Origin of the sequence: Janthinobacterium sp. DSP2-3-3 (genome assembly GCF_049897325.1) — a bacterium.
In the GTDB taxonomy this organism is placed as follows: Bacteria; Pseudomonadota; Gammaproteobacteria; order Burkholderiales; family Burkholderiaceae_D; genus Janthinobacterium.
In genome coordinates, this window is sequence record NZ_JAFCWA010000004.1 from 225,836 (window position 1) to 283,506 (window position 57,671).

General features: G+C 63.6%; 42 protein-coding genes (2 of these 42 running past the window's edge). 26 read left to right on the forward strand and 16 right to left on the reverse strand.

Annotation, left to right across the window (positions count from 1 at the left end):
* The 3 genes from ACP7DE_RS10060 to ACP7DE_RS10070 form a co-directional block, all read right to left on the reverse strand.
* On the reverse strand, positions 1-950 hold the 5' portion of the coding sequence (locus ACP7DE_RS10060; RefSeq protein WP_426071967.1) for a GspE/PulE family protein. The gene continues 748 nt to the left of window position 1, outside the view; only the first 950 of its 1,698 coding nucleotides appear in the window; its start codon is at positions 948-950; its stop codon lies beyond the left edge, outside the window.
* A gap of 10 nt (positions 951-960) precedes the next feature.
* Positions 961-2,154, reverse strand: coding sequence for a type II secretion system F family protein (locus tag ACP7DE_RS10065; RefSeq protein ID WP_426071968.1), 1,194 nt, complete (start codon positions 2,152-2,154; stop codon positions 961-963).
* Positions 2,155-2,425: 271 nt separating this feature from the next.
* On the reverse strand, positions 2,426-4,957 hold the full coding sequence (locus ACP7DE_RS10070; RefSeq protein WP_426071969.1) for a M4 family metallopeptidase: 2,532 nt from the start codon (positions 4,955-4,957) through the stop codon (positions 2,426-2,428).
* A 672-nt stretch (positions 4,958-5,629) separates the two neighbouring features.
* On the opposite strand from ACP7DE_RS10070, the gene ACP7DE_RS10075 reads away from it, so the two are divergent.
* Positions 5,630-6,286, forward strand: a complete 657-nt coding sequence (locus ACP7DE_RS10075) for a hypothetical protein (RefSeq protein WP_426071970.1) — start codon at positions 5,630-5,632, stop codon at positions 6,284-6,286.
* 51 nt (positions 6,287-6,337) lie between these two features.
* Here ACP7DE_RS10075 and argH read toward each other — a convergent pair whose 3' ends face one another.
* Positions 6,338-7,735 (reverse strand): argininosuccinate lyase, encoded by a 1,398-nt coding sequence (gene argH / locus ACP7DE_RS10080; protein ID WP_426071971.1) that lies wholly within the window; start codon positions 7,733-7,735, stop codon positions 6,338-6,340.
* A gap of 266 nt (positions 7,736-8,001) precedes the next feature.
* On the opposite strand from argH, the gene ACP7DE_RS10085 reads away from it, so the two are divergent.
* Together ACP7DE_RS10085 and ACP7DE_RS10090 are read left to right on the forward strand one after the other, a co-directional pair.
* Positions 8,002-8,199 carry a hypothetical protein gene (locus tag ACP7DE_RS10085; protein WP_426071972.1) on the forward strand — a complete coding sequence of 66 codons (198 nt, stop codon included), beginning with the start codon at positions 8,002-8,004 and terminating at the stop codon, positions 8,197-8,199.
* Positions 8,200-8,372: 173 nt separating this feature from the next.
* The gene (locus ACP7DE_RS10090; RefSeq protein WP_426071973.1) at positions 8,373-8,813 is read left to right on the forward strand and encodes a GNAT family N-acetyltransferase; all 441 of its coding nucleotides are present in this window, start codon (positions 8,373-8,375) and stop codon (positions 8,811-8,813) included.
* A 5-nt stretch (positions 8,814-8,818) separates the two neighbouring features.
* Here the strand turns inward: ACP7DE_RS10090 and ACP7DE_RS10095 are convergent, their stop codons facing one another.
* Positions 8,819-10,207 carry a YfcC family protein gene (locus tag ACP7DE_RS10095; protein ID WP_426071974.1) on the reverse strand — a complete coding sequence of 463 codons (1,389 nt, stop codon included), beginning with the start codon at positions 10,205-10,207 and terminating at the stop codon, positions 8,819-8,821.
* A gap of 4 nt (positions 10,208-10,211) precedes the next feature.
* Positions 10,212-11,348: a succinylglutamate desuccinylase/aspartoacylase family protein gene (locus ACP7DE_RS10100; RefSeq protein ID WP_426071975.1), complete on the reverse strand. Its 1,137-nt coding sequence runs from the start codon at positions 11,346-11,348 to the stop codon at positions 10,212-10,214.
* Between the two features lie 201 nt (positions 11,349-11,549).
* Here ACP7DE_RS10100 and ACP7DE_RS10105 point away from each other — a divergent pair, with 201 nt between their 5' ends.
* From ACP7DE_RS10105 to ACP7DE_RS10115, 3 genes are all read left to right on the forward strand, one after another.
* Positions 11,550-12,551: a MurR/RpiR family transcriptional regulator gene (locus tag ACP7DE_RS10105; protein ID WP_426071976.1), complete on the forward strand. Its 1,002-nt coding sequence runs from the start codon at positions 11,550-11,552 to the stop codon at positions 12,549-12,551.
* A 33-nt stretch (positions 12,552-12,584) separates the two neighbouring features.
* Entirely contained in the window at positions 12,585-15,392 is a 2,808-nt protein-coding gene (locus ACP7DE_RS10110) for a TonB-dependent receptor (RefSeq protein WP_426071977.1), read from the forward strand.
* A gap of 162 nt (positions 15,393-15,554) precedes the next feature.
* Complete coding sequence (locus ACP7DE_RS10115) at positions 15,555-16,808, forward strand: cyanophycinase (protein WP_034780338.1); 1,254 nt, start codon at positions 15,555-15,557, stop codon at positions 16,806-16,808.
* Here the strand turns inward: ACP7DE_RS10115 and ACP7DE_RS10120 are convergent.
* Complete coding sequence (locus ACP7DE_RS10120; protein WP_426071978.1) at positions 16,799-18,001, reverse strand: DUF418 domain-containing protein; 1,203 nt, start codon at positions 17,999-18,001, stop codon at positions 16,799-16,801. The two genes, ACP7DE_RS10115 and ACP7DE_RS10120, sit on opposite strands and share 10 nt — an antisense overlap.
* A gap of 8 nt (positions 18,002-18,009) precedes the next feature.
* Positions 18,010-18,612 (reverse strand): TetR/AcrR family transcriptional regulator, encoded by a 603-nt coding sequence (locus ACP7DE_RS10125; protein ID WP_426071979.1) that lies wholly within the window; start codon positions 18,610-18,612, stop codon positions 18,010-18,012.
* A gap of 209 nt (positions 18,613-18,821) precedes the next feature.
* Here ACP7DE_RS10125 and ACP7DE_RS10130 point away from each other — a divergent pair, with 209 nt between their 5' ends.
* The 13 genes from ACP7DE_RS10130 to ACP7DE_RS10190 all read left to right on the forward strand — a co-directional run bounded on the left by ACP7DE_RS10130 (position 18,822) and on the right by ACP7DE_RS10190 (position 36,676).
* Positions 18,822-20,264 carry an IgA Peptidase M64 gene (locus ACP7DE_RS10130; RefSeq protein WP_426071980.1) on the forward strand — a complete coding sequence of 481 codons (1,443 nt, stop codon included), beginning with the start codon at positions 18,822-18,824 and terminating at the stop codon, positions 20,262-20,264.
* Positions 20,265-20,691: 427 nt separating this feature from the next.
* The gene (locus ACP7DE_RS10135; RefSeq protein WP_426071981.1) at positions 20,692-20,877 is read left to right on the forward strand and encodes a hypothetical protein; all 186 of its coding nucleotides are present in this window, start codon (positions 20,692-20,694) and stop codon (positions 20,875-20,877) included.
* Positions 20,874-21,659 carry an enoyl-ACP reductase FabI gene (fabI, locus tag ACP7DE_RS10140; protein ID WP_426071982.1) on the forward strand — a complete coding sequence of 262 codons (786 nt, stop codon included), beginning with the start codon at positions 20,874-20,876 and terminating at the stop codon, positions 21,657-21,659. The genes ACP7DE_RS10135 and fabI overlap by 4 nt, the downstream gene beginning before the upstream one ends.
* A gap of 10 nt (positions 21,660-21,669) precedes the next feature.
* Positions 21,670-23,154 (forward strand): efflux transporter outer membrane subunit, encoded by a 1,485-nt coding sequence (locus ACP7DE_RS10145; RefSeq protein ID WP_426071983.1) that lies wholly within the window; start codon positions 21,670-21,672, stop codon positions 23,152-23,154.
* An 18-nt stretch (positions 23,155-23,172) separates the two neighbouring features.
* Complete coding sequence (locus ACP7DE_RS10150) at positions 23,173-24,246, forward strand: HlyD family secretion protein (protein WP_426071984.1); 1,074 nt, start codon at positions 23,173-23,175, stop codon at positions 24,244-24,246.
* 2 nt (positions 24,247-24,248) lie between these two features.
* Positions 24,249-27,005 (forward strand): ribosome-associated ATPase/putative transporter RbbA, encoded by a 2,757-nt coding sequence (rbbA, locus tag ACP7DE_RS10155; protein ID WP_426071985.1) that lies wholly within the window; start codon positions 24,249-24,251, stop codon positions 27,003-27,005.
* A gap of 4 nt (positions 27,006-27,009) precedes the next feature.
* On the forward strand, positions 27,010-28,134 hold the full coding sequence (locus ACP7DE_RS10160) for an ABC transporter permease (protein ID WP_426071986.1): 1,125 nt from the start codon (positions 27,010-27,012) through the stop codon (positions 28,132-28,134).
* 48 nt (positions 28,135-28,182) lie between these two features.
* The gene (locus tag ACP7DE_RS10165) at positions 28,183-30,459 is read left to right on the forward strand and encodes a DUF3141 domain-containing protein (RefSeq protein ID WP_426071987.1); all 2,277 of its coding nucleotides are present in this window, start codon (positions 28,183-28,185) and stop codon (positions 30,457-30,459) included.
* Positions 30,460-30,468: 9 nt separating this feature from the next.
* Positions 30,469-31,884: a bifunctional enoyl-CoA hydratase/phosphate acetyltransferase gene (locus tag ACP7DE_RS10170; protein ID WP_426071988.1), complete on the forward strand. Its 1,416-nt coding sequence runs from the start codon at positions 30,469-30,471 to the stop codon at positions 31,882-31,884.
* Complete coding sequence (locus ACP7DE_RS10175) at positions 31,881-33,110, forward strand: acetate/propionate family kinase (protein ID WP_426071989.1); 1,230 nt, start codon at positions 31,881-31,883, stop codon at positions 33,108-33,110. The genes ACP7DE_RS10170 and ACP7DE_RS10175 overlap by 4 nt, the downstream gene beginning before the upstream one ends.
* Before the next feature lie 214 nt (positions 33,111-33,324).
* Positions 33,325-33,801, forward strand: a complete 477-nt coding sequence (locus tag ACP7DE_RS10180) for a hypothetical protein (protein ID WP_426071990.1) — start codon at positions 33,325-33,327, stop codon at positions 33,799-33,801.
* 164 nt (positions 33,802-33,965) lie between these two features.
* Positions 33,966-36,302 (forward strand): M43 family zinc metalloprotease, encoded by a 2,337-nt coding sequence (locus ACP7DE_RS10185; RefSeq protein ID WP_426071991.1) that lies wholly within the window; start codon positions 33,966-33,968, stop codon positions 36,300-36,302.
* 26 nt (positions 36,303-36,328) lie between these two features.
* Positions 36,329-36,676, forward strand: a complete 348-nt coding sequence (locus ACP7DE_RS10190; protein WP_426071992.1) for a hypothetical protein — start codon at positions 36,329-36,331, stop codon at positions 36,674-36,676.
* Here ACP7DE_RS10190 and ACP7DE_RS10195 read toward each other — a convergent pair.
* The 6 genes from ACP7DE_RS10195 to ACP7DE_RS10220 form a co-directional block, all read right to left on the reverse strand.
* Positions 36,673-36,861 carry a helix-turn-helix domain-containing protein gene (locus tag ACP7DE_RS10195; protein ID WP_426071993.1) on the reverse strand — a complete coding sequence of 63 codons (189 nt, stop codon included), beginning with the start codon at positions 36,859-36,861 and terminating at the stop codon, positions 36,673-36,675. The genes ACP7DE_RS10190 and ACP7DE_RS10195 overlap by 4 nt on opposite strands.
* Before the next feature lie 198 nt (positions 36,862-37,059).
* Positions 37,060-39,414 carry a DNA topoisomerase IV subunit A gene (gene parC, locus ACP7DE_RS10200; protein ID WP_426071994.1) on the reverse strand — a complete coding sequence of 785 codons (2,355 nt, stop codon included), beginning with the start codon at positions 39,412-39,414 and terminating at the stop codon, positions 37,060-37,062.
* A 48-nt stretch (positions 39,415-39,462) separates the two neighbouring features.
* On the reverse strand, positions 39,463-41,385 hold the full coding sequence (locus ACP7DE_RS10205; RefSeq protein WP_426071995.1) for a hypothetical protein: 1,923 nt from the start codon (positions 41,383-41,385) through the stop codon (positions 39,463-39,465).
* A 63-nt stretch (positions 41,386-41,448) separates the two neighbouring features.
* Positions 41,449-43,167, reverse strand: coding sequence for a hypothetical protein (locus tag ACP7DE_RS10210; protein ID WP_426071996.1), 1,719 nt, complete (start codon positions 43,165-43,167; stop codon positions 41,449-41,451).
* A complete protein-coding gene (locus ACP7DE_RS10215) occupies positions 43,164-44,873 on the reverse strand; it encodes a molecular chaperone HscC (protein ID WP_426071997.1) in 1,710 nt (569 codons plus the stop codon). Before ACP7DE_RS10215 ends, ACP7DE_RS10210 begins: the two co-directional genes overlap by 4 nt.
* A complete protein-coding gene (locus tag ACP7DE_RS10220; RefSeq protein WP_426071998.1) occupies positions 44,873-46,870 on the reverse strand; it encodes a DNA topoisomerase IV subunit B in 1,998 nt (665 codons plus the stop codon). Before ACP7DE_RS10220 ends, ACP7DE_RS10215 begins: the two co-directional genes overlap by 1 nt.
* Before the next feature lie 463 nt (positions 46,871-47,333).
* Here ACP7DE_RS10220 and kdpF point away from each other — a divergent pair, with 463 nt between their 5' ends.
* The 7 genes from kdpF (at position 47,334) to ACP7DE_RS10255 (ending at position 56,288) form a co-directional block, all read left to right on the forward strand.
* The gene (gene kdpF / locus ACP7DE_RS10225) at positions 47,334-47,423 is read left to right on the forward strand and encodes a K(+)-transporting ATPase subunit F (protein WP_034746483.1); all 90 of its coding nucleotides are present in this window, start codon (positions 47,334-47,336) and stop codon (positions 47,421-47,423) included.
* Positions 47,423-49,228, forward strand: coding sequence for a potassium-transporting ATPase subunit KdpA (gene kdpA, locus ACP7DE_RS10230; protein WP_426071999.1), 1,806 nt, complete (start codon positions 47,423-47,425; stop codon positions 49,226-49,228). The genes kdpF and kdpA overlap by 1 nt, the downstream gene beginning before the upstream one ends.
* 9 nt (positions 49,229-49,237) lie before the next feature.
* The gene (gene kdpB, locus ACP7DE_RS10235; RefSeq protein ID WP_426072000.1) at positions 49,238-51,316 is read left to right on the forward strand and encodes a potassium-transporting ATPase subunit KdpB; all 2,079 of its coding nucleotides are present in this window, start codon (positions 49,238-49,240) and stop codon (positions 51,314-51,316) included.
* Positions 51,317-51,326: 10 nt separating this feature from the next.
* The gene (gene kdpC, locus ACP7DE_RS10240) at positions 51,327-51,902 is read left to right on the forward strand and encodes a potassium-transporting ATPase subunit KdpC (protein ID WP_426072001.1); all 576 of its coding nucleotides are present in this window, start codon (positions 51,327-51,329) and stop codon (positions 51,900-51,902) included.
* 57 nt (positions 51,903-51,959) lie between these two features.
* On the forward strand, positions 51,960-54,701 hold the full coding sequence (locus ACP7DE_RS10245; protein ID WP_426072002.1) for a DUF4118 domain-containing protein: 2,742 nt from the start codon (positions 51,960-51,962) through the stop codon (positions 54,699-54,701).
* On the forward strand, positions 54,698-55,396 hold the full coding sequence (gene kdpE / locus ACP7DE_RS10250) for a two-component system response regulator KdpE (RefSeq protein WP_096237871.1): 699 nt from the start codon (positions 54,698-54,700) through the stop codon (positions 55,394-55,396). Before ACP7DE_RS10245 ends, kdpE begins: the two co-directional genes overlap by 4 nt.
* A 145-nt stretch (positions 55,397-55,541) precedes the next feature.
* Positions 55,542-56,288, forward strand: coding sequence for a TorF family putative porin (locus tag ACP7DE_RS10255; protein WP_426072003.1), 747 nt, complete (start codon positions 55,542-55,544; stop codon positions 56,286-56,288).
* A gap of 65 nt (positions 56,289-56,353) precedes the next feature.
* Here ACP7DE_RS10255 and ACP7DE_RS10260 read toward each other — a convergent pair whose 3' ends face one another.
* Together ACP7DE_RS10260 and dapA are read right to left on the reverse strand one after the other, a co-directional pair.
* A complete protein-coding gene (locus ACP7DE_RS10260) occupies positions 56,354-56,896 on the reverse strand; it encodes a division plane positioning ATPase MipZ (protein WP_426072004.1) in 543 nt (180 codons plus the stop codon).
* Positions 56,874-57,671 carry the 3' portion of a 4-hydroxy-tetrahydrodipicolinate synthase gene (gene dapA / locus ACP7DE_RS10265; RefSeq protein ID WP_426072005.1) on the reverse strand. 234 nt of this gene lie beyond the right edge of the window, so 798 of the gene's 1,032 nt are visible here — the last part of the coding sequence; its start codon lies off the right edge, out of view — the gene reads right to left on this strand; it ends in the stop codon at positions 56,874-56,876. The genes ACP7DE_RS10260 and dapA overlap by 23 nt, the downstream gene beginning before the upstream one ends.

A 57,671-nucleotide genomic window follows, 5' to 3' on the forward strand; every position in this document is an offset into this window, starting at 1 on the left:
AGCATGCCGTGCGGCTTGGCGGCCAGGCGGCGTATCTGCTCAATGGCATCCTCGTTCAGGCCCAGGCTTTCCAGGCGCAGCGCTTGCGCCGCCTCTGTCAGCGCGCGCCGGTCCAGCAGGCGCAGCACGGCGTCCTCGCCAAAGATATTGGGCATGATGGAAACGCGAAAATCGATCTCCGCTCCTTTTACGCGCACCTTGAAGCGGCCATCTTGCGGGATGCGCCGTTCGGCGATGTCGAGGTCGGCCATGACCTTGATGCGCGAGATGATCTGTTCGGCCATCGCCAATCCCTGCACCTGGCCCGCCTGCACCAGCACGCCGTCGACGCGGTATTTGATGACCAGGCTGGCCACGTCGCATTCGAGGTGGATGTCGCTGGCCTGGAATTTCAGCGCGTCGTAGATGGTGGAGTTCACCAGTTTTACTACCGGGCTGCTGTCTTCGCTGATGCGGATCAGCGAGATGTCTTCGATGCTCTGGTCCAGTCCCGGCACATCATCACCGTGTTGCATCTCCTGCATCGCCTGCTGCACGCTTTCCTGCTGCAGCAAATAGGCGGCCAGGTCGTCCGGGTGGGCCAACGCCACCGTGAAGGGCGTGGACAGGGCGAAGTCGGCCCACTGCAGCAGGTCTTCGGCAAACGGGTTGCTGATGACGAGCACGGGCGGCGCGCCGGGGGCGCCCGGCTGCAGCAGCACGCAGTCGCGCTGGGCGCAATCCGTGTAGGGCAGCAGGGCAAAGGCGGGCAAGGCGGCCTGCAGCTCGGCCATCGTCCAGGCCGGGTAGCGGAACAGGGCGGCCAGCTGGCGCAAAAAGACTTCGGGTGGCAAGGCTGCCGTTTCCTGCAGCACGGCCATCTGCGGGCGGCCCTGTTCCAGCGCGCTGGCATGGGCGCGGCGCAGCATGGCCGCATCGAGCACGGTGCGCTCTTCGTCGCGTGCGTTCATGACATGAACTTCAAGATAAGCTCCCGGCCAGTTCAAAGATCGGCATGTACATCAGCACCACCACGCCGCCGATGACGACCCCGATGATGGTCATCAGCAGCGGTTCGAGCAGGCGCGACGCCCAGTCCACCCAGCGCGCGAATTCCTCGTCGTGGAACTTGGCCGAACGTTCCAGCATGTCGCCCAGGCGGCCCGTGTTCTCTCCTACTTTCAGCAGCGATTGCGCCACCGGCGTGGCCATGTTGGCGTGTTCCAGTGCGGTGGAAAACGGCATGCCTTCCTGTACCGCGCGGCGCGCCTGCGCCAGTTGCTCCTGCTGCGCCGGCAGCAGCATGGGACCGACCATGGCCAGCGCCTTGTGCAGGGGGATGCCCGCGTGCAGCAGCAAGCTCAGAGCGCGGTAGAAGCGGGCCAGGCGGAACTCCGCCGCCTTCCCGGCCAGCACGGGCAGGCGCAGCAGGCGCAAGACCAGGGCCTGGCGCGCGCCGGCATTGGCTATGCCAAAGACCACGGCGCCAACCGCGGCGGCCAGTGCGCCGGCGCACAGCAGCGGATGCGCGGCCAGGGTCTGGCCAAAGCCGAGCAGCATTTGCGACATCCACGGAATCTCGCGGCCCGAGCTTTCGTAGACGACGCTGAACTTCGGCACCACGTAACCGAGCAGGAACAGCGTTACCAGGCCGCCGACGACGAGCAGCATGCACGGGTAGATGGCAGCGGAGATGAGTTTTTTGCGGATGGCGTCGAATTGCAGCTGGTAGCCGACAAAGCGCGCCAGCGCCTCGGGCAGGTTGCCCGAGCGTTCGGCCGCATGCACGGTAGCGATGTAAATGTCGGGGAAAATGTCGGGGAAGCCGGCCAGGGTGTCGGAAAAGCTTAGCCCCTGCTGCAAGGTGAGCACGATGGCGGCCAGGGTGGCCTTGGCGCCCTGGCGCGTTTCCTTGTTGTGCAGGGTGGCCATGGCCTCGCCCAGGTTCAGGCCCGCTTCGAGCAGGGCCAGCAACTCCTGGCTGAATTGCAGCAGGGGCAGGCCCTGTTTACCGGGACGTAGCGCGGCGCCCGCATCCTGCGCAGCGCCATCGTCGACGGCCAGCACGCGCCAGCCGCCGCGCACGGCCGCGCGGATCGCCTCGGCCTCGCTTGCGGCGTCGATAGCCAGCGCCTGGCTGCCCGCCGGACCCTGCACCTGGAGGTGGAACTGCATCGTCGGCTCAGGTGAGCAGGGCGACAAAAACATACAGGGACAGAGACAGAGACAGAGACAGAGACAGGCTGCTAGGGACGAAGGCGCGTGCGGTCAAAGTAGGCATCGGTCGGGAACAATCCAAAAAAAGTTCAATTCGTCGCGGGTACCGGCAGCAGCAAGATGCAATGAGTTGCCTCAGGGTAGACTGGAATTACCAAAAAATCAATCGTGCGGTGTTGCATGCGCGGGCAAGCCCTTGTAACGATGGCTTGCCCGCATGTTCAACCGCTTACTGGGTGACCAGGCTCACCTTGTCGATCACGAACGAGGTTTGCAGCGAGGCGTCCTCGGTCGCGGCAAACGAGATCTGCACGGTTTGGCCCTTGTAGGCGATCAGGTTGAAGGTGCGGATCTGGTAGCCGGCCGCCTTGTTCACGTTCGAGTACGAGGCCAGGGTGCCCAGCACCGTGCCGGCGCTGTTCTTCACGGTGACGACCAGCTTGTCGTACACGGTATTGCCCGTTTCAGCCGTGTCGATATGCAGCGCGAAGGTCAGACTGGCCGAGGTGGCAGCGGCCGGAATGGCCACGCTTTGCGTCAGCGATTCGCTGGCCGTGGCGCCATTGCCGCCCAGCCAGGCGTACTGCGTGCCTTCGTACGCGGTTTGGCCCGTGAAGGTGCCGATGGCACCCGTGGTGCCGCTCCATCCCGTGGCGCCGGACTCGAAGCCGCCGTTCGTCACGCGTTCGGTGGCGCTGCTCGTGCCCACCGTCAGCGTGGCGTTGTTCGACGTGGCCGTCACGGCGGGCGAGGAGGCATCCGTTACCGTCGCCTTGAAGACGGCGCCGTTGTCGGCCGCCACGGTGGTGAAGCTGTAGGCTGGCGACGTGGCGCCGCTGATCACGGCGCCGTTGCGGTACCACTTGTAGGTGTACGGCGCCGTGCCGCCACCCGCGCCCACGGCGAACGAGGCGGTGGCGCCCGGTGCGACGGTGATGCTGGCCGGCTGGCTGGTGATCGTCACCGCGCCGCCCGTGGTCGATTCATCGACGTCGGCGCCCACGTTGATGGCCGCATACGCGCGCTTGACGGCCGTCGCCTCGGCGCTGCCCACGCCATACAGTTCTTCGGCGGCCAGCAGCACCTTGTTGCGCGCATCGGCGTAGTTGGTCGACGAAGTGAACTTGGTGGTGGCTGCCTTGAACCAGATGCGGTAAGCCTTGTCGCTGCCGATACCGGTCATGGCCAGCGGGCTTTTGTTCAGGTAGGAGCTGTAGTAGTCGCTGCTGGACGTGGAGTTCGAACCTTGCGACAGAAAGTAGAACATGCGGTTGTTCGGGCCGCTGCTGTAGTGGACGTCGAGGTTCTTGATGGTGCTGCTCCATGCATTCGGGCTGCTGCCATCCTTGCTCGGCTTGTACAGCCAGCGCAGCGGCTGGCCATTCTTGGCGATTTCCTTGCCCGTCATCCAATCGTTGCCCGTGTTGGGAATCGTGGTGCCGGTGCCGCCGGCGCGCGCATACGCTTCGACCATTTCGCCGGCGATGTCCGAGCTCGACTCATTCAAACCGCCCGACTCCTGCGAGTAGATCAGGCCCGAGGTGGCGTCCGTGATGCCGTGGCCCATTTCATGGCCGATCACGTCGATGGAACCGAGGTTGTTGAACGAGCTGCCGCCATCGCCGATGTACATGCACTTGCAGCTGCTGTCGTAATAGGCGTTGTCGTAGGCCGTGTTGACGTGTGCGGCGATGTGGGTGGCCGTGTTGTTGCCGTCCAGGCTGGACCAGCCCAGCACATTCTTGTGCGTGTCGTAGGTGTTCATCAAGCCCCACATCGCGTTCACGGCCGCCGTCTGGCCGTTGGCATTGGTGGTGCTGCCGCCGTTGATGTATTGCTGGCCGTCGCCCCAGGTATTGCTGGTACTGCTGTACACGCTGCCCGAGGTGGTGCCGTGGTTGGCATTCGTGATGGCCATGCCGCCGAAGCTGCCGCCCGTACCGCGGCTGGGGTCCTTCATGGTGTAGGTGCTGCCCGTGAGCGTGGTGTTGAGCGGGACCTGACCGTTGTACTGGCTGTTGCCGATGCCGGCGACGGTTTTCAGGGCTTTCCATTGACGCAGGATGCGGCCATCTTTGGCGCTGACGACGGTGTCATAGTAAACGGGCTTGTTACCGCTGATCATGCGCGTCTGCACCAGGTAGGCCAGCTCGTAGTGGTCGACCACGTCCTGTACGTCGAGGGCGTTCAGCGCGGCTTCCGACTTGTTCTCGGCGCCGGCCACGCGCACCGTTTTCATCACGGGGTAAATCAGCAGTTGCGCATGCGGCGGCACATGGTCGACGGCCGGCACGCCGATGCTTTTCACGGCGGCGGCGATGGCGGCGGCAGCGCTGACGGCCGGCGTGGTGTCGATATCGGTGGTGGCGCTGCGGGTGACGGCATTGACACCGCCGCTACCGAGGCCCGACGCGCGGTCCGACACGGATTCGCTGACGATGTCGCCGGCGCTGTTGCTGACCACCACCGTCTCGGAACCGAAGACGGGCAAGCCCTTGTAGGTGTGCTGTACGCGGCTCACGCGCGTGCCGCTGACGCCCGGATGCTGGGCGCCGACGGCAAAGCCATGTTCGGTATTCAGGCCCCGGCTGCGCGCCTGCGTGGCAAGCTTGTCGACCAAGCTGGCGTTCTCTTGTGGAGAGGCCAGGGTAACCGGGGCGGCCATCAGGGTGTGTGGCAGCGGCGTGGCGGCATCGGCAGTGGTGGCCATCAGCGGCAGGGCGGCGATGGATGCGGCAACTATCGTCAAACGTAAATTCATTTCTGCTCCATGGTATCGGTTAAGGAAATGGTGAATGAGCTGGCCGCGATGCCTGATGGCCACCCCGGCGTGCCTGGCGGCTGGCGGATAGTCTGCCGTTTTGTGGTGGCATGACGCCGGGTAGGGGGACACTAAACTTGTCGAGATCGCCATGTCAAAAAATTCAAGAAATGGGTCACTACGCGAATTTTTGTTAAGAATTGAACATTTATTGGCGCTGCATCATTGCAAAGTTTGATGTATCGCAAGCTGCAAATTTTGTTTTGGACCAGTCCCATCAATGACGTGTTCTGTTGGAAAAACACTGTTGCATTTTCTAAATATTGCGATCTACACTAGGTCTTCGCGTTGTCCCCAGTGGCGCACGCGAAAACAAAAAAAGCGCACGCGGCAATGACCGCGTCCAGATACAGCGCATCGGGAAAAAATCAGGAGTTTCACATGACATCAGTTCTATTTTCTGCTGTTGGTTTCAGCCATTTCCCCTCTGGAGCCGCATTCATGCTGCATCCGCCTTCCTAGCCGCCGCTATCCGGCTCCTCCCCCTGCGACGGGGGCTTTTCAGCGAGTCCGACCGCGCCGCCCGGCGTGGCCGCTGGCGCAGTGCATCCTTTTTTTAGAAAGGGTTGCCGGCTACTGGTGCGTGCACCGGAATCACCGGCCCGAAGAACTATGCTTTCGATAGCGACCAAAGTGGAACAGATCGTGATGGAATCGGCGTTTCTCAGCGAGGGACTGGGCCGGGGCTTGCTCAACTTGTCGGAACTGGCGCGCCAGCTGCAGCCGCAATTGCAGACTGATTTGTGGAAGCCGGTGGGGCAAGCCGCCGTGGTGATGGCGCTGCGCCGCCTGGCCGAGAGGATGCCGCAGCAGAAAAACGGCGAGATCGTGCTGGCGCACCGCGCGGGCGAACTTTCCACGCGCAGCGAATTAATGATTTTTACTTACCGCTATTCCGACCAGACGTATGCCTGCCAGCGTCAGTTGCTGGCGCTGGCCGCACCCCAGCGCGGCACGTTCATCACGGTGACACGCGGCGTCAACGAGGTGATGGTGATCTGCAGCCGCGAGCTGCATGCGCTGGTGGAAGAGGTTTTCGGCGACGAGCAGGAACTGGCGCGCCTGGAGCGGGTGACGGCCGTGACCTTGCACCTGGCGCCCGAAACCTGCTATACGCCTGGCGTGTATCACGCCATCCTGCGGCGCCTGGCGTGGGACCGCATCAACCTGATCAACATCATCTGCACTTATACGGAGTTGACCCTGCTGCTGGAAGCATCGCAGACGGGCGCCGCCTTTTCCGTGTTGTCGAAAATCGTCGCGCAATGAAAAGCGCCCCGCTGCAGCGATGCAGCGGGGCGCTGGCGGGACGGAAGCCGTCTATTTTTCCAGCTGCGTGCGCACGCGGGAAATCGCGGCGCGCACCTGGCGCGGCGCGGTGCCGCCCACGTGGTCACGCGCGGCGACGGAGCCTTCCAGGGTCAGCACCGCGAACACGTCTTCGCCCGTCAACGGGGAAAATGCGCGCAGCTGTTCCAAAGACAGGTCGGCCAGGTCGCAACCGGCATCGACGCAGGCGCGCACGGCCAGGGCCACCGCTTCATGCGCGTCACGGAACGGCAAGCCCTTCTTGACCAGGTAGTCTGCCAGGTCGGTCGCCGTGGCATAACCCTGCAGGGCTGCCGCACGCATCGCTTCCGGTTTCACTGTGATGCCGCCAGCCATGTCGGCAAAGATGCGCAGGGTGTCGATGACGGTGTCGACGGTATCGAACAGCGGTTCCTTGTCTTCCTGGTTATCCTTGTTGTAGGCCAGCGGCTGGCCTTTCATCAGGGTCAGCAAGCCAATCAGGTGGCCATACACGCGGCCTGTCTTGCCACGGGCCAGTTCCGGCACGTCCGGGTTTTTCTTTTGCGGCATGATCGACGAGCCGGTGCAGAAGCGGTCGGCGATGTCGATGAAGCCGATGCGTGGGCTCATCCAGATTACCAGTTCCTCGGCCATGCGCGACACGTGCATCATCAGCACGGCGGCAGCGGCACAAAATTCGATGGCGAAGTCACGGTCCGACACGGCGTCGAGCGAGTTGTGGCAGACGTCGTCGAAGCCCAGCGTCTTAGCCACGCGCAGGCGGTCGATGGGGAAGGTGGTGCCGGCCAGAGCGGCGGCGCCCAACGGCAGGCGGTTGACGCGCTTGCGGCAGTCGGCCATGCGCTCGGCATCGCGGCTGAACATTTCCACGTAGGCCAGCATGTGATGGCCGAAGGTGATCGGCTGGGCCACCTGCATGTGGGTAAAGCCCGGCATGATGGTGTCGGCATGCTGCTCGGCCAGGTCCGTCAGCGCGCTGCGGAACGTCGCCAGCAGGGCGGTGATGTCGTCGATGGCGGAACGCACGTACAGGCGGATGTCGGTGGCCACCTGATCGTTGCGCGAACGGCCCGTGTGCAGGCGCTTGCCCGCATCGCCTACCAGTTCGGTCAGGCGCTTTTCAATATTCAGGTGGACATCTTCCAGGTCCAGCAGCCATTCGAACTGGCCGGCGGCGATTTCCTGCGAGATTTGCGCCATGCCGCGCTGGATTTCCGCGTAATCGGCCGGGCTGATGATGGCTTGCGCATGCAGCATTTCCGCATGGGCCAGCGAACCTTCGATGTCGAACAGCGCCAGGCGCTTGTCAAAAAAAACAGAAGCTGTGTAGCGCTTGACGAGGTCCGAGACCGGTTCGGAAAACCGGGCCGACCAGGCTTCGCCCTTTTTGGAGAATTGATCAGTCATGAAAGAAGTCCTTTAGTGTAGGGCGATTATAAACAAGGTTGGCCTGCGGTAGGGCTTTTAGGGGCTTGCAGGGCGCTGAAATGGCCAGGAGTGGGGCTGGCACGCGTCAAATGCCACGGCGCGGGCGCTGTTGCGCGTTCCATCCGGGCTTTTTGTATTCTGTCCCGCAAATCGTGCGTTTTGTCGCAATCCGATGGCAGTCCAGCGGTGATCGGCCTACAGTTCAATCATCGCAGCACACAACCAGTCACTCAAAGGACACCATCATGAACATCGCTAAAAACATGGAAGCCATCTTCGTTGCCATTATCGCCATCGCCGCTGCTACCAGCCTGGCCACCGCCGCCGTGCCGAAGTTCCGCGCCGCGCCAGCAGCCATCGTTGCCAGCGCCGACCAGGCCACCATGCACACGGTGTATGTCAGCGCCAAGCGCCTGAGCGTCGAAGAAAAAGCTGCCCTGTAATCGATGACGGCAAGAGCAGCAGCAGTAGTAGCAGTAGCAGAAGCACGCAGCAGAATTATCGCGTCACAGGCAGTCAGGACGGGCGGCGCCCCCCGGTTCTCTCCAGCCCTGGTGACAGCAGCGCCAAAATCGCAGAGGATCGTGTTTTTCAACGACTGGCGGACCGGCACACCATGTCACACCTGAATACCCAAGATTTGCACGTCAGCACCGACAAGGCGGAACTCGACGTTCCAGCCATCCACCATTTTCTCAGTACGCAATCGACATGGGCCATCGGCATCCCGCTGGCCACCGTGCAGCGCGCGATCGACCATTCTCTCTGCGTGGGTGGCTATATCGACGACCGCCAGGTGGCATTCGCCCGCGTGGTCAGCGACTGCGCCACGTTTGCCTACCTGGTCGACGTGTACGTGCTGGCAGAGTACCGCGGCCGCGGCTACAGCAAGCGCCTGATGGCGGCCGTGATGGCGCATCCCGATCTGCAGGGCCTGCGTCGCTTCATGCTGGCCACCAGCACGGCGCATGATTTATATGCACGCTACGGCTTTACGGCCCCGTTCAGGCCAGGGACGCTGATGGAGCGGTATGTGCCGGACATCTACCAGCCTTGAATGGCTTACTGCCAGTGCATCAGGCAGGGGGGAATCAGCAGCAGCAGCGCCAGCACCAGGTAAATCAGCTGCAGCGGGATCATCCACTTGGCCCACGTAATCCACGGCACACGCGCCAGTGCCAGCACGCCGACGGTGATGCCGGAAGTGGGGATCATCGGCGTGGTGAATTCGCCGAACTGGAAGGCAAGGATGGCGGTCTGGCGCGTCACGCCCACCAGATCGGCCAGCGGCGCCATGATGGGCATGGTCAGCGCGGCCTGGCCGCTGCCCGAGTGGATGAAGAAGTTGATCACCGACTGCATGAAGAACATCTTCTGCGCGGCGAAGACGGGACTCGACGACGCCACCAGGGGCGTGAGCGCATGCAGCATGGTGTCGATGATCTGCGCGTCGCGCGCCAGGATCATGGTGCCGCGCGCCAGCGCGATGACGAGTGCCACGCTGACCATGTCGCGCGCGCCCTGCACGAAAGACGCCACCAAACTGTCCATGTCGAGCCGGCCGACCAGGCCGACAACGATGGCCATCACCAGGAACAGGGCGGCGATTTCATCGATGAACCAGTCGTACTTGACGACGCCGACGACCATCGTCAGCAAGGTTGCCATGAAAATCCACAGCACCGCGCGGTGCGTGCCGGTCATGCCGGCAAAGCTGTCCAGGTCCATCGAGTGCTCGCTGCGCTTTTCGATGTCGAGCAGATAGGTCGGGCTTTTTTCCGGATGGCGTTTGATGCGCGCCGCGTACCACATCAAAAACACGATGCTGACCGCCGTGGCGATGGCCCACACGATCAGGCGGTAGCCGATGCCGGAAAAGATCGGCACGCCGGCGATGCCCTGCGCGATGCCGACATTGAACGGGTTCAGGAAGGCGGCGGAAAAGCCCACCTGCGAGCCGATGAAGGGAATCGACACGCCCGTGATGGTGTCATAGCCCAGTGCCAGCGCCAGCGGCACGAAGATCAGGATGAAGGGAATCGCTTCCTCGTTCATGCCGAAAGTGGCGCCACCGAGCGAGAACATGGTGAAGAACACGGGGATGATGGCGGCGCGCACGAAGCGCGAACTGGTATGTGCCTTGGCGATGGCCTTGATTAGCGAATCGAAAGCTTCGGTTTTCTGCAGTACGGCGAAGGCGCCGCCGACGATCAGCACGAAGCCGATGATCAGGCTGGCGTCGACGAAGCCCTTGATAGGCGCCATCATCAGGGCGGCGAGTCCCTGCGGCTTGTTGTCGACGTAGTGAAACGTGCCGGGGATGATCAGTTGCTTGCCGTTGACCAGCTGTGTATCGAATTTCCCGCCCGGTACCAGCCAGGTGGCAAGGGCAATCATGGCCAGGATGCCGCACAGCAGGACGAAGGTATTAGGGAGCTTGAATTTTCTCATGGCGTCATTGGCTCAGCAGACTGCCGCCGCGGAAGGCGATGGCGCCGGCGACCTTGCCGACGTTCATGCCGCGCAAGACGTGGCGGTGGGCGCTGCGCGCAAAAAAGACGCCGGCGACGGTGCAGCGCAAGGTTGTCGTCTCGCCGCTGACAGGGTCGATCAGGTCGGCTACCGCGTCGCCGGCGGCCAGCACGTCGCCCATTTCACGCAGGTAGACCAGTAGGCCGTGATGCGGCGCGAGGATCGGTTCCACGCCTGCCAGCGGCGTCGGCTCGCATTGCGGTGCGGGCAGGTCGTCGCCGGCGCCGTCGATCTCCAGTACGCCCTCGATGGCGAGAAAACGTAGCAGGGCATTGGCGTCGCGTTCGGCCAGGGCGTAGCTCACTTCCACTTCGCCGCGCAACTCGACGGTGGTCGACAGGCAGGCGGCGGGAATCGGATAGCGTCCCTTGAAGTGCGCATCCAGATCCCACCACAATCGGCTGCAGGCTTCGTCGAACGGCTCTTCGCCGGCCGCCAGTTCCAGCAGCACGGCGCGCGCGCCCAGTAACGCGGACAGGGGCGCGATCTGCGCGGCCAGCGGCGTGCCTGTGTAAATGTGCAGGGCCGCCTCGTTATCGCAATGCAGGTCGAGCACGATGTCGGCGTCGATGGCCATGCCCAGCAAGGTTTTCTTCAATACCTCGGCATCCGTGCCCGGCCGCCAAGCGGCGACGGCGGCGCGCGCGTGCCGGCGTATCAGCGCCACGTTGGCTTGCGCATCCTGTCCCAACTGGCCATCGAGCGTGGTTTTCAGTTCATCGGCCACATGGCGGTAGGCGCGGTTGAAGTTGATGCCGGTGGTCAGATCGAAGCGGCCGAACGGCGCGCCATGGATGGCTTGTGCCAGGCCGATGGGATTGGCGGCCGGCACCAGGATGATTTCGCCATGCACCTTGCCCGCCGCTTCCAGCGCCAGCAGTTCGCGGCGCAAAAATTGCGACACCAGCATGCCTGGCACCTCGTCCGCATGCAGCGCCGCCTGAATGTAGACCTTCTTGCCACTGCGGCTATTGGCCGCCGCAGTGCCGAAGTGGAAGCTGCTCAACTGGCACACTACGCTGGCGTGCGCGGTGGAAATGGGATGCTGTTGTACTTGCATGGTGAATTCGCCCCAAAACGGGGCGCGGTTGATGGATTTCGGTCGATTATGTAGCAATATTTTCACGAAGTAAATCAATGAAAATCCTTTTACAAATATTTGTTGAGTTTTCTTTTTGATATGAGTAGAGTAAGTTCCAGCGACCCGATTTCGCCTTTTTTTCGTCATCCGCCATGCACAAGAACACAGGCCGCCAGTGATATGAAATCATCCGCCAGTCCTGCACGCAGCAGTCCCTACACGCCAGCGGCCACCGCCCTATCGTCGCCCGATGCCGCGTTCGCGCAATCGCCGCTGGGGCAGGCGCTGATGCACGTGCTGGCCGGCGGCTCGGCGTCGCAGCGGCAGATCGCCGATTACCTGCTGCGCAACCAGATGCGCGTGACGGCGCTGGGCATCGAGGAACTGGCTGACAGCTGCCAGGTATCGACGGCCACCATCAGCCGCTTCGCGCGCGACATCGGCCAGAAGAATTATTCGGCCATGCGCGGCGCCATGGCAGAAACCCTGCAATCGCTCTTGCAGCCAGTCGACAAATTGCGCCGCACGATACAGCGGCGTGCGCGCGCCACGTCGCCCATCACGGAAAGCCTGGAGTATGCGGCCGCGAACATCGCCGCCACATCCGATGCCCTGTCGCAGCACGCCATGCAGGACGTGGTGCGCCGCCTGACGCGCGCCAAGGTGGTGTATGTGATGGGTTTTGGCCTGTCGGCCAACCTGGCCGGCATGCTGGTGCAGCATCTGCAGCCGTTTTGTCCGCATGTGGTGGAAGTGGTTGGCATCGGCGGCTCGGAAGTGGCGGCCGGCCATCTGGTCAACCTCACGGCGCACGACGTGCTGGTGGTGATCTCGTTCCCCCGTTACACGCTCGACTGCATCGGCCTGGCCAGCTTCGCGCGCGACCGCGGCGCCTGCATCGTGGCGCTCACCGATTCGCCTGCGTCCCCCCTGGCCGAACTGGCCGATCACGCGCTGTATGCGCAAAGCACGCATCCCGTCCTGCCCAGCAGCGCCAGCACGGCGCTGGCCATGATCGAGGCGCTGGCCGTGGCGCTGATGGTATCGAACAAGAAGAACGTTGAAAAAGCGGCCCGCCTGAGCGAAGTCATCGCCGCCTATCTGTACGGCGGCGAACATGGCGTGCAGGGAACCCGGAAAAGAGCAGTAAAGCAGCGCAAGGCAGTGCCGCAGTCATTATAAAAATCAGGGTTAACACCATCGGGGAGAGTTTGCATGCAAGCAGAAAAACAAGACGGCAGTTGCGTACTGCCACGCGAGTCGGTGCTGGCGCAAGGCGTGCGACTGGCGCTGGGCGCCCTGAGCGTGTCGGCGGCGCTGGGCATGCTGGCCAACGGCGCGCTGGCGCAGGAGCAGGGGCAGGCGCAGGGACAGGATGGCGAGCCTGCGCCGAAAAAAATGCAGCGCGTGGAAATCACGGGGTCGGCCATCAAGCGGCTGGAATCGGAGACGGCGCTGCCGGTGCAGATCATCACGCGCGCCGACATCGAAAAGGCGGGTGTGACGACGGCGGCCGAGCTGATGGCGCGTGTGTCTGCCAATGTAGGTGGCTTGACCGATGGCGCCAGCATCAACGTGGGCGGCGACCAGCGCGGCTTCAACAGCGCCAACTTGCGCGGCGTGGGCACGTCGTCCACGCTGGTGCTGCTGAATGGCCGGCGCATGGCGAACTTTGCCTCGCCTGGCGACGATGCCGGCGTGGACCTGAATAACATTCCTGCCGCCGCCCTGCAGCGCGTGGAAGTACTGCTCGACGGCGCCTCGGCCCTGTACGGCACGGATGCCATCGGCGGCGTCATCAATTTCATTACGCGCAAGGATTACCAGGGCGTGGAGCTGAACGCCTACGGCAGCCGCACCGATGAAGGGGGCGCCGGCAAGCGCACGGCCAGCATCACGGCCGGCACGGGCGACCTGGCCATGGATGGCTACAATATCTTTGCCGTGGTCGACATGCAAAAGACGGACCGCCTCAGCTCCTCGCAGCGCAAGTTTATTCCGAACCTGCAGATTCCGCAGCGCCTGGGGCATTTGCTGTCGAACTTTACTAGCCCGGCGAATATCCGCCTGTCCAGCGCCCAGCGCGCGCACTTGCAGGATAATGGCTTCCAGCTTAATGGCCAGCCGATCACCAACCGGCAGATCAATCTGTCGATCCCGAACTGCGTGCCGCCGGCCAACCTGTACCTGCCGGCGGGAACGGGCGGCGTCGATGCCTGTACCTACGATTACATGGGCGACACGGAGCTGTATCCGAAGACGGACAAGCAGAACCTGCTCACGCGCGGCGTGCTGAAGCTGGGTAACGACCATCAGCTATATGCGGAAGTGGCGTTGAGCCGCTCGCGCAGCTATTACGTGGGCTCGTCGGCGCGCGTGATCGGCTACCTCGATTACAGCAAGGTGCCGCAACTGGCCAATGCCGGCTTTGATACGGCGGTCGATGAAGATGGCGACCCGGTAGGGCGTGAACTGGAACTGCGCATGCGGCTGAACGAGGCGGGCATGCGCACCAGTCAGTTGACCAGTGAGAGCCAGCGCTTCGTGGTGGGCGCCAGCGGCACGCTCGCCGGCTGGGATTACGACGTGGGCTTCAATCACAGCGTCAACGTCGTGAAGGACCGCGATACGCATGGTTATGTCCTGTACGACAAGCTGTTGGAGGGCATCGCTTCCGGCGACATCAACCCGTTTGGCCCATCGGGCGCGAAGGGCAAGGCGCTGCTCGACAGCATCCAGGTCAATGACGAAGTACGGCATGCGCGCGGCACCATGGATACGCTCGACTTCAAGGCATCGCGCGCGCTGATGGCGTTGGGTGGCGGCGACATGGCGCTAGCTGTGGGCGGCGAAGTGCGCCGCGAACGCACCGAGTTCCGTCCATCGGCGTTGCTGATGAGCGACAACATCAACAATGATGCGGCGCCCGAAGGCGGCGTGGCCACCAGCGACAGCCGCAAGGTGCAAGCCATTTACAGTGAATTGCTGCTCCCATTTACCAAGCAGTGGCAGGCACAGTTGTCTGGCCGTTACGATCATTACCAGCAGGTAGGCGGCGCCCTCAGTCCGAAGATCGGGCTGACCTATATGCCCGGCAAGCAGGTGCTTCTGCGCGCCTCGGCCGGCAAGGGCTTTCGCGCGCCATCGATGTCGGATCTGCACCGGCCCACTGCCTATAGCAGTACGGCGACGCTACCGGATCCCGTGTATTGCGCGAGCGAGAACAATGATTACTCCGTCTGCGCCGATAATTGGGATACGCGCCGCTACAGCAACGACAAGCTGAAACCGGAGCGCAGCCGCCAGTTCACGGCCGGCCTGGTGCTTGAGCCCAGCCAGCACTGGACCTTCAGCTTTGATTACTGGAACATCAAGCGCACGGACCTGATCAGCGAGATCGGCGACGACATCATCCTTGGCAACCTCGCCAAGTACGGCGACCTCGTGCACCGCAACAAGGACAATGAAATCGACTATATCGAGCTGCGCAAGGAAAACCGCGGCGCGCAAAAAGCTGCGGGTATTGACCTGACGGCCGACCTGCATGGTGTGCAAACGGCCTGGGGACGCTTCGGCGGCCACTTGAGCGGCACCTATGTGCTCGATTCGAAAATCCAGACCAGCCCTGGCGACGTCTTTATCAGTAACCTGAATAAATTCGTCACGGACGGCGTGGTGCAGCGCTGGCGCCATACGATCACCCTTGACTGGGACAATGGCCCGTATTCGGCCAGCCTGTCGAACACCTATTCGAGCGGCTATGATGACCAGAATTCGGCCATCAACACGGACGATGGCAGTGTGGTCAAGCCGAACCGGGTGAAGGCGTATACGCTGTGGGACATGTCCGGCGCGTATGCCGTCAACAAGCAGTTCAAGCTGCGCGCGGGCATACAGAATCTGTTCAATACCAGTCCGCCGTACTCGAACCAGGCGTACTTTTTCCTCTCCGGCTATGATCCGACCTACACGGACCCGCGCGGCCGGCGCTTCTATGCCAGCGTCAATTACAGCTTCAAGTAAGCAGTTTTACATAGAAGCGTGGAGATACCGCAACAACGCTGTCATATGCAGCAAGTAGTATCGTAGTTCGATGCAGTTGGGTTGCAAGCAGCAGTTTTGGCAGCAAGGGCGCGCGCCTGTAGCAATAAGTGTGCGCCACTTTCCTTGTATTCGAAAGGCACCATGAAATCATCCGCAAGCCTGTATCACACCTTCCGCGCCGCGCTGCTGTTCGCGCTGGCATTGTGCAGCGTCCATGCCGTGGCGGCGCCCGGCGGCAGTGCCATCGGCAGCGCCCCGCAGGGCACCCTCGTCATCATTGGCGGCGGCCTGCGTGCCGACAATGCCGAAGTCTGGCAGCGCATCGTCAAGTTGTCGGGCGGGCCAGGCGCGCGCATCGCCGTGCTGGCATCGGCCGCGATGAACCCGGAAAAATCGGGAGAAAGCATCATCAAGAAGCTTAACCAATATGGCGCCGACGCCTTTTTCGTGCCGCTGGCCGTCAAGTTGCCCAATCGCGATTACCGCAAGGCAGCCGAAGACCCGGCCATCGTCACGCAGATCAAGTCGGCCAGCGGCATTTATTTTGCCGGCGGCGACCAGGGACGCATCACGCAAGCCTTGCTGCGCCCGGACGGCAGCCGCACGGCCGCGCTGGAAGCCATCTGGTCGGTCTATCGCAACGGCGGCGTGATCGCCGGTTCCAGCGCCGGTGCCGCCATCATGAGCACCACCATGTTCTACGACGCCAAACCCGTGCTCGACATGCTCAAGATGGGCGTGACGGACGGGCGCGAGATTGCGCCGGGGCTGGGCTTCATCGGCAGCGATGTCTTCGTGGACCAGCATCTGCTGGTGCGCGGGCGTTTTGCGCGCATGATTCCCGTGATGCTGAAAAAAGGCTATCACCTGGGGCTGGGCATCGATGAAAACAGCGCCATGGTGGTCGACGCCATGCGCGACGTGGAAGTCATTGGCTACAGCGGCGCCTTGCTGATCGACCTGTCGGGCGCCATCAGCGACCGTGGCGTGAAAAATTTTAATATCAGCAACGCCGCCATCAGCTATCTGGACCGGGGCGACAAATTCAACCTCGTCACGCGCGTGTTTACGCCGTCGCCGGACAAGGCCGACAACAAGCTCGATCCGAACCAGCCTGACATGCGCGAGCCTGTGTTTACCAACGATATTCTCGGCAATAACGCCGTGCTCGACCTGATGGGCAACCTGATCGACAACGCGCAGCAGGAAGCTATCGGCATCGCCTTCGGCAACCCGCGCGACCCGTATCCGGACCTGGGCTTCGAGTTCAGGTTCAGCAAGACCGTCAACAGCGTCGGCTACAGCTCGACCGAGGCGGAAGCGTATTCGGTGCTGAAGCTGCGCCTTGACATCCGCCCGATCCAGCTGCGCCAGCCTTTGTACCGCTACAAATAAGCGGTGCCGGCGCGCCGCCAGCGCGGCCACGCCGCGATCGTCAAGGCCCTGAGCAGCCACTCGACAGGGCCATACGCGTGACCGCGCAGCCACCATTGGCTCAGTGGTAGCTGCATGCAAAAGATGATGATGGCCAGCGCCAGGGCACCCAGCGGCGAGACGTTGCCCATCAAGCGTGCGCCATACGCGAGGAACAGCCAGGCGCAGATGGCCGACTGCAGCAGGTAGTTCGACAGGGCCATACGGCCCGTGTCGGCCAGCATGGCAAACAGCGTGCCGTTGCGCAGGCGCTCGAACAGGGCCAGGGCCAGCGCCAGGTAAGCGCCCGCCAGCAGCGGCGCGGTCGCCAGGCCCACGGCCAGTCCCGCCACCTGCCATGCCTGGTTGTCAGCATACACGGAGGTCCATGCATAGATGGCGGCACCTGGCACCCCCGCCAACGCGCCGGCCCGCAGCAGGCGGCGCCGCAGCGGCAGATAAGCGCTTGCGTGCAGCAGCATCTCGCGCTTGCCGGCGGCCAGGCCGCACAGGAACATGGCCAGCGCGCACGGCGCCTGCACCAGCAGCAGCACGATCCAGATTTCACTCAGTTCGCGCAAGTGCTGGGCGATGACGGTGGCCGGCGTGGCACGGTAGGCGGCCAGCGCGGTCGCCGCCTTTTGCGCCATGGTCACGGCTTGCTGGGCGGCCTCGCCCGCCGGTTGCAGGCTTTGTAGCCATGCCATCCATCCCCAGAACCACGCGCAGACGGTGACAAGAATCAAGGCCAGGGACAGTGCCTGGCGTTCGCCGCAGCGGTGCAGCGCCAGCAGTACGATGCCCAGCACGGCGTAGGTGGTGAGTATGTCGCCATGAAACAGGAACACGGCATGCAGGGCGCCGATCAGCCACAGGCCTGCTTGCCGGCGCAGCATGCGCGGCACGAACGGTGCATTGGCACGCGCTGCCGCCTGCATCTGCAAGGTGAAGCTATAGCCAAACAGGAAGGAAAACAGCAGGTAGAATTTGGTCTCGAACAACAGCGCGACGAGAAAATGCGTGGCGCGATCCACGCTGCCGTGAAAGGCCGGATCGGTCATGCCCAGGCCAAACCAGGGTGTGGCGAAGGCGCCGATATTGACGACCAAAATGCCGAATAGGGCGCAGCCGCGCAGGGCGTCGACGTCGGCGATGCGCGCGGGTTTGGTTTTCATGGAGGCGCTCATGGCAGGGCCGGGCGCAGGAAGCGCGCCAGCAGCTGGTGCAGGCTGGCGCGCTGCGCCAGCGGCGTGTAATCGGGATCGACGGCGACCCGGTTGAAGATGCCGTCGATTAGCGCGGCGAGCCACCTGGCCGTTTGCGTGGGGTCCAGCGCGGTGTCGATCTGGCTCCGCGCGCCCGCCTCTTCCAGCAAGGTTTGCAGGCCGCCGCGCAGGCAGGCGTCATTGCGCGCCACCCTGACCGCGATATCCATGTCGCGCATCGCCTCGGCCGCTATTTCCAAAGTTAGTCCCGCAAAGTCCGCGTCGGCCGCCAGCGCCAGCACCAGGTCCATGAAGTCGAGCAGGGCGCCGTACGCATCGGCGCTGTCTTGCGCGCCGGCGAAATAGGCGGCCGTCTCGCTACCTTCCTGGTCGACGATGGCGGCGACGATGGCTTGCTTGGTGGGGAAGTAATGAAACAGGTTACCGGGACTCATGCCCGCTTGCGCACAGATGGCGGCGGTGCTGGTCTGGTGAAAGCCCTTGCGGGCGAAGCAGTGGCGCGCCGCCGCGAGAATGGCGGCGCGGCGGGCCGCGTGTTTGTCGGGATCGATGGTGCGCATACATTCCTTATTAATTAATCGATTAGTCAGTCTAATATAGGGCAAGCTGTTTCCGAGGTCAAGCGTGCAGGCTGAAAACGCGTGCTTTGCATGCCTGCTTCCTGTCGCTACAATGTGCCGCAGCGGTTTTTCCCGCGCTTGCCGACAGGCCCGCTGATTGTTTGGAAAACCGTTCCCTCCACCTGTTTTTCTACCGTTCTAGGAATGACATGCAGCAGACCCCGATTCGATCCTTCCTCTGCGCGCTGGCGCTGGCCGCCGGCTTGCTCCCTGCCGCGCAGGCGGATAATGCGTCGCAGCCAGCCACCATGCGCCTCGATTACCAGCACAGCGGCAATGCGCTGGGCGAACATTATGCGGTTGAGCGCGTGCTGGTCGAGCCCTTGCCGTGGCCGGGCAATCTGGCACGCCCCATCGACGACAGCAACCGTGGCAACAACCTGCTGGAAGTGGTCGATATCAAGTCGGGCAAGGTGCTGTATTCGCGCGGTTTTTCCACCATCTTCGGCGAGTGGGCCAGCACCGATGAAGCGAAAACCACCACGCGCGCCTTCCAGGAATCCGTGCGCTTCCCGCAGCCCGAGCAGCCCGTGCGCGTGCGCATCCTCAAGCGTGACGAGCGCGGTCTGTTTTCCGTTGTGTGGAGTGCCGATGTTGATCCTGCCGCGCAGGATGTGATCCGCAAGCAGCCGCCGGCGCCCGTCAAGCCGATACCGATCCGTGTCGAAGGCCCCTCGTCCGAGAAGGTCGACCTGCTGATCATGGGCGACGGCTACACGGCGGCCGACATGGGCAAGTTCGAAGCGACGGCGCGGAAATTGGCCGAGCACCTGTTTACGGTCTCGCCATTTCGCGAACGGGCCAAGGACTTCAATGTGTGGGCCATGGCAGCGCCGACGCAGGAATCGGGCGTATCGCGTCCATCGACGGGCGTGCATCACGCCTCGCCGCTGGGCACGCGCTACGACATATTCGGCAGCGAGCGCTACGTGCTGACGACGGACAACCGCGCCCTGCGCGACCTGGCGCAGTATGCGCCGTATGAATTCATTGAAATCCTCGTCAACAACGACACCTACGGCGGCGGCGGCATCTTCGGCCAGTTCAGCACGGCCGCAGCGAATAACGACTGGGCCAATTACCTGTTCGTGCATGAATTCGGCCACCATTTCGCCGGCCTGGCCGACGAGTACTACACCTCGCCCGTGGCCTATCAGTCGAATGGCGAGCGGCAGGAACCGTGGGAGCCGAACGCCACGGCGCTGCGCGATCCGGCCAGGCTGAAATGGCAGAACCACGTCAAAGCCGGCACGCCACTGCCGACGCCGTGGCCGAAGGAAGCGTACGACAGCCATGCGCGCGAATACCAGAAGCAGCGCGCCGCCCTGCGCGCGGCCAACCGCCCGGAAAGCGAGATGAGCGACTTGTTCAAGGCTGACCTGGCGTACACCCAGCAGCTGTTCTCCAAGGCGCCGCAGCGGCATGCCGTTGGCGCCTTCGAGGGCGCCAACTATGAGTCGTCCGGCTACTACCGGCCCGAGATGCAATGCATCATGTTCGACCGCAGCGAGACGTTTTGCTCCGTATGCCAAGATGGCATCAGCACCATCATCGACCTGTATTCGCGTCCCGCCAGGGCGCCGCGCAAATAGGCCGGTTAGCGCAGTTTCGTAAGGCATGGCGGCCATGTTGCAATGCAATAGCATGGCCCTCATTCTGTCTCTCCCCACCATCTGCCGTCCGCCACCTCCCAACGATTATTGTTTTTAATTCAATAACTATCGCCGCTGGCAAAGTCCCTTTTCTCCCCGTCAGCCCAGCAGAATTGTTAAATATGCATGCTCGCACGCTTGCTTGAAAAATATTTCATTTAGATAATATTGAGGTAGAATTTGATCTACATCAATGCTGCATTGCCGCAATCGCACTTATAGTTGACCTAGCTCAAAGCGTCATGGAATGCGGATCGGGCTCATCACGAATCACGCGTCTAAATGCTGTAGAGTAATTTCGCCCCGTACCAGTTCCCCGAGAATGCACTGGTGCAGGCCTCGAATTTCAGTGACGGAAGCCCGATTCATGAAGATGCAGATCCCCGCGCCTGGCGCGTGCAGTACCTTACACCCCCACACTCCCATTGCCTTGCCGTATGCGCGCGCCGGTGGCGTCACCCTGGCCATGTGCGCTGCCGCCATGCGCGCCGGCGCGGTGCGATGCGTGCATGCGGCCACGCCGTGGCCCGCCCTGCGTCCAGTCCAGGCATGACGGCCGACTTGCGCCAGCACTTGCCTTTGCAGGGCAAGCGGGGCCTGGTGGTGGGCATCGCCAACACGCAAAGCATCGCCTGGGGCTGCGCCAGCGCATTGCGCGCGGCCGGCGCCGAACTGGCCGTGACCTGGCTCAATGACAAGGCGCGTCCACACGTGGAGCCGCTGGCGTTGCGACTGTCGGCGGCCATCATGGCGCCGCTCGACGTGGCCGTGCCGGGCCAGCTCGAAGCGCTGTTCGCGCAGATCGAGCGTCAGTGGGGGCGGCTCGACTTCCTCGTCCATTCCATCGCCTACGCGCCGAAGCAGGACTTGCATGGCCGCGTCACGGACAGTTCGGCTGACGGTTTTGCGCAGGCGATGGATATTTCCTGCCACTCCTTCATGCGCATGGCGAAGCTGGCCGAACCCCTGATGCCGGACGGCGGCAGCCTGATGACCATGAGTTATCTGGGTGCGGAGGAAGTCATCGCCGACTATGGCCTGATGGGCCCTGTGAAGGCGGCGCTGGAAGCATCGGTGCGCTATCTGGCTGCGGAACTGGGCCCACAGGGCATCCGCGTCAATGCCATCTCGCCGGGGCCTCTGGAGACGCGGGCCGCTTCCGGCATTGCCCATTTCGACCGCCTGATGGCCGACGCCATCGAACGTTCGCCCATGCGGCGCCTGGCCACCATCGAGGACGTGGGCGCGCTGTGCGCCTTCCTCGCCGGTGACGGCGCGTGCGCCATCACGGGTGGCACCTTATATGTCGATGGCGGCTACAACATTCTGAATTGACTGGAAGAAGATGATCATGCCTGTTCCCGCTTTATCTGCGTGCGCCAGGATGGCCGCGCTGGCCACTGCACTGGCCACCACGCTGGCCGCCACGCTGGCCCTGGCCGGCTGCGCCTCGATGGCGCCGCCGTACGCGCCACCGCCGCTACCGGTGGCGGCGCAGTATCCGGAAGCCGATCCCGCTGGCGCGCACGCTGCGGACATCGCCTGGCAAGCCTACTTTGCCGACGCGCGCCTGCAGGCGCTGATTGCGCAGGCGCTGGCCAGCAACCGCGATATCCGTATCGCCGCCCTGCGCGTGGAAGAGGCGCGCGCCGCGTATGGCATCCAGCGCGCCGAACAATTTCCCACCATCGCACTGGGCGCCTCCGGCAGCCGCGCGCGCGTGCCCGGTGACCTGAGCGTGACGGGGCGCCCCATGACGAGCGCGCAGTACCAAACGGGTTTGAACGTAAGTGCCTGGGAGCTCGATTTCTGGGGCCGGGTGCGCAGCCTGAAGGACAGCGCGCTGCAAACCCTGCTGGCCAGCGACGAGGCGCGCCGCGCCGTCGGCGTGGCCCTGGTGGCGCAGGTGGCCAATGGCTACCTGGGCTTGCGCGAACTCGATGAACGGGTGGCGCTGGCGCGCGCCACGGTCGACAGCCGCGCCGAATCGCTGCGCATCTTCACGCGCCGCTTCGAGGTGGGTTCGATTTCCAAGCTGGACCTGACGCAGGTGGAAACCCTGCTCAGCCAGGCCTTGTCGCTGTCGGCGCAGTTGGAGCAGGCGCGCGCCGAGCAGGCGCACGCGCTGGCCCAACTGGTGGGCGGCCCGGTCGACCTGACGCCGGTGGCTGGTGAGGTGCGCCGCTTCGACGACGCCAGCGTGCTGCAGCCGCTGCATGCGGGCTTACCATCGGCCTTGCTGGCGCAGCGCCCCGACCTGGTGGCGGCCGAGCATCAACTGCGCGCCGCGCAAGCCAATATCGGCGCCGCGCGCGCCGCCTTCTTTCCCACGATTTCACTGACGGCCGCCTACGGCACGGCCAGCGCGGAATTGAGCGGCCTGTTCGATTCTAGCAGCGGCGCCTGGAATTTTGCGCCGCGCCTGGTGCTGCCGATCTTCGACGCGGGTCGCATCCGCGCCAATATGGATTTGGCCGAGGTGCGCCGCGAGGTGGCCGTGGCCAATTATGAAAAGAGCGTGCAGGGCGCGTTCCGCGAAGTGGCCGACGCGCTGTCGAACCGGCGCTGGCTGGCGCTGCAAGTCGACATCGGCAAGACCACCCTGGCCGCGCAGAGCGAACGCGCGCGCTTGGCCAAACTGCGCTACGACAATGGCGCCGCGCCCTACCTGGAAGTGCTCGATGCACAGCGCGACCTGCTGACGGTGGAGCAGCAACTGGTGCAGACGCGCCGCGCGCTGCTCTCCAGCCAGGTCAGCCTGTATGCGGCGCTGGGCGGCGGCGTACTTGCCAACACCTCCGCCACTTCCACCGCCGCTTCCACCCATTAATTTGATCGCCCCGATACCATGAATGCTCAATTGAAGAAAAAAATCATCCCTGCGGCGCTGGTCGTGGCCGTTCTCGTGCTGGGCTATGTGGCCTGGCAAAAAATGCGTCCCACTGGCCCTGGCGAAGGTTTTGTCAGCGGCAATGGCCGCATCGAAGCAACTGAAATCGACGTTGCCACCAAGCTGGCCGGAAGAGTCAAGGAAATCCTCGTGCGCGAGGGTGACTTCGTCAAGGCGGGCCAGCCGCTGGCCACCATGCAGGTCGATTCCCTGACGGCGCAGCGCGACGAGGCGCGCGCGCGCCAGCAGCAGGCCTCCGACGCGGTGGTTGGCGCGCAGGCGCAGGTTGCCGTGCGCGAGAGCGACAAGGCGGCCGCGCTGGCCCTGGTGGCGCAGCGTGAAAGCGAACTCGATGCGGCCAAGCGCCGCCTGGCCCGCTCGGAAACTTTGTCGAAGGAGGGCGCTTCCTCGGTGCAGGAACTTGACGATGACCGCGCCCGCGCGCGTAGCGTGGCCGCAGCCCTGAATGCGGCCAAGGCGCAGGTCACGGCGGCGCAGGCGGCCATCGACGCGGCCAAGGCGCAAGTAGTCGGTTCGCGTTCCGCCGTTACGGCTGCTGAAGCGACCACTGCGCGCATCGACGCCGACCTGGCCGATGGCCAACTGGCTGCGCCGCGCGACGGCCGCGTGCAGTACCTGGTGGCGCAGCAGGGCGAAGTACTGGCCGGTGGCGGCAAGGTGCTCAACCTGGTCGACCTGTCGGACGTGTACATGACCTTCTTCCTGCCCGAGACGGCGGCCGGCAAGGTGGCGATGGGCGGCGAAGTGCGCATCATCCTCGACGCAGCGCCCAATTATGTGATTCCGGCGACGATTTCCTTTGTCGCTGCCAGCGCGCAGTTTACGCCGAAAACGGTGGAAACGGCCAGCGAGCGCCAGAAGCTGATGTTCCGCGTGAAAGCGCAGATCAGCCGCGAGCTGCTGCAAAAACACCTGGCGCTGGTCAAGGTCGGCTTGCCCGGCGTGGCCTGGGTGCGTCTCGATGCGAAGCAGGCATGGCCCGCTGAACTGACGGCCAAGGTTCCGCAGTGACCATGGACGTGAACCCATTTGTCGTCAGCATCAAGGGCGTCAGCCAGCATTACGGCAAGACGGTGGCGCTAGCCGCCATCGACCTCGACGTGCCGGCCGGCCGCATGGTGGGCTTGATCGGACCCGATGGCGTGGGAAAATCGAGCTTGCTGTCGCTGGTGGCCGGCGCGCGCGCCGTGCAGCAGGGCAGCGTCATGGCGCTGGGCGGCGACATGCGCGATGCGCGCCACCGTGACGACGTCTGCCCGCGCATCGCCTACATGCCGCAAGGCCTGGGCAAGAATCTGTATCCGACCCTGTCGGTCGAGGAAAACCTGCAGTTTTTCGCGCGCCTGTTCGGCCACGATGCCGCCGAACGCCGGCGCCGCATCGACCAGCTGACCCGCAGCACGGGCCTGCAGCCTTTCCTGGCGCGCCCGGCGGGCAAGCTGTCGGGCGGCATGAAGCAGAAATTGGGCTTGTGCTGTGCCCTGATCCACGACCCCGACCTGCTCATTCTGGATGAACCGACGACCGGCGTCGATCCGCTGGCGCGGGCCCAGTTCTGGGACCTGATCGCCGGCATCCGCGTGCAGCGCCCGCAAATGAGCGTGATGGTGGCCACCGCCTACATGGACGAAGCGCAGCGCTTCGATTGGCTGGTGGCCATGGATGACGGCAAGGTGCGGGGTACGGGCACGCCGGCCGAACTGCTGGCGCGCACGCAAAGCGACAACTTGGAAGCGGCCTTTATCAAGCTGCTGCCCGAAGCCAAGCGCGCGGGCCACCAGCCCGTGGTCATCACGCCGCTCGATGCCGCCAGCGCGCAGGACGTTGCCATCGAGGCGCAAGACCTGACCATGCGCTTCGGCGATTTCACGGCCGTCGACCATGTGAATTTCCGCATCGGCCGTGGCGAGATTTTCGGTTTTCTCGGCTCGAACGGCTGCGGCAAGTCGACCACCATGAAGATGCTCACGGGCCTGCTGCCGGCCACGGAAGGCAAGGCTTGGCTGTTCGGCAAGGAAGTCGATTCCAACGATATCGACACGCGCCGCAGGGTCGGCTACATGTCGCAGGCCTTCTCGCTATACAGCGAATTGACGGTGCGCCAGAACCTGGTGCTGCATGCGCGGCTGTTTCACGTGCCCGCGAGCGAGATCGCGGCGCGCATTGATGAAATGGCGCAGCGCTTCGACTTGCGCGAGGTGATGGACGACCTGCCCGACAGCCTGCCGCTGGGCATACGCCAGCGTTTGTCACTGGCCGTGGCCATGGTGCACAAGCCGGAAATGCTGATCCTCGACGAACCGACGTCTGGCGTCGACCCGATAGCGCGCGACAATTTCTGGCGCCTGATGATCGAGCTGGCGCGGCGCGACCGCGTCACCATCTTTATTTCCACCCACTTCATGAACGAGGCTGAACGCTGCGACCGCATCTCGCTGATGCATGCGGGGAAAGTGCTGGTCAGCGATGCGCCGGCCGAACTGGTGCGCAAGAAGGGCGCGCCATCGCTGGAAGCGGCCTTCATCGCCTACCTGGAAGAGGCGGGTGGCGGCACGGCAGCGGCCGAAGTGCAGGAAAACGCGGCGCCGGTGCAGCAGGCCGAAGCGGCTGCGCCGCAGCCGGAGCAACAGCAGCGCCGCCACAGCCGTTTCAGCCTGGGGCGCATGCTCAGCTACATGTGGCGCGAAACCCTGGAACTGCGGCGCGATCCCGTGCGCCTGACCCTGGCGCTGGGCGGCTCCGTGCTGCTGCTGTTCGTGATCGGCTTCGGCATCAGCCTGGACGTCGAAGACTTGAGTTATGCGGTGCTCGACCACGACCAAACGACCCTGAGCCAGAATTACACGAACAACCTGGCCGGCTCGCGCTACTTCGTCGAGCGCCCGCCGCTGCGAGACTATGCCGATATCGACCAGCGTATGCGCAGCGGCGAATTGTCGCTGGCCATCGAGATTCCCCCCAGCTTTGCGCGCGACGTGCAGCGCGGCGCACCAGCGCAGGTGGCCGCGTGGATCGACGGCGCCATGCCGATGCGCGCCGAAACCGTGCAGGGTTACGTGCAGGGCATGCATCAGCTGTGGCTGGCCGACCAGGCCCTGCACCGCTATGGCATCAAGATGAACAACCCGGTCGCCATCCAGACCCGCTATCGCTACAACCCCGACGTGAAAAGCTTGCCGGCCATGGTGCCTGCCGTGATTCCCCTGTTGCTGCTGATGCTGCCGGCCATGCTGGCGGCGCTGTCCGTGGTGCGCGAAAAGGAACTGGGTTCCATCATCAACCTGTACGTGACGCCCGTCACGCGCCTGGAATTCTTGCTCGGCAAGCAGGTGCCGTACGTCGTGCTGGCCATGTTCAACTTCGCTCTCATGGCGCTGCTGGCGGTCACCGCCTTTGGCGTGCCGATCAAGGGCAGCTTGCCGACCCTGATCGGCGCCACCTTCATTTTCAATATCTGCGCCACCGGCATCGGCCTGTTCGCCTCGACGTTTACGCGCAGCCAGATCGCGGCTCTGTTCGTGACGATGATCGGCACCATGATCCCGGCCATCCAGTTTTCCGGCCTGCTCAATCCCGTCTCGTCAATGGAAGGCGTGGGCAAGGCGATTGGCCTGATGTACCCGGCCACGCACATGCTCAATATCAGCCGCGGCGTGTTCAACAAGGCGCTGGGATTCGGCGACCTGCACGCCTCGTTCTGGCCCCTGATCGTGGCGATCCCCGTGATCCTCGGCTTGACGGTGGCGCTGCTGAAGAAACAGGAGTCGTAAGCGTATGCGCCACCTTGAAAATATCTACCGCCTGGGCGTGAAGGAAATCTGGAGCCTGATCCGCGATCCGATGATGCTGGTCCTGATTTTGTATACCTTTACGCTGGCGATCTACGTGGCCGCCACGGCCAAGCCGGAAACCCTGCACATGGCCTCGATCGCCATCGTCGACGAGGATGGCTCGCCGCTGTCGGGGCGCATCGCCGCGGCCTTCTTCCCGCCGCAGTTCACGCCGCCGGCCATGATCAACCAGAGCCAGGTCGATGCGGGCCTGGACGCGGGCCAGTACACCTTCGTGCTGACGATACCGCCCAAGCTGCAGGCGGACGTGCTGGGCGGGCGCCAGGCGGAGCTCCAGCTGAACGTGGATGCCACGCGCATGAGCCAGGCTTTCAGCGGCAGCGGCTACATCCAGCAGATCGTCGCCGGCGAAGTGGCCGAATTCACCAAGCGCTACCGGGGCGCGACGGTCTCGCCGGTGGAGCTGGTGATGCGCGCGCGCTTCAACCCTTCACTCAGCCAGGCGTGGTTCGGCTCGCTGATGGAAATCATCAACCAGGTGACGATGCTGTCGATCATCCTCACGGGTGCGGCCCTGATCCGCGAGCGCGAACATGGCACCATCGAGCACTTGCTGGTGATGCCCGTGACGCCGGCCGAAATCATGTTGGGCAAGGTCTGGTCGATGGGACTGGTGGTGCTGCTGGCCGCCGCCCTGTCGCTGAACCTGGTGGTGCGCGGCATGCTGCATGTGCCCATCGAAGGCTCGATCGCACTGTTCCTGTGCGGCGCGGCCCTGCATCTGTTTGCCACCACCTCGATGGGCATTTTCCTGGCCACCGTGGCGCGCAGCATGCCGCAGTTCGGCATGCTGCTGATCCTCGTGCTGCTGCCGCTGCAGATGCTCTCGGGCGGCAGCACGCCGCGCGAAAGCATGCCCGACCTGGTGCAGAACATCATGCTGATCGCACCGACCACGCATTTTGTCGAATTGAGCCAGGCGATTTTGTACCGGGGCGCCGGCATCGACGTGGTATGGAAACCGTTCCTGGCCCTGCTGGCAATCGGCACGGCCCTGTTTACCTTCGCTCTGGCGCGCTTTCGCAAGACCATCAGCCAGATGGCGTAGGCCCTGCGCCGGAATGTTCCGGCGTTTGTTTGCATGAAAAGGATAGCCATGAAGATCGAATCTGCTCCATTTTTTTCCACCGGCGGCTTGCCGTCCCTGGGCATGCTGGGCGACTATGCACGCGACTCGTGGCAGCGCATCGTGCTGTACGCGGACGTGATGCGCCGGCGCGGCAACCAGTACCAGGAGCATCTGGCCGAGGAAGTGCCGAACGTGCTGGATTTCCCCGCCGAACTGGTGATGTCCGGCCTGGAGCTGGCGCGTCCCGTCAACTACGGCCTGGCGCGCATCTTGACGCCCGATGTGCCGCAGCCCGACCCGTCGAAACGCCCGTTCGTCGTCGTCGATCCGCGCGCCGGCCACGGTCCCGGCATCGGCGGCTTCAAGGCCGAGAGCGAGATCGGCGTGGCCCTGCGCGCCGGTCACCCGTGCTACTTCATCGGTTTCCTGCCCGATCCCGTGCCGGGACAGACGGTGGAGGACGTGATGCACGCCGAGGCGGCCTTCCTGGAGAAAGTCATCGCCCTGCATCCGCTCAGCGAGGGCAAGCCCGTCGTCATCGGCAATTGCCAGGCGGGCTGGCAAATCCTCATGACGGCGGCCATGCGCCCGGAACTGTTCGGTCCCATCATCGTGGCCGGCGCGCCTGTGTCGTACTGGGCCGGCTGGCATGGCCGCAATCCGATGCGCTATGCGGGTGGTCTGATGGGCGGTAGCTGGGCCACGGCGCTGGCGGGCGACCTGGGCAACGGCCGTTTCGACGGCGCCAGCCTGGTGCAGAATTTCGAGAAGCTGAACCCGGCCAACACTCTGTGGAGCAAGCAGTACAACCTGTACGCAAACATCGATACGGAAGCACCGCGCTATCTGGAATTTGAAAAATACTGGGGCGGCCACGTATTCCTCAACGATGTCGAGATGCAGTATATCGTCGACAATCTGTTCATCGGCAACCGCCTGGCCACGGCGGAGTTGATCACCGCCGACGGCGTACGCCTGGACTTGCGCAATATCCGTTCGCCTATCGTCGTGTTTTGCTCGAACGGCGACAACATCACGCCGCCACCGCAGGCCCTGGGCTGGATCACGGACCTGTACCGCGACGACAACGATGTGCTGCTGCACGACCAGACCATCGTGTATGCCGTGCATGACAGCATCGGCCACCTGGGTATTTTCGTGTCGGCCAAGGTGGGACACAAGGAACACCAGAAATTTGCCAGCAATATCGACCTGATCAACCTGCTGCCGGCCGGCATCTACGAAGCGCGGATCGTCGATAAGACGCCCGATACGCCGAACGCCGACCTGGCCAGCGGCGACTATGTGCTGCAGGTCGAGCACCGCAGCATCGAGGACGTGCGCGCAATCGTGCAGCCAAGCGTGGAAAACGACCGCAAGTTCGCCGCCGCCGCGCGCGTGTCCGAAGTGAACCTGGCGCTGTACCGCACCTTCGCGCAGCCTTGGGTGCGCGCCATGGTCACGCCGCAAACGGCGCGCTTCCTGCAGCTCACGCATCCGCTACGCGTGTCGTACGAGCGCTGGACCGACCACAATCCACTGGCCAGGCTGGTGGCCAAAGAGGCGGAAAAAGTGCGTGCCCATCGCCAGCCTGTGGCGCCCGACAATCCGCTGCTGGCCATGCAGGAGGCTATCTCTGGCGCCATCACGGCCGGCTTGAACAGCTGGCGCGACTGGCGCGACACGGTGCAGGAAACCACCTTCGACCTGGTGTACGGTAACCCCCTGGTGCAGGCGCTGACGGGACAAGCCATCGGCGACGCCACGCCGCCGCGTCCTCACCCCGGTATCTCGCCCGAACATTGCGAATACGTGCGCTGCGAAACGCGCAAGATGGACGAGGACATGCAGCACGGGGCTCTGGTGGAAGCGGCCGTGCGCGCGCTGTTCTACATCTACCGCTTCCGCATGATCGCCGACGAGCGCAGGGTCAACCTGGCCCTCAAATTAATCAAGCCGCAATACCGGCAGGATTTCAACATGGAGGAGTTCCGCGGCATCGTGCGCCAGCAGGCGCGTTTGATGCTGCATGATTTCGATGCCGCCATCGCCGCCTTGCCGACTTTGCTGTCGCGTGCCGAACCGGATGCCATCGGCGCGCTGGGCGAATGGCTGCAGCAAGTGCTGCAAGTGCCTGAAGCGCCGACGCCGGACGAGGAAGCGAGCCTGCAGCAAATGCTGGAGGTATTCGACCGCGCGATCAAGGCGCACGCGAAGGCGCTGCCACCGGCCGCGCATGCATCTCAAACTGCGTCCCAGCCTGCTATCCAGGCCAAACCTGCCAAAAACACTACCTCTGCCTAGAAGATCACGATGACTACTACCCAAGACAATGATTTGCATATCGTGCGTAACCGCACCTTCGACCAGATCGCCATCGGCGACACTGCCAGCATCACGCGCACCCTGAGCATGGACGATATCGCCCTGTTCGCGGTGATGTCGGGCGATGACAACCCGCAGCACTTGGATGCCGAATTTGCCGCCTCCAGCCGCTACCAGGGCGTGATCGCGCACGGCATGTGGGGCGCCGCCCTCATCTCCGCCGTGCTGGGGACGCGCCTGCCCGGCGCCGGCACCGTCTACACGGGCCAGACCCTGCGTTTCCTGCAGCCCGTGCGCGTGGGCGATACGCTGGCCATCACCGTCACCGTCACTGCGCTCGAGCCGCGCAACCGCCACGTGACGCTGGCCTGCCGCTGCGTCAACCAGCATGGCGCCGTGGTGCTCGACGGCGAAGCGCAGGTGATCGCGCCCGCCGAGCAGATCGAACGCAAGCGCGCCACCCTGCCCGAAGTTCGCCTGCATAACGGCGACGGCACGCGGCGCCTGCTGGAGCAGGCGCGCACGCTGGGTCCGATCAAGGTGGCCGTGATTCACCCTTGCGATGAACTGAGCTTGTCGGGCGCGCTGGACGCCCATGCGGCCGGCCTGATCACGCCCGTGCTGGTGGCGCCGCGCGCGCGCCTGGAAGCGGTGGCGCTGGAGGCTGGCCTGAGCCTGGCCGGCATCGCCATCGAGGATGTCGAGCATAGCCATGCTGCCGCCGCGCGCGGCGCCGAACTGGCGGGCAAGGGCGAGGTGGCGGCGCTGATGAAGGGCAGCCTGCACACGGATGAACTGATGTCGGCCGTGCTGGCCGCCAGCGCCGGTCTGCGCACCAAGCGCCGCGTCAGCCACTGCTTCCTGATGCAGACGCCCGCGTATCCGCGTCCTTTCATCATCACGGATGCGGCCATCAATATCGCGCCGAACCTGGCCATGAAGGCCGACATCTTGCGCAACGCCATCGACCTGGCGCACGTGATCGGCGTGGCCAGACCGCGCGTGGCCATCCTGGCCGCCGTGGAAACGGTGAATGCGGACATGCCGGCCACGCTGGATGCGGCCGCGCTGTGCAAGATGGCCGACCGCGGGCAGATCACTGGCGCCATCCTCGACGGCCCGCTGGCCTTCGACAACGCCGTGTCAATAGCCGCCGCCACCGTCAAAGGCATCGTCTCGGAGGTGGCGGGGCGCGCCGACATTTTGCTGGTGCCCGACCTGGAAAGCGGCAACATGCTGGCCAAGCAGCTTGAATACATGGGCGATGCGGACAGCGCCGGCATCGTGCTGGGCGCGAAAATTCCCATCATCCTCACCAGCCGCGCCGACTCGCGCGCCAGTCGCATCGCTTCATGCGCCATCGCCGTGATGCTGGCCAATCATTACCGGAGCACGCCACCATGAACGTACCAGCCCACCATGCCGGCGAATACGCCGACGGCGCCCTGATCCTGGTGCTCAATTGCGGCTCGTCGAGCATCAAGTTCGCCTTGTTCGAGCAAGCCGGTGGCGTGCTGCCGCAGCAGGCGCAATGGAGCGGCAAGGTCGAAGGCATCGGCCGCGAAAGTGCCACTTACCGCGCTGGCGGCCTGCCGGCAGTCGCCTTGCAGCTCGATGTGGAGCAGCCCCATCACGCGGCCCTCGAATACATCCGCGCGCAAGTCGTGGCACAGCTGGCCGGGCGCCCGCTGCGCGCGGTGGCGCATCGCGTGGTGCATGGCGGCAGCAAGTATTTCGCCCCCGTGCGCATCGATTTCAAGGTGCTGGCGGACCTGAAAAGTTTTGTGCCGTTGGCGCCGCTGCACCAGCCGTTCGCATTGGAGGCGATCGAGGTGCTGCTCGAATCGCGGCCCGATATCGCCCAGGTGGCGTGCTTCGACACGGCCTTCCACCACACGGTGCCGCAGGTCGAACAGATGCTGGCCCTGCCTTACGATGCGTGGGAGCGGGGCTTGCGCCGCTACGGCTTCCACGGCCTGTCGTACGAATACCAGTCACTGGTGCTGGAGCAGCGCTTCGGCTCTGTCGCGCGCGGCAAGGTCATCGTCGCGCACCTGGGCAGCGGCGCCAGCCTGTGCGCCATGGACAATTTGCACAGCGTGGCCACCACCATGGGCTTTTCCGCGCTCGATGGCCTGATGATGGGCACGCGCTGCGGTTCGCTCGATCCGGGCGCGGTCATCTACTTGATGGAAATCGAAAAACTGTCGCTGGAAAAAGTGGCGCATGTGCTCTACCACGAATCTGGCTTGCTGGGCGTGTCGGGCGTGTCGGCCGATCCACCGGTGCTGCTGGCGCAGCAGAACCGGCAAGATGCCACGGGCGAACGCATCCGCGCCGCGCTGGCCCTGTATATCCGCCGCATCGTGCGCGAAATCGGCGCCCTGACGGCCGTGCTGGGTGGGCTGGACATGCTGGTGTTTACGGCCGGTATCGGCGAGCACAGCGCCGAACTGCGCCAGCGCATCTGCGCCGAGCTGGGCTTTATTGGCCCCGTGCTCGACGCGGAGGCCAATGTGCGCAACGCCGGCCGTATTTCTACCGAGGCCAGCCGCATCGTGGTGGGCGTGGAGCCGGCCAATGAAGAGTGGGTGGCGGCACGCCACGCGGCCCTGGCCGTGAGCGCATGAGGATTTGACAGTGCCATTGCACCCAATGGGGAATTTGCCGAATTGCACATATTTTCCATTGAGTGCGATAGCGCACAGTCTGGTTTTAGTTTTGTCTTTACTATGAAGTCATGCCATTGCGCTACATCAAGAAACAGCGCGATGCCTGGCAAATTTTGAACATTTTGCCCGCCTTTAGTAAGAATAAAATTAATCCATATTGAAAGGTCACATCATGAACAAATTACTCGCCGCCCTGATCGCCACCCTGTTTGCTACCGCCGCCTTCGCTCAAACCGCACCGGCCACGGAAGCTGTCGTGAAAGCCCAGGCTTCCGCACAAAAAGACGTCAACAAGGCTGCCGCTTCGGAAGCAAAAGTCGATGCCAAAGCTGACGCCAATGTCGCCAAGGCCGAAATGAAGGCCGACGAAAAGAAAGCCGATGCCCATCACAAGGCCAATAAAACCAAGGCCAAGGCCCACGACAAAGTCGTCAACGCTGATGCTGAAGACAAGCTGAAAGCGGAAGCCAAGGCAGATAAAACCGATGCCAAGGCCGATGCGAAAGCCACCAAGACGGCCGTGAAAGCGAACGCCAAGGTCGCCAAGGAAAAAGTGGAAGCGAACGCCGATAAAGCCCTCGCCGCCACCAAGACGGTAGAAGCCAAGGCCAAGGCCGACGCTGAAGTCAAGGCAGCCGCCGCCAAGTAATTCCCTGTTTGCGGGCCACGGCCTGCAAACCCAAAAGACAGCTTCGGCTGTCTTTTTTTCGTCTGGCGCTTTTCTTTTGCACCGCTTGCCGATCTTGATCTGGCGCAAATGCTCCGCTTTTCGCCGTGCCATAGTGAGCTGGAAAACAGACGAAGGGAGACATCATGAGCACCGCTAAAACGAAAAAATCACCGGCTACCGGTTCGGCTGAAGGCATGCCCTCCATGCCGTCCATGTCTTCCATGCAGGCGATGCCGGTCGAAGGCGACATGCAGGCCGGCGCTGATGTGGTGAGCGGCGATGCCATGTCGGGGCCGCGCCTGGGCGTGTCGTATGCCGACCAGGCGGCGCTCACCCAGGGCGCGGTCGCAGCGGATGCCAGCGCCATGCCGGCTGGCGGCATGCAGCAGGCGCCGCAGGGCATGGCGGGCACCAGTTGCATGCAAGTCGGCGGTGACGGCGGCATGGGGACCGGCGGCGGTGTGGGCGGTGGTGGCATGGGCAGCGGTGGTGATGGTGGGCAGGGTGGCGGTGCGCCGCACACGCGCACCTGCGCCACGATGGACGTGCATCGCCGCCTGCTGACCGAAGATCCGTCCTATGCGAACGTACGCGCCGATATCGAAAACCTGGCCGGGCTCTATGAGGGCGACAGCGGCATTGCCGGACGTTCCGGCGTGACGCAGATACCGGTGGTGGTGCACGTGGTGTGGAATACGGCCGCGCAGAATATTTCGGATGCGCAGATCGCCAGCCAGCTCGATGTGCTGAACCGGGATTTCCGGCGCGTCAATCCGGATGTGAACAGCACACCGGCACCGTTCCTGCCGCTGACGGCCGATGCGCGCGTGGAGTTTGCGCTGGCCACGATCGATCCGCATGGCGCGGCTACCAGCGGCATCGAGCGGCGCCAGACGACGCTGGCCTCCTTTGGCGCCGACGATGCCGTCAAGTCGCAGGCGATGGGCGGCATGGACGCCTGGCCGGCCGACAGCTACCTGAATGTCTGGGTTTGCCAGCTGGGCGGCGGCTTGCTGGGCTACGCGCAGTTTCCCGGCGGCCCGGCCGCCACCGACGGCGTGGTGATTCTGCAATCGGCCTTCGGCACCACCGGCACGGCCGCGCCACCGTTTCACCTGGGACGCACGGCCACGCATGAAATCGGCCACTGGCTGAATTTGAACCATATCTGGGGCGATGACGGCACGGGGTGCTCGGGCACGGACAATGTGGCCGACACGCCGAACCAGGGCGGGCCGAATATGGGCCAGCCCTCGTTTCCCCAGGTGTCCTGCAGTAACGGGCCGAATGGCGACTTGTTCATGAACTACATGGATTACGTCGACGATTCCGCCATGTTCATGTTCACCGCGGGCCAGGTGGCGCGCATGCAGGCCTGTCTCGATGGTCCGCGCGCCAGCATCGGCACCGGAACGGGAGGCACTGGCGCCACGCCGCGCCAGAGTTCCTCGCCCGTCGTGGCCTGGGGCGCGAATCGCCTCGACGTCTTCGTGCTGGACACGGACCGCGCGCTATGCCACAAGGCCTGGAATGGCACGGCCTGGGCGCCGTCCGTCACCGGCTACGAGGGGCAGGGTGGCATCTGTACCAGTGCGCCGCAGGTGGTGTCGTGGGCGCCGGATCGGCTCGATGTGTTCGTCACGGGCAGCGACAGCGGCTTGTTCCACAAATGGTGGAATGGCACGGCCTGGGGGCCGTCGCTGACCGGCTATGAAGCGATGGGTGGCTTGTGCGTGGGCGACCCGCGCGCCGTGGCCTGGGGACCGAACCGTCTCGACGTGTTTGTCGTCGGCACGGATCGCGGCCTGTATCACAAGTGGTGGAACGGTACCGCCTGGGGACCATCGTTGATGGGTTACGAAGCCATGGGCGGCATCTGCCTGGGCCAGCCGGAAGCCGTGGCATGGGGGCCGAACCGCCTGGACGTGTTCGTCATTGGTTCCGACCATGCGCTGTACCACAAGTGGTGGAACGGCACGGCATGGGGACCGTCGCCGACGGGCTACGAGCGCCTGGGCGGCATCTGCACCTCGTCGCCGAAGGCGGTGGCGTGGGGGCCGAACCGGCTCGACGTGTTTGTCACGGGTACCGACGGCGCCCTGTACCATAAATGGTGGGATGGCGCGACATGGGGACCTTCCATCGATGGCTTCGAGCGCCTGGGCGGGATCTGCGTGGGCGAGGTGGAAGCCGTGTCGTGGGCGGCCAACCGTCTCGACCTGTTTGTCATCGGCACCGATAGCGCCCTGTACCACAAGGCGTGGAATGGATCCGCCTGGTCGCCATCCCTGACGGGAGCTGAAAACCTGGGCGGCGTGTGCACCTCGCGTCCGCGCGCCACGGCTTGGGCGCCGAACCGCCTCGACGTGTTTGTCACAGGCACGAATGGCGCCCTGTTCCACAAGGCGTGGAACGGTACGGCCTGGTCGCCCTCCGTGAGCGGCTATGAAAGCCTGGGCGGCGTGGTATCGTGTTTCTGACGTCAATGTGTTTAACGGGAGGCGCCATGCACGGCATGACAATGGCATTGCCCAGCGGTAGCTGGACGCATTCCTTCGAGGAGGATGCAGACGGTATCGAGGTGTACCGGCCCACGGCCACATTCGCCTTTCCTCCCAGCCGCAAGGGGCGCAAGGTGCTGGAGTTTGGCGTCGGTACCGGGAGCATGGAAGGAGGCGAGGCGAGCATGACCAGCCTGTCGCCCGGCGCCGATGACCGCCCCCGTGCCGGTCCGCTTACCCGGCTGCAGCCCTTGGGCATGGGGCGGTATGCACTGGCTGGCGCGCCGGGGCCGCAAGAGGTGATCGACATCGTCGAGGCGACGCCCGACGTGCTGCGCCTGTCGCGCCGTTAAGGCTTGCCGCGCAGTTTGCAGGCGAGCGCCGTGCGGTTGCCCACGCCGAGTTTTTGGTAAATCGCATGCAGCTGGTTGCGGACGGTCGCCGGCGACTTGCCGAGTTCTCTGGCGATGCTTTTATACGGCAAGCCTTCGGCCGCCATGGCCGCTACCAGCCGTTCGGCAGCGGTCAGGCGCTGCATGGCAGCTTGCTTGAAACGTTGTTGCTCATACCGGCTCTCCTGTCTATGGCGGCATGCCGGTGGCATACCTGCAGGGATAACGGGAGTGCGGGGAATATATGTAAAATTATCTGTAAATGTATTTTTCCTGTTGCCGGTAGGCGGCGATGGACGAAAAAAAGACAGGCGAACCTGTCTTTTCGTATGGATCGATGACGATCAGCCGATGGCCGCCATCGAGACCGGTTTCAGCTTGGCCGCCAGCAGCTTGCCCTTCTTCGCACGCTTGCCGAAGTGCTCGACCAGGGCCGTGGCGCCGAGCGATGCATCCTGCGGCTTCGATGCCCGGCCGATGCCCGAGACCACCACGCCGCGCTGGGTGATCGGCTGCACGGCCAGCAGCTTGTCCTTGGCGTCCAGGTCGATCAGCTTGACGCCGGTGCCGCCCTTGGATAGCGTTTTCATTTCATCGAGGCCGAATACCAGCAGGCGCGCGCCTTCCGTCAAACAGGCCAGGGCGCTGGCCGCCTCGGGGATGACCTTCGGGGCCAGGGGCACGTCGCCGTCGTCCAGGGTGATGAAGGCCTTGCCACCTTTCAGGCGGCTGCTCATGTCGCCCGCCTTGGCGATGAAGCCGTAGCCAGCGCTCGACGCCAGCAGCAAATTGGTGGCGCCATTGCCCGCAAAGTAATGCAGGATGCGTACGGCGTTACCGGGCGTGCCGCCGCTCAGGTCGCACAAGGTGGTGATCGGCACGCCGTCGCCACGCGCATTGGGCAGGGCGGACACCGGCACGGAATAAATCTTGCCGTTGTTGCCGAAGCCCAGCAGGGTATCGACCGTGCGGCACTCGAAGGCGCCATGCAGCGTGTCGCCCGCCTTGAAGGTGAACTGCGCCGCATCATGGCCGATACCGGTGCGTGCGCGCACCCAGCCTTTTTCCGAAATGATGACGGTGACCGGTTCATCGACCACCTTCTGTTCGGCCACGGCCTTTTGCGCTTCCTCGATCAGGGTACGGCGCGCGTCGCCGAACTGCTTGGCGTCCGCTTCGATTTCACGGATGATGGCGCGCTTCATCGAGCCGGGGTTGTCGAGCAGGTCTTGCAGCGACTTTTCTTCCTTGCGCAGCTCGGCTAGCTCTTGCTGGATCTTGATCGTTTCCAGGCGCGCCAGCTGGCGCAAGCGGATTTCCAGGATGTCGTCGGCCTGGCGTTCGGACAGCTTGAAGGCCTCGATCAGGGCCGTTTTCGGTTCATCCGAATTGCGGATGATCTGGATCACCTTGTCGATATTGAGCAGGATTGCTTCGCGTCCCTCCAGGATATGAATGCGGTCCTTGACCTTGCCCAGTTTGTAGCCGGTGCGGCGGGTGACGGTCTCGAAGCGGAAATCGATCCACTCGCGCAGGATGTCACCCAGGCCTTTCTGACGCGGACGGCCATCGCCGCCTATCATCACCAGGTTGATCGAGGTCGACGATTCCAGCGAGGTGTGCGCCAGCAGCATCAGCATGAATTCCGTCTGGTCCTGGTTCTTCGACTTCGGCTCGAACACCAGGCGCACGGGCGCGGCGCGGCCCGATTCATCGCGGATGGTGTCGAGCGAATTGAGGATCAGCGCTTTCAGAGCTACCTGGTCCGGCGACAGCGCCTTCTTGCCCAGCTTGATCTTCGGATTGGTCAATTCCTCGATTTCTTCCAGCACCTTTTGCGACGACGTACCCGGCGGCAGTTCCGTCACGACGGCTTGCCACTGGCCGCGCGCCAGCTCTTCGATCTTCCAGCGCGCGCGCACTTTCATGCTGCCACGGCCGCTCGCATACATGTCCTGGATTTGCGAGGGCGGCGTGATGATCTGGCCGCCGCCGGGGAAGTCCGGGCCGGGAATCAAGGCCATCAGCTCGGCGTGCGTCATCTTTGGATCGCGGATCATGGCCACTGCCGCTTTCGCCACTTCCGTCAGGTTGTGCGAGGCGATTTCCGTGGCCAGGCCGACGGCGATGCCGGAGGCGCCATTCAGCAGCACCATCGGCAGGCGCGCTGGCAGCAGCTTCGGTTCTTCCGTCGAACCGTCGTAGTTGGGCTGGAAGTCCACCGTGCCCATGCCGATTTCATCCATCAGCAGCTTGGCGATCGGCGTCAAACGCGCTTCCGTGTAACGCATGGCCGCCGCGCCATCGCCATCGCGCGAGCCGAAATTGCCCTGGCCATCGATCAGCGGGTAGCGCAGCGAGAAATCCTGCGCCATGCGCACCAGCGCGTCGTACACGGACTGGTCGCCGTGCGGATGCAGCTTGCCCAGTACGTCGCCGACCACGGCCGCCGATTTGCGCGGCTTCGCCGTGGAATTGAGCCCCAGCTCATTCATCGCATACAGGATGCGGCGCTGCACGGGTTTCTGGCCATCGCACACGTCGGGCAGGGCGCGGCCCTTGACGACCGAGATGGCGTAATCGAGATAGGCGCGCTCGGCGAAGGTAGAGAGGGTCAGCGCTTCGCCGTCGAATACCGGTTCATCCGGCTCGATCGGCTCAGGCTGGGCATCGTCAAATAAATTGGTTTGTGTGGACATGGCGCTTGTTTCGGTGTTGAGTGGTTGCGGTTGAGTTCGTAGAGCTGATTATGACAGCCGGGATTTGGAAAAGGACTTGCCGTACGTCAGATACATGTAGTGCAAGGTGAGATACACCACGGCCACGGCCAGTTCGACGCTGTTATGCATCATAGGCATGGCGCGGATGGAAGGAGCCTGACCGGCCAGCAAAAAAATGCCGATGGATGGGACCAGCACCAGCGGCCAGAGCGTCTTCCAGCGGAAATCTGTGGGGGAAAACAGCAAGCCGGCGCACGACCAGAGAAACAGCATGGCGCCGACGAGGGCGGCCGGCAATTGCTGTACATACAGTAGCGACAGCAAGCCCGCACAGCCGATCAGCCATGCGGCGCGCAGGCGGGGCAAGAGCGCCTCTGGCCAGCCGCAATCGCCATACAGACCGCTGGCGCTGCGCAGGGCCAGCGCCGCCAGGCAAAACATCAATGGCATGGCATCGCCGACGGCCAGCGCCGACTGGCCTTTGCCGCTCATGAACATGGCGGCGAACAGCGATAGGCCCAGGCACAGGAGCAACAGCATGCCATGCAGCAGTTGGCGGTTCATCGCATACGCGAGCAGGGCCGACGCGCACAAACCGGCCGTGGTCACGAGGCGCATAGTCTCGCTGCGCTCGGGCAGGAAGAGCAGCAGCACCAGCAGCAGATAGGGCACGATCCAGCCCAGTTGCCGCAAGCCGCGCCGCGCCCATAGCACGGGCAGGTGTTCCTGCAGCGACTCCTGCAGCGCTTCCAGGCGCGTGAACAGCGGCGCCGGCCAGCGCAAGGCATGCATGGCCAGCAGGGCAAAGGCCAGCGCCTGGAAGCCCAGCAGGCTGGCATAGGCAGCCGTGTCGCCGAGCGTGAAGCCCGCCGCATCGAGCACGCCCGAGAGCATGAAGTGCAGCACGAAGCCCAGGCCGCACGAAGCGAGCGCCGTCTGCTTGAAGTAGCGCTTGGCATGGGCGGCGTGTTCCCATTGCTCGAACAGGTCGGCATCGAGCTTGTAAGCCAGCATCTCGCTGTGCTGCCAGCGTATCGCCTGCAGCAACTGGCGCAGCTGCAGCGTGAATTTTTGGTCGAACAGCTGGCGCGCGTAGGCGCCAGGTGGCTGTTGCGACATGATGCAATCCAGGCCGGGATAGTTGTCGCGGTTGTCGCTGAAATGGGCGAACGAGCGGTCCGCCCGGTAGCGCTGTACGGCGCTGCGCACCAGATCCACATGGCTACGCGCCAGATAGGAAAAATCGTGGTCCCAGCCCAGCTGCTCGAACAGGGCCTGGCGCAGCGCCAAGTCATAGCCGGCGCTGGCGCAATAGCGCAGCGCGCACAGGTCGAATTCCTCGCGCACGTCGAGGTTGAGCAATTCTTCGCGCTCAAGGAAAGTAGGCAGCAGGGCGGCCGCGTTGCGGCGCCGTGCATGCACCAGAAATGCCTGCCACAGGCTGGCGGCTTCCTGTACGGGATCGATGGCGACCACGCCCCATAATTCCGATGGCGGCGTGCGTTCCTGCGCTGGTTCGTCGGGGACGCCCCACAGCTCCGCAGGCGTTTCCTGCGCCGCGTGTGTCTCCTGCGCCGCGTCGGCGATGACGCCCCACAGTTCGGCTGCCGGCTCTTGCACAGGTACTGGCTCTGGCACCGGTGCCGCCAGGCCTGCGTCTGACTTCAAGCGGGAAACGAGCGCCGAAGGCGGATCCGCCGGACCCGGCTCCGCCAGTTCAGTCGCTGGTGTGGCGTGCATCTCCGCCAGCTCCGCGGCAAAGCGCGGTGCATGGCGCAGCGCATACTCATAGGCGTCACGCAGTTCCTGGAAGGCGGCCTGGTCGTCTTCCGGCCGTGTCACTTTCAGGCGTTTCGCGTAGGCGCGCTTGATGGCGCGCTCGTCGCCCGTCGGCGCCGTGCCGAGGATGTCCCATAGGCTGCGTTCAGCACCATGCATGCTGCCGTCCATCAGACGTCGCTCCCGTTTCGGGACAGGTAGGGTGAAGTGGCTTGCTTGGGCATGGGGGTGCGTTCAGGCATGGACGTTTTCTTGCTGGTTTTCATAGAACAGATTGGCCAGGATTAGCATCGCGATGAGTGGCAGCAGGGCTTCCGGCAGTATCAGGCGGGCATCGGGCAAATTGGCAAAAAAGGAGGTACTCGATACCAGCGTGATCTTGACCAGCAGCAGGGCTGGCCATACTAGGTGGCGGGAAATATTGGGCATCGTGAATGCGTACAGCGGCACACCGGCCAGGCACCACAGCCAGGCCAGCACCGGGGCCACCCCGGCCGGCAGCACGCCCGCCGCCGTGACAAAAAACAGCAATGTGCCACCCAGCAGCCAGGTGATGCGCAAGCGGTGGTGCCACGCCTTTGGCAAGCCCAGGGCCTGATACAGTTGCGCGCCGCTGCGCGCCAGCAGTATCAGCAGGCACAGGCTGAAAGCAAAACAGGCGCCGGCAGGAAAGGCGTCGAAGGCGGTTTCCCGCATCATCCAGGCCAGCAGCGAGGCAATCGGCAGCAAGAGCAGATAGGCGCGCAGCTTGAAGTGCACCGAGGAAGCAGATACGGCCACTAGCGCGCAGACGGCAAGCAGGAGCGTGGCGCCGGAGACCAGCATCGGCGATGGATGGTTGATAAACAGCAGCAGCGACAGCCCGGCATAGGCATACACCCAGCCGAATTGCCACAGGTGCCGATGCCGGTACTGCAGATAGACGCCGAAGTGCTGCTGCCTGAATTGCGCCATCCGCTCAATCAGCGCGGCAGGGCGGTAAAAGGTGTATGCGGCGTAGGCCGAGAAGGATAGCAACTGTGACAGCACGAAGAAAATCGCATAAAAGGAGTCGATGCCGAAGAAACCCCAGTGCTCATGCATGAACAGCGCGAGCCCGTAGATGGCGAGGCCGGTCACTGCGGAACGTATGGCGGTACCGCCGAAGTATTTTTTGGCGCGCGCCTTGCGCTCCCACCAGGCGATCGACGCGGGATCGATCTTGTAGGCCAGCAGGTCGCCATGATGCGCGCGTATGCCCTCGATGAGTGCCAGCAGGGTCCGCGTCAATCGCACATCGTGCAGACAGAATGCGGATGCCGGCGGTGCGGCCATCAGCAGATCGAGGCATGCGTCGTACTCTCCGCTGCTGCGCAAATAGGCCAGCGAAGCCGTCGCGTTGTGGCGCCCGACCAGGCCGCGTGCCGCTTCCGCATCCATTTTGCGCAATTGCGGCAGCCGCTGGTCCCACTGGTAGTGCTCGATAAAGCGGCCACGGGTGGCGTCATGACACGCGGCCGTGGCGCAGTAGTGCAGGGCCAGGAGTTCAAATTCCTCGCGTACGGCGAGGTGGGTCATCGCTTCGCGCTTTTCCAGCGTCGACAGCTTGATGCCGTTGCCGGAGGCCAGCCATTCCCGCCACAGGGTCTGTGCTTCTTTCCGGGGATCGGCTGTCATGGCAGGCGATGCCGCTGGCGGCGTTTTGCCAAAGTCGATCTTGCCAGCTGCCAGCGGGGCTGGCGCGGGCGCTGTGGCCGGGGTGGCGGATGCTTCAGGCGCCTGCTGTTCCTGGCTTTGCGCGGCGATGCACAGCGCATACTCATAGGCATCGCGCAGGCGCTGGAAGGCGGCCGCACCGTCTTCAGGACGGTTCAGTTTTAACTGGCGCACATAGGCGCGCTTGATGTCCCGTTCATCGCGCGTCTCGGCGATGCCCAGGACTTGCCAGATATCCAGCGTCTCGCTATCCGTCACAGGAAACTGTCACTTTCTATTTCCTTGAGCACCTCCGCAAACGCCGTACGCGCTTGCCGGATGGTGTTCGGGTCCTGCGTTTCCAGCGCAGCCTGGAAGTTGGCCGTGTGCGCTGCCAGGTACTGGCGCACGTCGCCCAGCGACTGTTCGTACAGGCGATCGGCGCGCGTGACCAGGGTGCGGTTTTCCATCTGCTCGCGCGGGTGGATCTTCAGATCGGCCAATTCCGCAAAGCGCTGCTCGATCTGTTCCGGCGTCATCACGCCCGCGTTGTCGCTGATGATCATCTTGTGGCGTTCCTGCGTGGCCAGCACCGTCACTTCCGCTTCCAGCACGCCGCTGACGTCGTAGGTGAAGCGCACGTCGATGCCGATCTCGCCCGCCTTTTTCGCGGGAATCGGGAAGCTGATCTTGCCGAGGAAGACGTTGTCGGCCACCAGGCGCGATTCGCCCTGGAAGATTGCCACGTTGATTTCCTTCTGGTTGTCGTAGATGGTGGTGATGTTTTCCGTGCGCGAGACGGGCACCACGGAGTTGCGCTCGATGATGGGCAGGTAATGCCCGCCTTCATACTGGTTTGCACCGATCTGGCGCGAAATCGAAATGCCCAGCGAATACGGCGCCACGTCCGTCATGACCACTTCGTCCAGGGCCGCATCACGCATCTTGAGGCCCGCCTGCACGGCGGCGCCCAGCGCCACGGCTTCGTCCGGATCCAGGTGGATGGCGGGGAAGCGGCCGAACATGCGCGAGACAAGTTTACGCACCAGCGGCATGCGCGTGGCGCCGCCTGCCAGCACCACTTCATCGAGCTCCGCGGCGCGGATGGTGGCGTCGCGCAGCGCCCGTTCCACGGGCAGGCGCAAGCGTGCCAGCAGCGGTTCGCACAGCTGCGCCAGTTTGTCTTCGCTGATCTCCCAGCTATATTCCTTGTCCTGGTAGCGCGTGGCCATGCGCACGGATGGCTGCTCCGACAGCAGGCGCTTGACGCGCTCGGCTTCATCGCGCAGCAACTGCTGCTGGCGCGGGTCGAACAGGCGGCTGCCGGCCGCATCGCGCAAGCCGCTGCCGTCCAAAAAGGCGTCCACCAGCACGGTGACGAAGTCTTCGCCGCCCAGAAAATTGTCGCCAGCCGAGGCGCGCACTTCCATCACGCCTTCGAACAGCTCCAGGATCGACACGTCGAAGGTGCCGCCGCCCAGGTCGAAGACGAGGAATTTGCTTTCCTGTTCCTTGTCGCGGATGCCGTAGGCCAGCGCGGCGGCCGTCGGTTCGTTCAGCAGCCGCTCCACCCGCAAGCCGGCCAGTTGGCCGGCGATGCGCGTGGCCTTGCGCTGCGCATCGCTGAAATACGCGGGTACGGTGATGATGGCTTCCTCGACCTTGTGGCCCAGGAAGGCTTCGGCATCTTCCTTCAGCGCACGCAGCACCATCGACGACAACTCCTCCGGACGGAATTGCTGCGTGCCGAGGCTGATCTTCTTTTCACTACCCATGTAGCGCTTGAAGACGGCGGCCGTCAGTTGCGGGTGCGTCTGCAGGCGCTCGCGCGCGGCGCGGCCCACCAGCACGCTGCCGTCGTCGTCGATGCTCACGCACGATGGCGTCAGGTGTTCGCCCAGCGCGTTCGGGATGATGCAAGCCTTGCCGTCGCGCCAGATGGCGACCAGGCTGTTGGTGGTGCCCAGGTCGATACCGATGATCATCAGATATCCGCCTCAGCCTCATTGCCGTGTTCCTCGATCCAGGCGCGGCGTCCTGCCGCTTCGCCCTTGCCCATCAACATATTGAAGCGGGCGGAGGAAGTCATGTGGTCGATTTCGCCCAGGGTCACGGGCAGCAAACGGCGCGTGTCCGGGTTCATCGTCGTTTCCCACAACTGTTCGGCGTTCATCTCGCCCAGGCCCTTGAAGCGCGAGATCGACCAGGCGCCCTGTTTCACGCCTTCCTTGCGCAGCTTGTCCTCGATCGCGACCAGCTCGCCGTCGTCGAGTGCGTAGATTTTCTGCATCGGCTTCTTGCCGCGCGCCGGCGCGTCTACGCGGTAAAGTGGCGGACGGGCGATGCAGATGTGTCCCTTGTTGATCAGGGCCGGGAAGTGCTTGAAGAAGAGCGTCAGCAGCAGCACCTGGATGTGCGAGCCGTCCACGTCCGCATCCGACAGGATGCAGATCTTGCCGTAGCGCAGGCCGGACAGGTCGGGCGAGTCGCCCACGCTGTGCGGATCGACGCCGATGGCTACCGCAATATCGTGGATCTCGTTATTCGCAAACAGGCGGTCGCGGTCCGTCTCCCACGAGTTCAAGACTTTGCCGCGCAGGGGCAGGATGGCCTGGAATTCCTTGTCGCGGCCCATCTTGGCCGAACCGCCCGCCGAGTCGCCCTCGACGAGGAACAGTTCATTGCGCGTGATGTCCGACGATTCGCAGTCCGTCAGTTTGCCGGGAAGGACGGCGACGCCCGAGGATTTTTTCTTTTCCACTTTTTGCAGCGAGCGCTGGCGCGATTGCGCCTGCTTGATGACCAGTTCGGCCAGCTTCTTGCCGTAGTCGACGTGCTGGTTCAGCCACAGTTCCAGCGGCGGCTTGGTGAAGGTCGAGACCAGGCGCACGGCGTCGCGCGAGTTCAGGCGTTCCTTGATCTGGCCCTGGAATTGCGGGTCCAGCACCTTGGCCGACAGCACGAAGGAAGCGCGCGCAAAGACGTCTTCCGGCAGCAGTTTCACACCTTTCGGCAGCAGCGAGTGCATCTCGACGAAGTTTTTCACTGCGCCAAACAGGCCGTCGCGCAAGCCCGATTCATGCGTGCCGCCATTCGAGGTGGGAATCAGGTTGACATACGATTCGCGCACGATGGCGCCTTCTTCCGTCCACGCCACCACCCAGGCCGCACCTTCGCCTTCGGCAAATCCTTCCGAGTCCGGACCCGCGTATTGCGCGCCTTCGAACAGGGGAATTAGGGTTTCGCCATTCGATACCTGCGCCAGCGATTCGGTCAGGTAGCCGCGCAAGCCTTCCGCGTACTGCCAGGTTTGCGTATCGCCCGTCTTGGCGTTGGTCAGCGTGACGGTCACGCCGGGCAGCAGCACGGCTTTCGAGCGCAGCAGGCGCTGCAGCTCGGTTTGCGAGATATTCGGCGAATCAAAATACTTCGCATCGGGCCAGGCGGTCACGCGCGTGCCCGACTTCTTGCCGTCGCGCGGGGCGGGGCGGGAACTCAGGGGCTCGATCACGTCGCCATTCGCAAACACCATGTGGTGCAAGCCGTTGCCATCGCTTTCCTTGCGCCAGACGGTGATTTCCAGGCGCGTCGACAGCGCATTGGTGACGGACACGCCGACACCGTGCAAGCCGCCCGAGAATGCGTAGGCGCCGCCCGAACCCTTGTCGAACTTGCCGCCCGCGTGCAGCCGTGTAAACACGATTTCCACCGTCGGCACGCCTTCTTCCGGATGCAGGCCGACGGGAATGCCGCGACCGTTGTCTTCGACGGTGATGCTGCCATCCGTGTTTTGCGTAACGGCGATATGCGTGCAATGACCGCCCAGCGCCTCGTCGGAGGCATTGTCGATCACTTCCTGAATGATGTGCAGCGGATTTTCAGTGCGGGTGTACATCCCCGGGCGCTGCTTGACGGGTTCCAGTCCTTTCAGGACACGGATGGATGATTCGCTGTAGTCGGATGCTGGTTTTTTAGTGGCCATACGTGTTCAAGCTAAGTAAAGACAGTGGTTGGAACGCCAGGCCATGGCACTGCAGGGCGCAGTGACAACGGCGGCGATAACTGTATAAATATACAGTATATTCCGTCCAGCGTCACTGGGAGAGGGCAGTGCGGCAGGCATGGCGTCCTTGTGCGGACGCTCGCGCATTCTATCTTGTCCAGCGAGCAATAGCGCTACTCCAGGGCAACAACAGTGCGCCGCGCGCGTGGTTTTGCGCCAATTGTGGACGATTTTATGCGGCAAAGCCCCTGTTTTTACATCTTGTTTACAAGCACCTCTCCAGTCTTTACGAATTTTTTAGACCCTTTTGGCTAATCTGCTCACTATCAAAACAAACCTGAATGAGGGTGGGAATGGATATCGTGTATCTCGGCTTGATTGCCGTTTTTTTCGTCGTGGCGGCCGGCTTTGCCGTCGCCTGCGACAAATTAGGGAGCGTCAAATGAACGCGTTTTATGTGCTTGGCGCCGTGGTCTCGGCTGGCCTGCTCGTGTACCTGCTGGTGGCGCTGCTGAAGGCGGAGGAACTGTGATGACGACGCAATCGATATTGTTGTTGGTGGCCTTCCTGGCCGTACTGTTGGCCGCCGGCTATCCGCTGGGCCTGTACATGGCCAAGGTGGCCGGCGATGGCCCCGTGCGCGGCCTGGGCTGGCTGCAAAAGCTGGAAAACCTGCTGTACCGCTGGTCCGGCCTTCCTGCCGACAAGGCCATGGGCTGGAAAAGCTACGCCATCGCCCTGATCGTCTTTAATACCGTGGGCGCCGTCTTTGTGTACGGCCTGCAGCGCCTGCAGGGCTTCTTGCCCCTCAATCCACAGGGCCTGGGCGCCGTCAGCCCCGATTCCTCGTTCAATACCACCGTCAGCTTCGTCGCCAATACCAATTGGCAGGGCTACGGCGGCGAGCAGACCATGAGCTACCTGACCCAGATGCTGGGCATGGCATGCCAGAACTTCTTTTCGGCGGCCACCGGCATCGCCGTGATCTTCGCGCTGGTGCGCGGTTTCGCCTCGCGTTCGGGCAAATCGATCGGCAATTTCTGGGTTGACCTGGTGCGCTCGACGCTGTACATCCTGCTGCCGCTGTCGCTGGCCCTCTCCGTCGTCTTCATGGGCGAAGGCATGATCCAGAATTTTTCCGCCTACAAGGAAGTGACGCTGATCGATCAGGTGGCGTATGAAACGCCGAAAATGACGGCCGATGGCCAGCCCGTGCTGGATGCCGCCGGTAAACCCGTAATGGAAGCGCAAGTGGCGACCACGCAGACGCTCGCCATGGGCCCCGTCGCTTCGCAGGAATCGATCAAGTTGCTGGGCACGAATGGCGGCGGCTTTTTCAATGCCAATTCCGCGCATCCATTTGAGAATCCTACGGTGCTGTCGAACTTCCTGCAGATGCTGGCCATTTTCATCATTCCCGCCGGCCTGTGTTTCACCTTTGGCCGCATGGTCGGTGACCTGCGCCAGGGCTGGGCCGTGCTGGCCGCGATGACCATGATCTTTGTCGTCATGACGGCCGGCGTGATGAGCGCCGAGCAGCAAGCCAATCCGAACCTGCAGGCACTGGGTGTGGATCAGCAGGCCAGCAGTCTGCAATCGGGCGGCAATATGGAAGGCAAGGAAACGCGCTTCGGCATCAGCTCCTCGACCCTGTTCGCGGCGGTGACGACGGCGGCATCCTGCGGCGCCGTCAATTCCATGCACGACTCCTACATGCCCCTGGGTGGCATGGTGCCGCTGCTGCTGATGCAATTCGGCGAAGTGGTGTTCGGCGGTGTGGGCACGGGCCTGTACGGCATGCTGATGTTCGCCATCCTGGCCGTCTTCATCGCCGGCCTGATGATAGGGCGCACGCCTGAATACCTGGGCAAGAAAATCCAGGCCTATGAAATGAAGATGGTGTCGCTGGCCATCCTGGTGACGCCAGCCCTGGTATTGACGGGCACTGCGATCGCCGTGATGGTCGAACCGGGCAAGATCGGCGTGGCCAATCCGGGCGCGCACGGCTTCTCGGAAATTCTGTATGCCTTCACGTCGGCGGCCAACAACAACGGCAGCGCGTTTGCCGGGCTGTCCGCCAACACGCCGTTCTACAACGTGATGCTGGCGATCGCCATGTGGTTCGGCCGTTTCGGCGTGATCGTGCCCGTGCTGGCAGTGGCCGGTTCGCTGGCGGCCAAGCAGCGCCTGTCGGCCAATGCCGGCACCATGCCCACGCACGGCCCCATGTTCATCGGCTTGCTGATTGGCGTGGTGGTGCTGGTTGGCGTGCTCAATTACGTTCCCGCGCTGGCCCTGGGCCCGATCGTCGAACACCTGCAACTTTTCACAAAATAAGAGGCTACCATGTCACGCACAAGCCTGACCTTGTTCGATTCCGCATTGATTGGCCCTGCCATCGTCGATGCGTTCAAAAAACTCGACCCCCGCACGCAGTGGCGCAGCCCCGTGATGTTCGTCGTCTATGTCGGCAGCATCATCACGACCCTGCTGGCCATACAGGCCCTGAACGGCCAGGGTGAAGCGCCGTTCGGCTTCATCGTCTCCGTCTCCGTGTGGCTGTGGTTTACCGTGCTGTTTGCGAACTTCGCCGAAGCGCTGGCTGAAGGCCGCAGCAAGGCCCAGGCGGCTTCCTTGCGCGCCCTGAAGCAGACGGTGATGGCAAAGAAAATGCAAACGCCGAAGTACGGCACCTCCTGGCTGCCCACGCCGGCGACCGACTTGCGCAAGGGCATGACGGTGCTGGTCGAGGCGGGTGACGTCATTCCTGCCGATGGCGAAGTGACGGCCGGCGTGGCCTCCGTCGACGAGAGCGCCATCACGGGCGAATCGGCGCCCGTCATCCGCGAGTCGGGCGGCGACTTTTCCGCCGTCACGGGCGGCACCCGCGTGCTGTCAGACTGGCTGCTGGTGCGCGTTTCCGTCAACCCTGGCGAAGCCTTCATCGACCGCATGATCGCTATGGTCGAAGGCGCCAAGCGCCAGAAGACGCCGAATGAAATCGCCCTGACGATTTTGCTCGTGGCCCTGTCGATCGTCTTCCTGATCGTCACCGTAACCTTGCTGCCGTACTCGCTGTTTTCCGTGGCGGCGGCCGGCAGCGGCACGCCCGTCACCATCACCGTGCTGATCGCGCTGCTGGTGTGCCTGATTCCGACCACTATTGGCGGCCTGCTGTCGGCCATCGGCGTGGCCGGCATGAGCCGCATGATGCAAGCCAATGTGATCGCCACCTCGGGCCGCGCCGTGGAAGCGGCGGGCGACGTGGACGTGCTGTTGCTCGATAAAACGGGCACCATCACTCTGGGTAATCGCCAGGCGTCAAGTTTTGTACCTGCTCCCGGTGTGACGGAGCAGCAGTTGGCCGACGCGGCGCAACTGGCCTCGCTGGCCGATGAAACGCCGGAAGGGCGCAGCATCGTCGTGCTGGCCAAGCAGAAGTTCAATATCCGCGAACGCGAGATGGCCAGCCTGCACGCCACCTTCGTGCCCTTCACGGCGCAAACGCGCATGAGCGGCGTGGACATTCCTGGCGAACAGCAGGTACGCCAGTTGCGCAAGGGTGCGGCCGATTCCATGAAAAAGTTTGTGGAAGCGCTGGGCCAGCCGTATCCGGTTGAGGTGTCGCGCGCCGTCGACGATATTGCGCGTCGCGGCAGCACGCCGCTGGTGGTGGTCGACGACGGCCGCGTCATGGGTGTCGTGGAATTGAAGGATATCGTCAAGGGCGGCATCAAGGAGCGTTTTGCGGAATTGCGCCGCATGGGCATCAAGACCGTCATGATCACGGGCGACAACAAGCTGACGGCTGCGGCCATCGCCGCCGAGGCTGGCGTGGACGATTTTCTTGCCGAAGCGACGCCGGAAGACAAGCTCAAGCTGATTCGCAGCTATCAGTCCGAAGGCCGCCTGGTGGCCATGACGGGCGACGGCACCAATGATGCCCCCGCCCTGGCGCAGGCCGACGTGGCCGTGGCCATGAACTCGGGCACGCAGGCGGCAAAAGAGGCTGGCAATATGGTCGACCTGGATTCGAATCCGACCAAGCTGCTGGAAATCGTTGAAATCGGTAAGCAGATGCTGATGACGCGCGGTTCGCTGACGACGTTCTCGATTTCGAACGACATCGCCAAGTACTTCGCCATCATCCCGGCGGCGTTTGTGGGCACCTATCCGCAACTGAAGGCGCTCGACATCATGCACCTGGCCAGCCCCGCCTCAGCCATCATGTCGGCCGTGATCTTCAATGCGCTGATCATCGTCGTGCTGATTCCGCTGGCGTTAAAAGGCGTGCAATACCGGGCCATCGGCGCGGCCAGCCTGTTGCGTCGCAATCTGCTGATCTACGGTCTGGGCGGCATCATCCTGCCCTTCATCGGGATCAAGCTGATCGACATGCTGCTGTCCGCACTCAATTTAGTCTAAAGGAACCATCATGAGCACTATCGTACGTCCCGCCCTGGTCCTGTTTGCCGCGCTGACCGTGATCTGCGGCGTGGTCTATCCGTTTGCCACGGCTGGCATCGGGCAGCTGGCCTTCAACGATGAAGTCAACGGCAGCATCGTCGAGCGGGCTGGCCGCCCGGTTGGCTCGATGCTGATCGGCCAGTCCTTCACCTCGCCCAAGTATTTCTGGGGCCGTCCATCGGCCACCGCGCCGATGGCCAACAATGGCGCCGGTTCGGGCGGCTCGAATCAGGGACCGAGCAATCCGGCCCTGGTGGACGCTGTCAAGGCGCGCATCGCCGCCCTGAAGGAAGCTGATCCCGGCAATACGCGCGCCATTCCCGTTGACCTGGTGACGGCGTCGAGCAGCGGCTTGGATCCGGAAATCAGTCTGGCGGCAGCCTTGTATCAGGCGCCGCGCGTGGCCCGCGTGCGCGCAGTTCCACTGGCGCAGGTAGAAAACGCCATCGCCAAGGTGCAGAAAACCGCGTATATCGGCTTTTTCGGCGAACCACGGGTGAATGTGCTGGAACTGAATCTGGCGCTCGATGCAGCCGCGAAGTAAGATGATGCAGGGGCAGAGCCGCCGGTTTTGCCCCTGGTTTTAATATTAAAGATGCCCATGCTCCCCAACGACAGCCAACGCCCCGACCCAGATGCCCTGCTGGCGCAAGTGCAGGCGCAGGAAAAGAAAGCCGCGCGCGGCCGGCTGCGCATTTACTTCGGCGCCTCGGCCGGCGTCGGCAAGACCTATGCGATGCTGGCCGCCGCCCGCAAATTGCTGGCCGATGGCCAGGATCTGCTGGTGGGCGTGGTGGAGACGCATGGGCGCCAGGATACGGCGGCCCAGCTTGACGGCTTGCCGCTGCTCCCCCTGAAGGCCATCGAATACCGGGGCAAGACCTTGTTCGAGTTCGACCTGGACGAAGCGCTGCGGCGGGCGCCGCCGCTGATACTGATGGATGAACTGGCCCACTCGAACGTGGCCGGTTCGCGCCATCCGAAGCGCTGGCAGGATGTCGAGGAATTGCTGGCGGCCGGTATTGACGTGCTGTCGACCGTGAATGTGCAGCACCTGGAAAGCCTGAACGATGTGGTGGGCGGCATCACCGGCGTGCGTGTGGCCGAAACCCTGCCCGACACGGTGTTCGACCGCGCCGACGAAGTGGTGCTGGTCGATATTCCGGCCGATGAATTGTTGCGCCGCCTGAAGCAGGGCAAGGTATACCAGCCGCAGCAGGCCGAGCGGGCATCCCAGCATTTTTTCCGCAAGGGTAATCTGATCGCCCTGCGCGAACTGGCCTTGCGCCGCACGGCGGACCGGGTGCAGGACGACGTGCAGGCTTACCGCGTCGAGAAATCCATCAATCCCGTGTGGAAGACGGGCGCCGCGCTGCTCGCCTGCGTGGGACCGTACGCGGGTGGCGAACACGTGATTCGCAGCACGGCGCGCCTGGCCAGCCAGCTGAATGCCGAATGGCACGCGCTGTACGTGGAAACGCCGCGCCTGCAGCGTCTGCCGGCGCGCGAGCGCGAACGCATCCTGAAAACGCTGAAACTGGCGCAGGACTTGGGCGCACGCACGGCCATTGTGCCGTCCGCCGACATCGCCGGCGCCGTGGTCGAGTATGCGCGTAACGCGAATATCTCGAAAGTCATCGTCGGCCGTGGCCGCGCTGGCGCATTGGCGCGTCTGTGGCATGCGCCGCCGGCCGTGCGCATGGCCAGCCTGGCGCCCGATATCGACCTGATCGAGGTCGGCTTGCCAGCTGCCGATGCAGCACCCCGGCGCGTGGCTGGCGAAGACACGGAGGCACCGCGCCGGCCATCACGCCATTGGCGCTACCTATTGGCCGCTGGCATCAGCCTGGGCACGGCCCTCGCCTCGGTCCCCCTGCAACCCTATCTGGACCTGGCTAATATCGCCATGCTGTCGCTACTGACGGTGGTGCTGGTGGCCGTGCGCCTGGGGCGCGGACCGGCGGCACTGGCCAGCCTGGTGGGCGTGGCCTGCTTCGATTTCATCTTCGTGCCACCGCGCTTCTCGTTTGCCGTGGGCGATTTTCAGTACGTGATCACCTTTGGCGTGATGCTGGCCGTGGGCCTGATTACGGGCCACCTGACGGCCGGCCTGCGCTTCCAGGCGCGCGTGGCCTCGCACCGCGAAGCGCGCGCTCGCGCCCTGTACGAGTTTTCGCGTGAATTGTCCGGCGTGCTGCAAACGGAGCAGATTTTCGACATCACGAAAAGCGCCATCGAGCGGGCTTTCCGCGCGCGCGCTACCTTGCTTTTGCCTGATGATGAGGGCAGCCTGCAGACTCCGAGTAGCGGCGAGCCGCTGGACATAGGCATCGCGCAGTGGGCCTTCGACCATGCGCAGGCGGCGGGGACGGGCACAGATACCTTGCCGGCTTCGCCTATTTTCTACCTGCCGCTGATCGCGCCGATGCGCACGCGGGGCGTGCTGGCGCTGTTGCCACTCGATGGCACGGACCGCGGGCGTTGGCTGCTGGTGCCGGAACAGCGCCAGCACCTCGATACCTTTGCCGCGCTGGCAGCCATCGCGCTCGAGCGCGTGCACTACATCGACGTGGCCCAGGGGGCGCTGCTGCAGATGGAGTCCGAGCGGCTGCGCAATTCGCTGCTGGCAGCCCTGTCGCATGACTTGCGCACGCCATTGACGTCACTGGTGGGCCTGGCCGAATCGCTGGCCCTGTCCAGGCCTGCGTTGTCGCCCGCGCAGCTGGACATGGCGCGCTCGCTGCAGTCCGAAACCGTGCGCATGAGCGCCCTGGTGGCGAACTTGCTGGACATGGCGCGCATCGAAAGCGGGCAGGTGCGCCTGAACCTGCAATGGCAGGCGCTGGAAGAAGTGGTGGGCAGCGCGCTGCGCGCCAGCGGCCCGCAATTGCAGCAGCATGCCGTGCAGACGCAGCTGGCGCCGGATTTGCCGCTGGTGCGCTACGACGCCGTGCTGATCGAACGCGTGCTGTGCAACCTGCTGGAAAACGCGGCCAAATACACGCCGCCGGGCAGCACCATCACGGTCGCGGCCGGGGTACACGGCCAGTTCCTGCAGGTGAGGGTGTTTGACGATGGCCCGGGCCTGCCGCCCGGCCGCGAAGAAGCCATTTTTGAAAAATTCACGCGCGGCGAGCGCGAATCGAACAAGCCGGGTGTCGGGCTGGGACTGGCCATTTGCCGCGCCATTGTCGAAGCCCACGGCGGCACCATCCAGCCGCAGCCGCATACGCCGGGACAGGGCGCTGCCATCGTGTTCAGCCTGCCGCTGGGCACGCCCCCTGCGCCGCCAGAGATCGAGCTCGATGACGCCAACGACCATGAAACAGGAAAACCAACATGAACGAACCTTCCGCCACCGCCTTGCTGGTTGAGGATGAACCGCAAATCCGCCGCTTCGTGCGCGCCGCGCTGGAAGACGAGGGCTGGCAGATTTTCGAGTCCGCCACCATGCAGCGAGGCCTGATTGATGCCGGCACGCGCAGGCCCGACCTGATCGTGCTGGACCTGGGCCTGCCTGACGGAGATGGCATCGACTTCATCGCCGACATCCGCAAATGGTCGGCCGTGCCCATCATCGTGCTGTCGGCGCGGGTCGACGAAGAGGACAAGATACGCGCGCTGGACGCGGGCGCCGACGATTACCTGACCAAGCCGTTCGGCGTGGGCGAGCTGCTGGCCCGCGTACGGGCCACCTTGCGCCGCCAGCGCCAGCCCGCCGCCAGCGACGATGGCGTAGTGCAGTTTGGCGATGTGCGGGTCGACCTGAAGGATCGCCTGGTGACGCGCAACAAGCAACTGGTGCACATGACGCCGACGGAATTTCGCTTGCTCTCGGTGCTCGTGAAGAACGCCGGTAGGGTGGTCACCAATCCGCAGCTGCTGCGTGAAGTGTGGGGGCCGTCGAACAGCGAAAATGGCCACTACCTGCGCATTTATATGGGGCATCTGCGCCAGAAGCTGGAAGCCGATCCGGCCCAGCCGCAGCACCTGCTGACGGAAACGGCCGTCGGCTACCGCTTGCTGCTGCCGCTCTAATACCTGTTAATCCCCTGTTGGAAAACAGGCGCCGCGCGCGCCGGGGGGACGCTTTACTTTAAATTTTTGCAGCGAATTTTTGCAGCGGCGGGCCAGCTGCGCCATGTTGGCAAAGGCCCATACCACCCATGAAGAAGAAGAAACCATGAATAAAATGATACTTGCACTTGCCGTCGCCACCGCCTTTACGGGCAGCCTGGCCCACGCGGAAGAGGCCAAGCCCGATAATGCAGTCAGCTTCAACGTGGCCGGCGTGTCCGACTACCGTTATCGCGGCATTTCGCAGACGCGCTTGAAACCCGCGCTGCAGGGAGGCGTCGACTACGTCAACAACCCGACCGGCCTGTATGCGGGCGCCTGGGCCTCCACCATCAAGTGGACCAAGGATGCGGGCGGCAGCGGTGACGTGGAAGTGGACCTGTATGCGGGCAAGCGCGGCCAGTTGACGGCCGATATCGGCTATGACGTGGGCGTGCTGGCGTATGTGTATGCGGACAACGGCTTGAAGAATATCGGCCTGGCCAACGCGGACACCCAGGAAGTCTACGGTCAACTGTCGTATGGCCCGGCCTATATCAAGTATTCGCACGCCGTCTCCAATCTGTTCGGCATCGTCAATAGCAAGAACAGCGGCTACCTGGACATCGGCGCGAATATCGACTTGAGCAACGGCTGGACCGGCAACCTGCACGCGGGCCACCAAAAGGTCAAAAACAATGATGCGTTGAGCTATACGGACTGGAAAGTGGGCGTCACGCGCGATTTCGGCGTGGTGACGGGCGCGCTGGCCGTGATCGGCACGAACGCGGGCAAGTCGGCCTATGCTTCGCCCGTGAACGGTAAATTCATGGGCAAGACGGCGTTGCAGCTGACGGTCAGCAAAACGTTTTAATTGACTGAATTGACTGAGAGGAGAGGCGGCGCATGCGCCGCCTTTTTTTTGCCTGCCCAGCCAGGCTAGGCAGGCAGGTTAAAAACGGCGCAATACAGCTGTCCCAGGCTGACCACGCAGGCGGCTGGAATCTGTGCGGCCAGGGCATGGGCCAGCGCCGCTTGCGTGTCTGTTGCCAGCAGGACGCGCAGGTCCGGATTGACGCTGCGCGCGTGCGCGATGCGGCGCACCAGGCCCGCTTGCGCGGCACCGTCCACGACGCCGTCCAGCGGCACCACCAGCACGCGCGCGGCGATCAGGGCCGAACGGCTGCCCATGGAGTCGCGGCCTTCGCTGTCGATGACGATGTCGTGGTAGCAGTTCACCAGGTGCTCCAGCTCCGGTTGCAAGCCCTTGGCGCTGATGGCGCGCGCCATCAGGCGCGGCTGCATCAGGCTGCCGTGCATGGCGCCGTCGTGCATATTCCTCGCCTGCGCCATGGCTCCCTGGCGCGGATCGGCATCGAGCAGCAATACCTTGCGCCCGGCCAGCGCGCGCGAGGCGGCCAGCCGTCCGGCCAGGATGGATTTCTCCATCCCCCCGCGTTCATCCGTGATGGCGATGATCATCTTGGCGCACGGCTGGCATAATGTTGGAAGCGGAGACCAGTTGCAGCAAACAGCCTTCACGCGGCGCGTCCCTGTCGCTGGCTGTCCATGCGGGCAGCTGCATCAATGGCTCCAGTGCTTCGGCCAGCTTGTCCTGGCCGGCGGACGACATCGGCGTCATCGGCAGGCGCAGCTCGTCGCGCACCTTGCCCTGCATGGCCAGCGCCGCCTTCACGGGACCAGGATTGGGTTCGGCAAACAGCAGTCGTATGACGGGCAGCATGGTCTTGAACAGGGTGCTGGCGGCGCCGTGGCGGCCCTGCCTGACCAGGTGGTACAGCTGCGCATACAGGTCGGGGCGTATTTGGGCGGCGGCCGACATGGCGCCGTGGCCGCCCATGGACAGGCTGGCCAGCAGCAGCGCATCGTCGCCGCACAGCACATCCAGGCGCGTGTCGAGCAGCAGTTCGCCCAGTTGCTGCAGCTTGCCACCCGCTTCCTTGATGGCGACGAAGTGCGAGTCGCGCGCCAGCAGCGCCGCCGTCTGCGGTTCGATATTGACGCCAGTGCGTGCCGGCACGTTGTACAGCACGATGGACTGGTCGGTGGCGGCGGCGATGGCCTCGAAGTGGCGCACTATGCCGTCCTGCGAAGGGCGTACATATGAAGGTGCCGAGATCAGCAGACCAGCCAGCGGATGGTCGTGATAGCGTTCCACTGTGGCGACGACGCTGCGCGTATCGCTGCCACCGATACCCATCACGACGGGGAAGCGGGGACCGATGGCTTCGAGCAC

Excerpts from the sequence above, each read along its gene's own strand:
- ACP7DE_RS10065 (WP_426071968.1), bottom strand. The coding sequence starts at position 2,154 with ATGCAGTTCCACCTCCAGGTGCAGGGTCCGGCGGGCAGCCAGGCGCTG.
- ACP7DE_RS10070 (WP_426071969.1), bottom strand. The coding sequence starts at position 4,957 with ATGAATTTACGTTTGACGATAGTTGCCGCATCCATCGCCGCCCTGCCG.
- ACP7DE_RS10075 (WP_426071970.1), top strand. The coding sequence starts at position 5,630 with ATGCTTTCGATAGCGACCAAAGTGGAACAGATCGTGATGGAATCGGCG.
- argH (WP_426071971.1), bottom strand. The coding sequence starts at position 7,735 with ATGACTGATCAATTCTCCAAAAAGGGCGAAGCCTGGTCGGCCCGGTTT.
- ACP7DE_RS10085 (WP_426071972.1), top strand. The coding sequence starts at position 8,002 with ATGAACATCGCTAAAAACATGGAAGCCATCTTCGTTGCCATTATCGCC.
- ACP7DE_RS10090 (WP_426071973.1), top strand. The coding sequence starts at position 8,373 with ATGTCACACCTGAATACCCAAGATTTGCACGTCAGCACCGACAAGGCG.
- ACP7DE_RS10095 (WP_426071974.1), bottom strand. The coding sequence starts at position 10,207 with ATGAGAAAATTCAAGCTCCCTAATACCTTCGTCCTGCTGTGCGGCATC.
- ACP7DE_RS10100 (WP_426071975.1), bottom strand. The coding sequence starts at position 11,348 with ATGCAAGTACAACAGCATCCCATTTCCACCGCGCACGCCAGCGTAGTG.
- ACP7DE_RS10105 (WP_426071976.1), top strand. The coding sequence starts at position 11,550 with ATGAAATCATCCGCCAGTCCTGCACGCAGCAGTCCCTACACGCCAGCG.
- ACP7DE_RS10110 (WP_426071977.1), top strand. The coding sequence starts at position 12,585 with ATGCAAGCAGAAAAACAAGACGGCAGTTGCGTACTGCCACGCGAGTCG.
- ACP7DE_RS10115 (WP_034780338.1), top strand. The coding sequence starts at position 15,555 with ATGAAATCATCCGCAAGCCTGTATCACACCTTCCGCGCCGCGCTGCTG.
- ACP7DE_RS10120 (WP_426071978.1), bottom strand. The coding sequence starts at position 18,001 with ATGAAAACCAAACCCGCGCGCATCGCCGACGTCGACGCCCTGCGCGGC.
- ACP7DE_RS10125 (WP_426071979.1), bottom strand. The coding sequence starts at position 18,612 with ATGCGCACCATCGATCCCGACAAACACGCGGCCCGCCGCGCCGCCATT.
- ACP7DE_RS10130 (WP_426071980.1), top strand. The coding sequence starts at position 18,822 with ATGCAGCAGACCCCGATTCGATCCTTCCTCTGCGCGCTGGCGCTGGCC.
- ACP7DE_RS10135 (WP_426071981.1), top strand. The coding sequence starts at position 20,692 with ATGAAGATGCAGATCCCCGCGCCTGGCGCGTGCAGTACCTTACACCCC.
- fabI (WP_426071982.1), top strand. The coding sequence starts at position 20,874 with ATGACGGCCGACTTGCGCCAGCACTTGCCTTTGCAGGGCAAGCGGGGC.
- ACP7DE_RS10145 (WP_426071983.1), top strand. The coding sequence starts at position 21,670 with ATGATCATGCCTGTTCCCGCTTTATCTGCGTGCGCCAGGATGGCCGCG.
- ACP7DE_RS10150 (WP_426071984.1), top strand. The coding sequence starts at position 23,173 with ATGAATGCTCAATTGAAGAAAAAAATCATCCCTGCGGCGCTGGTCGTG.
- rbbA (WP_426071985.1), top strand. The coding sequence starts at position 24,249 with ATGGACGTGAACCCATTTGTCGTCAGCATCAAGGGCGTCAGCCAGCAT.
- ACP7DE_RS10160 (WP_426071986.1), top strand. The coding sequence starts at position 27,010 with ATGCGCCACCTTGAAAATATCTACCGCCTGGGCGTGAAGGAAATCTGG.
- ACP7DE_RS10165 (WP_426071987.1), top strand. The coding sequence starts at position 28,183 with ATGAAGATCGAATCTGCTCCATTTTTTTCCACCGGCGGCTTGCCGTCC.
- ACP7DE_RS10170 (WP_426071988.1), top strand. The coding sequence starts at position 30,469 with ATGACTACTACCCAAGACAATGATTTGCATATCGTGCGTAACCGCACC.
- ACP7DE_RS10175 (WP_426071989.1), top strand. The coding sequence starts at position 31,881 with ATGAACGTACCAGCCCACCATGCCGGCGAATACGCCGACGGCGCCCTG.
- ACP7DE_RS10180 (WP_426071990.1), top strand. The coding sequence starts at position 33,325 with ATGAACAAATTACTCGCCGCCCTGATCGCCACCCTGTTTGCTACCGCC.
- ACP7DE_RS10185 (WP_426071991.1), top strand. The coding sequence starts at position 33,966 with ATGAGCACCGCTAAAACGAAAAAATCACCGGCTACCGGTTCGGCTGAA.
- ACP7DE_RS10190 (WP_426071992.1), top strand. The coding sequence starts at position 36,329 with ATGCACGGCATGACAATGGCATTGCCCAGCGGTAGCTGGACGCATTCC.
- ACP7DE_RS10195 (WP_426071993.1), bottom strand. The coding sequence starts at position 36,861 with ATGCAGCGCCTGACCGCTGCCGAACGGCTGGTAGCGGCCATGGCGGCC.
- parC (WP_426071994.1), bottom strand. The coding sequence starts at position 39,414 with ATGTCCACACAAACCAATTTATTTGACGATGCCCAGCCTGAGCCGATC.
- ACP7DE_RS10205 (WP_426071995.1), bottom strand. The coding sequence starts at position 41,385 with ATGGACGGCAGCATGCATGGTGCTGAACGCAGCCTATGGGACATCCTC.
- ACP7DE_RS10215 (WP_426071997.1), bottom strand. The coding sequence starts at position 44,873 with ATGATCATCGGTATCGACCTGGGCACCACCAACAGCCTGGTCGCCATC.
- ACP7DE_RS10220 (WP_426071998.1), bottom strand. The coding sequence starts at position 46,870 with ATGGCCACTAAAAAACCAGCATCCGACTACAGCGAATCATCCATCCGT.
- kdpF (WP_034746483.1), top strand. The coding sequence starts at position 47,334 with ATGAACGCGTTTTATGTGCTTGGCGCCGTGGTCTCGGCTGGCCTGCTC.
- kdpA (WP_426071999.1), top strand. The coding sequence starts at position 47,423 with ATGACGACGCAATCGATATTGTTGTTGGTGGCCTTCCTGGCCGTACTG.
- kdpB (WP_426072000.1), top strand. The coding sequence starts at position 49,238 with ATGTCACGCACAAGCCTGACCTTGTTCGATTCCGCATTGATTGGCCCT.
- kdpC (WP_426072001.1), top strand. The coding sequence starts at position 51,327 with ATGAGCACTATCGTACGTCCCGCCCTGGTCCTGTTTGCCGCGCTGACC.
- ACP7DE_RS10245 (WP_426072002.1), top strand. The coding sequence starts at position 51,960 with ATGCTCCCCAACGACAGCCAACGCCCCGACCCAGATGCCCTGCTGGCG.
- kdpE (WP_096237871.1), top strand. The coding sequence starts at position 54,698 with ATGAACGAACCTTCCGCCACCGCCTTGCTGGTTGAGGATGAACCGCAA.
- ACP7DE_RS10255 (WP_426072003.1), top strand. The coding sequence starts at position 55,542 with ATGAATAAAATGATACTTGCACTTGCCGTCGCCACCGCCTTTACGGGC.
- ACP7DE_RS10260 (WP_426072004.1), bottom strand. The coding sequence starts at position 56,896 with ATGATCATCGCCATCACGGATGAACGCGGGGGGATGGAGAAATCCATC.